The 57,671-nt window shown below is 46.3% G+C and carries 55 protein-coding genes, 1 tRNA gene and 3 other annotated features (1 of these 59 running past the window's edge); of the genes, 49 read left to right on the forward strand and 7 right to left on the reverse strand.

Annotated elements, in window-relative coordinates; translation table 11 throughout:
- Window positions 1-186: 186 nt before the first annotated feature.
- A tRNA-Arg gene (locus tag KY305_RS08290) sits at window positions 187-260 on the forward strand.
- 152 nt (window positions 261-412) lie between these two features.
- On the opposite strand, the gene KY305_RS08295 is transcribed toward KY305_RS08290, so the two are convergent.
- Both KY305_RS08295 and KY305_RS08300 read right to left on the reverse strand, forming a co-directional pair.
- Window positions 413-1,156 (reverse strand): hypothetical protein, encoded by a 744-nt coding sequence (locus KY305_RS08295; RefSeq protein WP_223062139.1) that lies wholly within the window; start codon window positions 1,154-1,156, stop codon window positions 413-415.
- Between the two features lie 292 nt (window positions 1,157-1,448).
- Entirely contained in the window at window positions 1,449-1,784 is a 336-nt protein-coding gene (locus KY305_RS08300) for a DNA helicase (RefSeq protein ID WP_223062140.1), read from the reverse strand.
- 424 nt (window positions 1,785-2,208) lie between these two features.
- Window positions 2,209-2,461, forward strand: a binding site (T-box leader).
- A 110-nt stretch (window positions 2,462-2,571) separates the two neighbouring features.
- Between KY305_RS08300 and ilvB the strand changes: the two genes are divergently transcribed.
- The 13 genes from ilvB to yihA all read left to right on the forward strand — a co-directional run bounded on the left by ilvB (window position 2,572) and on the right by yihA (window position 19,676).
- Window positions 2,572-4,296 carry an acetolactate synthase large subunit gene (gene ilvB / locus KY305_RS08305; protein WP_223062141.1) on the forward strand — a complete coding sequence of 575 codons (1,725 nt, stop codon included), beginning with the start codon at window positions 2,572-2,574 and terminating at the stop codon, window positions 4,294-4,296.
- Entirely contained in the window at window positions 4,293-4,811 is a 519-nt protein-coding gene (gene ilvN, locus KY305_RS08310; RefSeq protein WP_223062142.1) for an acetolactate synthase small subunit, read from the forward strand. The genes ilvB and ilvN overlap by 4 nt, the downstream gene beginning before the upstream one ends.
- 22 nt (window positions 4,812-4,833) lie before the next feature.
- The gene (ilvC, locus tag KY305_RS08315) at window positions 4,834-5,862 is read left to right on the forward strand and encodes a ketol-acid reductoisomerase (protein WP_223062143.1); all 1,029 of its coding nucleotides are present in this window, start codon (window positions 4,834-4,836) and stop codon (window positions 5,860-5,862) included.
- Window positions 5,849-7,405, forward strand: a complete 1,557-nt coding sequence (locus KY305_RS08320) for a 2-isopropylmalate synthase (RefSeq protein ID WP_223062144.1) — start codon at window positions 5,849-5,851, stop codon at window positions 7,403-7,405. Before ilvC ends, KY305_RS08320 begins: the two co-directional genes overlap by 14 nt.
- Window positions 7,406-7,425: 20 nt before the next feature.
- On the forward strand, window positions 7,426-8,523 hold the full coding sequence (leuB, locus tag KY305_RS08325; RefSeq protein WP_223062145.1) for a 3-isopropylmalate dehydrogenase: 1,098 nt from the start codon (window positions 7,426-7,428) through the stop codon (window positions 8,521-8,523).
- Between the two features lie 49 nt (window positions 8,524-8,572).
- On the forward strand, window positions 8,573-9,991 hold the full coding sequence (gene leuC / locus KY305_RS08330) for a 3-isopropylmalate dehydratase large subunit (RefSeq protein WP_223062146.1): 1,419 nt from the start codon (window positions 8,573-8,575) through the stop codon (window positions 9,989-9,991).
- A gap of 15 nt (window positions 9,992-10,006) precedes the next feature.
- A complete protein-coding gene (gene leuD / locus KY305_RS08335; protein ID WP_223062147.1) occupies window positions 10,007-10,606 on the forward strand; it encodes a 3-isopropylmalate dehydratase small subunit in 600 nt (199 codons plus the stop codon).
- 119 nt (window positions 10,607-10,725) lie between these two features.
- Window positions 10,726-11,733, forward strand: a complete 1,008-nt coding sequence (gene ddcA / locus KY305_RS08340) for a tetratricopeptide repeat protein (RefSeq protein WP_214798076.1) — start codon at window positions 10,726-10,728, stop codon at window positions 11,731-11,733.
- Window positions 11,734-11,959: 226 nt separating this feature from the next.
- Window positions 11,960-13,234: a trigger factor gene (gene tig / locus KY305_RS08345; RefSeq protein WP_214798078.1), complete on the forward strand. Its 1,275-nt coding sequence runs from the start codon at window positions 11,960-11,962 to the stop codon at window positions 13,232-13,234.
- Window positions 13,235-13,505: 271 nt separating this feature from the next.
- On the forward strand, window positions 13,506-14,768 hold the full coding sequence (clpX, locus tag KY305_RS08350; protein ID WP_061522998.1) for an ATP-dependent protease ATP-binding subunit ClpX: 1,263 nt from the start codon (window positions 13,506-13,508) through the stop codon (window positions 14,766-14,768).
- 150 nt (window positions 14,769-14,918) lie between these two features.
- Window positions 14,919-16,577 (forward strand): ATP-dependent protease LonB, encoded by a 1,659-nt coding sequence (gene lonB, locus KY305_RS08355; protein ID WP_223062148.1) that lies wholly within the window; start codon window positions 14,919-14,921, stop codon window positions 16,575-16,577.
- Window positions 16,578-16,767: 190 nt separating this feature from the next.
- A complete protein-coding gene (gene lon / locus KY305_RS08360) occupies window positions 16,768-19,092 on the forward strand; it encodes an endopeptidase La (RefSeq protein WP_223062149.1) in 2,325 nt (774 codons plus the stop codon).
- Window positions 19,089-19,676, forward strand: a complete 588-nt coding sequence (gene yihA, locus KY305_RS08365; RefSeq protein WP_223062150.1) for a ribosome biogenesis GTP-binding protein YihA/YsxC — start codon at window positions 19,089-19,091, stop codon at window positions 19,674-19,676. The genes lon and yihA overlap by 4 nt, the downstream gene beginning before the upstream one ends.
- Window positions 19,677-19,709: 33 nt before the next feature.
- Here the strand turns inward: yihA and KY305_RS08370 are convergent, their stop codons facing one another.
- On the reverse strand, window positions 19,710-20,201 hold the full coding sequence (locus tag KY305_RS08370; protein ID WP_223062151.1) for a hypothetical protein: 492 nt from the start codon (window positions 20,199-20,201) through the stop codon (window positions 19,710-19,712).
- A 181-nt stretch (window positions 20,202-20,382) separates the two neighbouring features.
- Here KY305_RS08370 and hemA point away from each other — a divergent pair, with 181 nt between their 5' ends.
- The 8 genes from hemA to ysxE all read left to right on the forward strand — a co-directional run bounded on the left by hemA (window position 20,383) and on the right by ysxE (window position 29,306).
- The gene (hemA, locus tag KY305_RS08375; RefSeq protein WP_223062152.1) at window positions 20,383-21,750 is read left to right on the forward strand and encodes a glutamyl-tRNA reductase; all 1,368 of its coding nucleotides are present in this window, start codon (window positions 20,383-20,385) and stop codon (window positions 21,748-21,750) included.
- A 7-nt stretch (window positions 21,751-21,757) separates the two neighbouring features.
- Complete coding sequence (locus KY305_RS08380; RefSeq protein WP_061522992.1) at window positions 21,758-22,588, forward strand: cytochrome c biogenesis protein; 831 nt, start codon at window positions 21,758-21,760, stop codon at window positions 22,586-22,588.
- A gap of 35 nt (window positions 22,589-22,623) precedes the next feature.
- On the forward strand, window positions 22,624-23,565 hold the full coding sequence (gene hemC, locus KY305_RS08385) for a hydroxymethylbilane synthase (RefSeq protein ID WP_223062153.1): 942 nt from the start codon (window positions 22,624-22,626) through the stop codon (window positions 23,563-23,565).
- The gene (locus tag KY305_RS08390) at window positions 23,555-24,337 is read left to right on the forward strand and encodes a uroporphyrinogen-III synthase (protein WP_223062154.1); all 783 of its coding nucleotides are present in this window, start codon (window positions 23,555-23,557) and stop codon (window positions 24,335-24,337) included. Before hemC ends, KY305_RS08390 begins: the two co-directional genes overlap by 11 nt.
- A gap of 2 nt (window positions 24,338-24,339) precedes the next feature.
- Window positions 24,340-25,314, forward strand: a complete 975-nt coding sequence (hemB, locus tag KY305_RS08395; RefSeq protein ID WP_223062155.1) for a porphobilinogen synthase — start codon at window positions 24,340-24,342, stop codon at window positions 25,312-25,314.
- A 28-nt stretch (window positions 25,315-25,342) separates the two neighbouring features.
- Complete coding sequence (gene hemL, locus KY305_RS08400) at window positions 25,343-26,632, forward strand: glutamate-1-semialdehyde 2,1-aminomutase (protein WP_223062156.1); 1,290 nt, start codon at window positions 25,343-25,345, stop codon at window positions 26,630-26,632.
- Between the two features lie 133 nt (window positions 26,633-26,765).
- The gene (locus KY305_RS08405; RefSeq protein WP_223062157.1) at window positions 26,766-28,250 is read left to right on the forward strand and encodes a LysM peptidoglycan-binding domain-containing protein; all 1,485 of its coding nucleotides are present in this window, start codon (window positions 26,766-26,768) and stop codon (window positions 28,248-28,250) included.
- A gap of 33 nt (window positions 28,251-28,283) precedes the next feature.
- Entirely contained in the window at window positions 28,284-29,306 is a 1,023-nt protein-coding gene (gene ysxE / locus KY305_RS08410) for a spore coat protein YsxE (RefSeq protein ID WP_223062351.1), read from the forward strand.
- Between the two features lie 12 nt (window positions 29,307-29,318).
- On the opposite strand, the gene KY305_RS08415 is transcribed toward ysxE, so the two are convergent.
- Complete coding sequence (locus tag KY305_RS08415; RefSeq protein WP_045926471.1) at window positions 29,319-29,510, reverse strand: hypothetical protein; 192 nt, start codon at window positions 29,508-29,510, stop codon at window positions 29,319-29,321.
- Window positions 29,511-29,680: 170 nt separating this feature from the next.
- Window positions 29,681-29,904 (forward strand) — a binding site (T-box leader).
- Window positions 29,905-29,962: 58 nt separating this feature from the next.
- Between KY305_RS08415 and valS the strand changes: the two genes are divergently transcribed.
- From valS to pheA, 20 genes are all read left to right on the forward strand, one after another.
- The gene (gene valS, locus KY305_RS08420) at window positions 29,963-32,605 is read left to right on the forward strand and encodes a valine--tRNA ligase (protein ID WP_223062158.1); all 2,643 of its coding nucleotides are present in this window, start codon (window positions 29,963-29,965) and stop codon (window positions 32,603-32,605) included.
- Window positions 32,606-32,663: 58 nt separating this feature from the next.
- Window positions 32,664-33,959 carry a bifunctional folylpolyglutamate synthase/dihydrofolate synthase gene (locus KY305_RS08425; RefSeq protein WP_223062159.1) on the forward strand — a complete coding sequence of 432 codons (1,296 nt, stop codon included), beginning with the start codon at window positions 32,664-32,666 and terminating at the stop codon, window positions 33,957-33,959.
- Between the two features lie 137 nt (window positions 33,960-34,096).
- The gene (locus KY305_RS08430; RefSeq protein ID WP_223062352.1) at window positions 34,097-34,843 is read left to right on the forward strand and encodes a prepilin peptidase; all 747 of its coding nucleotides are present in this window, start codon (window positions 34,097-34,099) and stop codon (window positions 34,841-34,843) included.
- Between the two features lie 132 nt (window positions 34,844-34,975).
- Window positions 34,976-35,980 carry an SPOR domain-containing protein gene (locus tag KY305_RS08435; RefSeq protein ID WP_223062160.1) on the forward strand — a complete coding sequence of 335 codons (1,005 nt, stop codon included), beginning with the start codon at window positions 34,976-34,978 and terminating at the stop codon, window positions 35,978-35,980.
- Window positions 35,981-36,121: 141 nt separating this feature from the next.
- A complete protein-coding gene (locus KY305_RS08440; RefSeq protein WP_223062161.1) occupies window positions 36,122-36,691 on the forward strand; it encodes a Maf family protein in 570 nt (189 codons plus the stop codon).
- 31 nt (window positions 36,692-36,722) lie between these two features.
- The gene (gene radC, locus KY305_RS08445; protein WP_223062162.1) at window positions 36,723-37,436 is read left to right on the forward strand and encodes a RadC family protein; all 714 of its coding nucleotides are present in this window, start codon (window positions 36,723-36,725) and stop codon (window positions 37,434-37,436) included.
- A 73-nt stretch (window positions 37,437-37,509) separates the two neighbouring features.
- Complete coding sequence (gene mreB / locus KY305_RS08450; RefSeq protein WP_061522939.1) at window positions 37,510-38,523, forward strand: cell shape-determining protein MreB; 1,014 nt, start codon at window positions 37,510-37,512, stop codon at window positions 38,521-38,523.
- A 30-nt stretch (window positions 38,524-38,553) separates the two neighbouring features.
- A complete protein-coding gene (gene mreC, locus KY305_RS08455) occupies window positions 38,554-39,426 on the forward strand; it encodes a rod shape-determining protein MreC (RefSeq protein WP_223062163.1) in 873 nt (290 codons plus the stop codon).
- On the forward strand, window positions 39,423-39,941 hold the full coding sequence (gene mreD / locus KY305_RS08460; RefSeq protein ID WP_223062164.1) for a rod shape-determining protein MreD: 519 nt from the start codon (window positions 39,423-39,425) through the stop codon (window positions 39,939-39,941). Before mreC ends, mreD begins: the two co-directional genes overlap by 4 nt.
- A gap of 52 nt (window positions 39,942-39,993) precedes the next feature.
- A complete protein-coding gene (gene minC / locus KY305_RS08465) occupies window positions 39,994-40,674 on the forward strand; it encodes a septum site-determining protein MinC (protein WP_223062165.1) in 681 nt (226 codons plus the stop codon).
- 2 nt (window positions 40,675-40,676) lie between these two features.
- Window positions 40,677-41,480: a septum site-determining protein MinD gene (gene minD, locus KY305_RS08470; protein WP_223062166.1), complete on the forward strand. Its 804-nt coding sequence runs from the start codon at window positions 40,677-40,679 to the stop codon at window positions 41,478-41,480.
- 135 nt (window positions 41,481-41,615) lie between these two features.
- Window positions 41,616-42,419 (forward strand): M23 family metallopeptidase, encoded by an 804-nt coding sequence (locus tag KY305_RS08475; RefSeq protein WP_223062167.1) that lies wholly within the window; start codon window positions 41,616-41,618, stop codon window positions 42,417-42,419.
- A complete protein-coding gene (locus tag KY305_RS08480) occupies window positions 42,412-43,278 on the forward strand; it encodes a M50 family metallopeptidase (protein ID WP_223062168.1) in 867 nt (288 codons plus the stop codon). Before KY305_RS08475 ends, KY305_RS08480 begins: the two co-directional genes overlap by 8 nt.
- A gap of 58 nt (window positions 43,279-43,336) precedes the next feature.
- Window positions 43,337-43,410: a sequence feature (ribosomal protein L21 leader region), on the forward strand.
- Between the two features lie 13 nt (window positions 43,411-43,423).
- A complete protein-coding gene (rplU, locus tag KY305_RS08485) occupies window positions 43,424-43,732 on the forward strand; it encodes a 50S ribosomal protein L21 (protein WP_003152660.1) in 309 nt (102 codons plus the stop codon).
- A gap of 2 nt (window positions 43,733-43,734) precedes the next feature.
- Complete coding sequence (locus KY305_RS08490) at window positions 43,735-44,076, forward strand: ribosomal-processing cysteine protease Prp (RefSeq protein WP_223062169.1); 342 nt, start codon at window positions 43,735-43,737, stop codon at window positions 44,074-44,076.
- Window positions 44,077-44,088: 12 nt separating this feature from the next.
- Window positions 44,089-44,373, forward strand: a complete 285-nt coding sequence (gene rpmA, locus KY305_RS08495; RefSeq protein ID WP_003152662.1) for a 50S ribosomal protein L27 — start codon at window positions 44,089-44,091, stop codon at window positions 44,371-44,373.
- 316 nt (window positions 44,374-44,689) lie between these two features.
- Window positions 44,690-45,268, forward strand: a complete 579-nt coding sequence (locus KY305_RS08500; protein ID WP_223062170.1) for a sporulation initiation phosphotransferase B — start codon at window positions 44,690-44,692, stop codon at window positions 45,266-45,268.
- Window positions 45,269-45,299: 31 nt separating this feature from the next.
- On the forward strand, window positions 45,300-46,586 hold the full coding sequence (gene obgE / locus KY305_RS08505; protein ID WP_223062171.1) for a GTPase ObgE: 1,287 nt from the start codon (window positions 45,300-45,302) through the stop codon (window positions 46,584-46,586).
- Between the two features lie 53 nt (window positions 46,587-46,639).
- Window positions 46,640-47,083: a transcriptional regulator ThrR gene (gene thrR / locus KY305_RS08510; RefSeq protein ID WP_007408173.1), complete on the forward strand. Its 444-nt coding sequence runs from the start codon at window positions 46,640-46,642 to the stop codon at window positions 47,081-47,083.
- A gap of 14 nt (window positions 47,084-47,097) precedes the next feature.
- Window positions 47,098-47,955, forward strand: a complete 858-nt coding sequence (gene pheA / locus KY305_RS08515; RefSeq protein WP_223062172.1) for a prephenate dehydratase — start codon at window positions 47,098-47,100, stop codon at window positions 47,953-47,955.
- Window positions 47,956-47,983: 28 nt separating this feature from the next.
- Here pheA and KY305_RS08520 read toward each other — a convergent pair whose 3' ends face one another.
- Window positions 47,984-48,526, reverse strand: a complete 543-nt coding sequence (locus tag KY305_RS08520) for a transcription repressor NadR (RefSeq protein WP_214798123.1) — start codon at window positions 48,524-48,526, stop codon at window positions 47,984-47,986.
- Entirely contained in the window at window positions 48,523-49,674 is a 1,152-nt protein-coding gene (locus KY305_RS08525; protein ID WP_223062173.1) for an IscS subfamily cysteine desulfurase, read from the reverse strand. The genes KY305_RS08520 and KY305_RS08525 overlap by 4 nt, the downstream gene beginning before the upstream one ends.
- A gap of 103 nt (window positions 49,675-49,777) precedes the next feature.
- On the opposite strand from KY305_RS08525, the gene nadB reads away from it, so the two are divergent.
- The 5 genes from nadB to KY305_RS08550 all read left to right on the forward strand — a co-directional run bounded on the left by nadB (window position 49,778) and on the right by KY305_RS08550 (window position 55,306).
- Entirely contained in the window at window positions 49,778-51,343 is a 1,566-nt protein-coding gene (gene nadB / locus KY305_RS08530; protein WP_223062174.1) for an L-aspartate oxidase, read from the forward strand.
- Window positions 51,325-52,188, forward strand: coding sequence for a carboxylating nicotinate-nucleotide diphosphorylase (gene nadC / locus KY305_RS08535; RefSeq protein WP_223062175.1), 864 nt, complete (start codon window positions 51,325-51,327; stop codon window positions 52,186-52,188). Before nadB ends, nadC begins: the two co-directional genes overlap by 19 nt.
- A complete protein-coding gene (nadA, locus tag KY305_RS08540; protein WP_223062176.1) occupies window positions 52,175-53,281 on the forward strand; it encodes a quinolinate synthase NadA in 1,107 nt (368 codons plus the stop codon). The genes nadC and nadA overlap by 14 nt, the downstream gene beginning before the upstream one ends.
- Window positions 53,282-53,408: 127 nt before the next feature.
- Entirely contained in the window at window positions 53,409-54,566 is a 1,158-nt protein-coding gene (gene safA / locus KY305_RS08545) for a spore coat assembly protein SafA (RefSeq protein ID WP_223062177.1), read from the forward strand.
- A gap of 134 nt (window positions 54,567-54,700) precedes the next feature.
- Window positions 54,701-55,306 carry a YhcN/YlaJ family sporulation lipoprotein gene (locus KY305_RS08550; RefSeq protein WP_223062178.1) on the forward strand — a complete coding sequence of 202 codons (606 nt, stop codon included), beginning with the start codon at window positions 54,701-54,703 and terminating at the stop codon, window positions 55,304-55,306.
- A 41-nt stretch (window positions 55,307-55,347) separates the two neighbouring features.
- Here the strand turns inward: KY305_RS08550 and KY305_RS08555 are convergent, their stop codons facing one another.
- Window positions 55,348-56,796: an alanine/glycine:cation symporter family protein gene (locus tag KY305_RS08555; RefSeq protein WP_223062179.1), complete on the reverse strand. Its 1,449-nt coding sequence runs from the start codon at window positions 56,794-56,796 to the stop codon at window positions 55,348-55,350.
- Between the two features lie 187 nt (window positions 56,797-56,983).
- Here KY305_RS08555 and KY305_RS19950 point away from each other — a divergent pair, with 187 nt between their 5' ends.
- Together KY305_RS19950 and KY305_RS08560 are read left to right on the forward strand one after the other, a co-directional pair.
- Window positions 56,984-57,106, forward strand: a complete 123-nt coding sequence (locus KY305_RS19950) for a hypothetical protein (protein WP_262417658.1) — start codon at window positions 56,984-56,986, stop codon at window positions 57,104-57,106.
- A 125-nt stretch (window positions 57,107-57,231) separates the two neighbouring features.
- Window positions 57,232-57,671 carry the 5' portion of an intercompartmental signaling factor BofC gene (locus tag KY305_RS08560; RefSeq protein WP_223062180.1) on the forward strand. Its footprint extends 55 nt past the window's final position, so the window shows 440 of its 495 coding nt (coding positions 1-440); the start codon lies at window positions 57,232-57,234; its stop codon lies beyond the right edge, outside the window.

The raw sequence follows: 57,671 nt of genomic DNA on the forward strand, positions 1-57,671 counted from the left end.
AGAGCAACGGCCTTCTAAGCCGTCGGTCGGGAGTTCGAATCTCTCCTGGGACGTACGAAAAAAGAGCTGGTGAAATCAGAGTGAAAACTGATAGCGCTGGCCTTTTTTATCGATTAACCCTTCTTTTACTGTTGTACATTCATGAAAATCATGATAAAATAAGTAACGGAATTGTATTATTTTCATGTCCCAGTAGCTCAGCTGGATAGAGCAACGGCCTTCTAAGCCGTCGGTCGGGAGTTCGAATCTCTCCTGGGACGTATGAAAAAACCTCAAACCCTTGCATAAGGTTTGAGGTTTTTTTATTTTCAGCACCTGAAAGTTAATTTGATACACTTCTATTAGTTGTTTCTTAGATGTAAATAATAAAAAAAGCTCAATCTCTAAGCAGAGATTGAGTTTTATGTACTAATTATTGGAGATTTTCTACATGAGAACCTACAAAGAATTGGAAGTTTGTTGAGCCGCCTTGGACATTTGAGTAGGAAGATGCTCCGGCTGGAACTCCCCAAAAGCGGATAACATCGTCTTCGAGTATATTTTTTGCCGGTTTTAAAAGTAATATTTCATAGGATTGCATATCATCGTCATTAATATCAATTAACGTTACAGTTTCACCATCTTGTACTGTTTCTTCAATTGTTGAAACAGTTCCAGAGAATGATGCCATCTTCTGGAAAAATGGTGCAGGATTTTTATTTAACTGCTTATATTGAATTGTTGAATCTGTTATTTTTTTTGCTTCACTGATATCTGCTTTTGACTTTGCAGGAAACAGTTTGTAATTTTTAACAATGAAATCATAAGTTTGATCTGGCAAGGTCATGTTGCTTTCTGTAACCACTGGCATATAGGACTTTGTTAAATCAGCGTATTTGTTGTGATCACTTGATGTTTGCTTCTGAGTGTTTTCCTCTTTTTGCTTTCCGTTACTCTCTTTATTTGCTGTTTTTTCTATTGCTTGACCAGAAGTGCTTGCAGTTTCTGTTTTAGCTGAAGGAATATTAATAACAGCGATGATAAACACAAGAAAGGAAATACCGGCAATTATCATCTTTTTCTTTGCTGTACCATTTTTTTTGACGAGGGCGATAATAGCAAGAATAATGTAAATAATAAATGCTAAGAACCCCAATAAACTTAATAAACCCCACATATTATAATGGAAACCTCCTATAAAAGAAATATAGTTACTATTAAACCATATTTTTATATAAAAACAGTTTTTTTTACAAAAAAATTATAGAGATGAATATATATTTACAGTTCTATTGGTATGTAATTTATAACGAAAAGGAATATATTTAAATTTTTATCAGGTTGAAAGTATTGGTTTAGGAGATTTACTTTAAAATTCTTAGATGACCTTTCTTTATTGATGCAGCAGAAAGAAGCGCCGCCTCAATGACATTTGAGATGACGCTGATTGGTTTTGTTTATTTTTTCCGTTATCTGAATCCGCCCGGCGCGCTGAAGCCTCCGGAATGTCCGCCGCTAAAGCTGCCTGCTCCGATGGCGCCCGGATGTGACCCGGTGCTGGCGGTTCCCGCAATATCAGTCAATGCCGGATAAGGGGTGTATTGCTGCCCGCTATATCCCGGCGTGCTTTGCGTCGGCTGCTGTCCGTAGCCGTGTGCGGGGTATCCTCCATGCTGGTAAGGAGATACGTGGTGATAAGGATATGTCTGCATCGGCGGTGAAGGATAATAAGCCTGGGGCGGCAGGACTGGTAAAGGCGGAAATCCGGGAGGCAGACCTTGCATGCCTGATAACATCTTATTCATTACATCACTCATTTCTTCACAAGATAAGAACAGTGTATGCTTATATCTCCGTAAAGAGCCTGTATCATTCGAACGGATTATCTTACAAGTCCCGCGGCAGACTTTGTGGAAATGCGTAATAAAATATGACAAGTTCGTATGAAGGCGGAAAATTTTCGAGTAATCTTAGGAGATTAACAAAAAAATTATAAAAACTTTTAATGTTTAGAGATCCTTTTAAATCAACAATGAAAGCGTATACAAAATAGATTGATTAATCTAAATTGTCTAATAATTATAAAAATGCTGTTGACACTGTCTTCAAACGGGCGTAATATGAGTTCAAACAAAAATAAACAAATGATTCACGCTAAAGAGAAAACTTATAAAACACTGAAAAAACAAATGGTTGAAGGGTCTTTTCGAATGAAGAGAGCTGCAATAATAAAAAGCGCAGATGAGGATAAGTAGCTTTGCTGAAGTTTTTCACAGAGAGCCGGGAACGCTGAGAACCGGCAAAACAAATCAAAGTGAACTCGCCTCAGAGTGCCGGTCTGAAATGTAAAGAGTAGGACCCGGCCGAGTGAACTGTTATGTTTACTCGTTATCAAAACGGATAGAAATTATCCATGAGACGGTCAGTAAAAGACCGTAAACAAGGGTGGTACCGCGGAAAGTAAAGCTTTTTCGCCCCTTTTGGCTATTGCATGAAATGCTTGGCTGAATGTGGGTGAGAAGGCTTTTTTGTTTGCGTCAGCTGACGCGGGATTTTGAATTCATTTTAAGACGTTGAAAAGGAGGAAATGAAATGGGAACAAATGTACAGGCGGATGCCTTGTCTGCCGAATGTACAAAGACAATGAACGGGGCATTAATGCTGATTGAGTCTTTAAAGAAAGAAAATGTCGAGATGATTTTCGGGTATCCGGGAGGGGCCGTTCTTCCGATTTACGATAAGCTGTATCACTCAGGAATGGTTCACATTCTTCCCCGCCACGAGCAAGGCGCGATTCATGCCGCTGAAGGCTATGCGAGGGTATCGGGCAAACCCGGAGTCGTTATCGCCACTTCGGGGCCAGGCGCGACAAACTTAGTGACGGGGCTTGCGGATGCGATGATTGATTCTCTGCCGCTCGTTGTATTTACCGGGCAGGTGGCCACTTCGGTGATCGGCAGTGACGCCTTTCAAGAAGCTGATATTTTAGGGATTACAATGCCGATTACGAAGCACAGCTATCAGGTTCGCCATCCGGAAGATCTTCCGCGCGTCATCAAAGAGGCTTTTCATATAGCAACGACGGGCAGACCGGGTCCTGTATTAATAGATATTCCAAAGGATGTAGCGTCCTTTGAAGGTGAATTCAGATATGATCACAAGGTGAATCTGCCGGGATACCAGCCGGTAAAAGAGCCTAACTACCTGCAGATCCGCAAGCTCGTAGAGGCTGTCAGCAGTGCGAAAAAACCGGTCATTTTAGCCGGTGCGGGCGTTTTGCACGGTAAAGCTTCAGAAGATTTAAAAAATTATGCCGAGCAGCAGCAAATTCCTGTAGCTCATACACTTCTCGGTCTTGGCGGCTTCCCTGCCGACCATCCGCTCTTTTTGGGAATGGCTGGAATGCACGGCACATATACAGCCAATATGGCGCTTTATCACTGTGATCTTCTCATCAGCATCGGCGCACGCTTTGATGATCGCGTTACCGGAAATCTGAAGCACTTCGCAAAGTCTGCCAAAGTGGCTCATATCGATATTGATCCCGCGGAAATCGGGAAAATTATCGAAACGCAAATTCCGGTAGTCGGCGACAGTAAAATCGTTCTTCAGGAATTAATGAAGCAAAACGGAAAACAAGGGCAAACGGATGAATGGAAGCAGCAGCTGACGGAGTGGAAGGAAGAATATCCGCTTTGGTATACAGAGAACAGAGAAGAGGGCTTTAAACCTCAAAAACTGATTGAGTATATTCACCAATTCACAAACGGTGAGGCGATTGTAGTAACAGACGTCGGTCAGCACCAAATGTGGGCCGCTCAATTTTATCCTTTCCAAAAGGCCGATAAGTGGGTCACATCAGGAGGCCTCGGCACGATGGGCTTCGGTCTTCCGGCAGCCATCGGAGCGCAGCTGGCCGATAAAAACGCTACGGTTGTCGCTGTCTTAGGGGACGGCGGATTCCAAATGACGCTGCAGGAATTAGATGTCATCAGGCAGCTGAATCTTCCGGTGAAAGTGGTCATCTTAAACAACGAATGTCTGGGTATGGTAAGGCAGTGGCAGGAAATTTTTTACGAAGAGCGCTATTCTGAATCGAAATTCTCAGCGCAGCCTGACTTTGTGAAATTGTCAGAAGCCTACGGCATTAAAGGCATCAGAATTTCGGCAGAAGAGGAAGCGAATGAACAGCTGCGAGAAGCGCTGACATCAAAAGAGCCGGTTGTTATTGACGTTCGGGTCGCAAGGGAGGAAAAAGTATTTCCGATGATTGCGCCCGGCAAAGGACTTCATGAAATGGTGGGGGTGAAACCTTGAAACGCATTATTACATTAACAGTGGTAAACCGCTCCGGGGTTTTAAACCGGATCACCGGCCTGTTTACAAAAAGACACTATAATATCGAAAGCATCACTGTCGGCCACACAGAAACCAGCGGTGTTTCAAGGATTACATTTGTCGTCCATGTGGAAGGCGAAAATGATGTTGAACAGCTGACAAAGCAGCTTAACAAACAAATTGATGTGCTGAAAGTGACTGATATTACAAACCAATCTATCGTACAGCGGGAACTGGCTTTAATTAAAGTCGTTTCAGCCCCGTCGGCAAGGACGGAAATCAATGGAATCATTGAACCGTTCAGAGCCTCCGTCGTTGATGTTTCAAGAGACAGCATCGTCGTGCAGGTCACCGGCGAATCTAGCAAAATTGAAGCGCTCATTGAGCTCCTCAAGCCTTATGGAATTAAAGAAATCGCGAGAACAGGCACAACGGCTTTTGCGAGGGGAACCCAGCAAAAGGCGTCATCCAATAAAACAATTTCAATTGTATAACACAAACAAGGGAGAGATTAAAATGGTAAAAGTATATTATAACGGTGATATCAAAGAGAACGTATTGGCAGGCAAAAAAGTAGCAATTATCGGTTACGGTTCACAAGGGCATGCACATGCGCTCAACTTAAAAGAAAGCGGAATTGACGTAGTTGTCGGCGTCAGACAAGGGAAATCTTTTACGCAGGCCCAAGAAGACGGACACAAAGTATTCTCAGTAAGAGAAGCGGCTGCACAAGCAGACATCATTATGGTTCTTCTTCCTGACGAACAGCAGCAAAAAGTATATGAAGCTGAAATTAAAGATGAACTGACTGCCGGAAAATCATTGGTCTTCGCGCACGGATTTAACGTTCATTTCCATCAGATCGTACCTCCTGCCGACGTAGACGTATTCCTGGTAGCGCCTAAAGGACCGGGCCATCTTGTCAGAAGAACATACGAGCAAGGCGCAGGGGTGCCGGCATTGTTTGCCATCTATCAAGATGTCTCCGGCGAAGCGAAAGATACCGCTCTTGCTTACGCGAAAGGAATCGGCGGAGCGCGCGCAGGTGTTTTAGAAACAACATTTAAAGAAGAAACAGAAACAGATCTATTCGGTGAGCAGGCTGTTCTTTGCGGAGGATTAACGTCACTTGTCAAAGCAGGTTTTGAAACATTGACAGAAGCCGGCTATCAGCCTGAACTCGCATACTTTGAGTGTCTGCACGAATTAAAATTAATCGTAGACCTGATGTACGAAGAAGGATTGGCGGGCATGAGATACTCAATCTCTGATACGGCTCAGTGGGGAGATTTCGTATCAGGACCGCGCGTAGTCGATGCGAAAGTAAAAGAATCTATGAAACAAGTATTAACTGACATTCAAAACGGCACATTCGCAAAAGAATGGATCGTAGAAAACCAAGTAAACCGTCCGCGTTTCAACGCAATCAATACTAGTGAAAACGAACATCAAATTGAAGTGGTCGGCAAAAAACTTCGTGAAATGATGCCGTTTGTCAAACAAGGCAAAAAGAAGGAAGCGGTGGTCTCCGTTGCGCAAAATTAATTTTTTCGACACGACGCTTCGTGACGGTGAACAGTCTCCCGGGGTTAACCTGAATGCCCGGGAGAAGCTGACCATAGCCAAGCAGCTTGAAAGACTCGGGGTGGACATTATTGAAGCGGGATTTCCCGCTTCATCCCGAGGAGATTTTTTAGCCGTGCAGGAAATTGCAAGAACGATTAAAAATTGTTCCGTAACAGGGCTTGCCCGCTCTGTGAAAGGTGATATCGACGCAGCCTGGGAAGCGCTGAAAGACGGTGTCAGTCCGCGGATTCACGTCTTTATCGCGACCTCTGACATCCACCTGAAGCACAAATTAAAAATGACGCGTGAAGAGGTTGCGGATAGAGCGGCTGAGATGGTGAGGTATGCGAAAGAACGCTTCCCGATTGTCCAATGGTCGGCGGAGGACGCCTGCCGGACCGAGCTTCCATTCTTGGCGGAAATAGTGGAAAAAGTCATTGATGCCGGCGCAAGTGTAATCAACCTGCCTGACACAGTCGGGTACCTGACACCTGCGGAATACGGAAACATCTTTAAATATATGAAGGAAAACGTACCGAATATCGATCAGGCAAAGCTGTCAGCTCATTGCCACGACGATCTCGGGATGGCGGTGGCTAACTCACTGGCTGCGATTGAAAACGGAGCCGGCCAAATTGAATGCGCCATAAACGGAATCGGTGAAAGAGCCGGAAACGCGGCGCTTGAAGAAATCGCCGTGGCGCTACATGTCAGAAATGATGTTTTTCAAGCTGATTCATCTCTCACGCTTCACGAGTTGAAGCGGACGAGTGATCTTGTCAGCAAACTGACGGGTATGGCTGTTCCCCGCAATAAAGCAATCGTTGGAGATAATGCTTTTGCACATGAATCCGGTATTCACCAGGACGGCTTTCTGAAAGAAAAATCAACATATGAAATTATCTCACCTGAGCTTGTCGGCGTAACTGCAGATGCGCTTGTTCTCGGCAAACATTCCGGGCGCCATGCGTTCAAAGACCGCCTGAACATGCTGGGATTCCAGTTTGATGCTGAGGAAATCAACAAATTTTTTACGATGTTTAAAGAGTTGACTGAGAAGAAAAAAGAAATCACTGATGATGATTTGATTTCTCTTATTTTAGAAGAAAAAGTGACAGACAAAAAGGTCGGCTATGAATTTTTGTCTCTGCAAGTGCATTACGGCACTTCACAGGTGCCGACGGCCACTGTTTCTCTGAAAAATCAAGAGAATGAGCAGCTGATTCAAGAAGCCGCAACGGGAGCCGGAAGTGTAGAAGCCGTTTATAATACGCTCTGCCGCGGCATCGATAAAGATATTGAGCTTATGGACTACCGCATTCAATCTAATCGAAAAGGCGAAGACGCATTAGCCCAAGTATACGTGAGAGTGACCGTAAACGGAAAGGAATCGTCAGGGCGGGGCATTGCGCAGGATGTGCTGGAAGCCTCTGCGAAAGCCTATCTGAATGCTGTTAACCGGCAATTGGTCTTTGAATGTAATATAGACGGATTAAAGAGACAGGCTGCGGTCGGCTCGTAATCGAAAGGAGAACGGTTCATTTGAAGAAACGGATAGCTTTGCTTCCTGGTGACGGGATCGGACCGGAAGTGGCGGAATCAGCCGCAGATGTGCTGAAAAGTGTCGCCGAACAATTCGGACATGAATTTGAATTTGAAAACGGGCTGATTGGAGGAGCGGCGATTGACGCACATCAAAACCCGCTCCCTGAGGAAACGGTTGCCCTTTGTGAAAAATCTGACGCGATCTTACTCGGGGCGGTCGGCGGACCGAAATGGGACCAAAACCCTCCCGAACTCAGACCTGAAAAAGGGCTGCTCGGGATCAGAAAAAAACTTGGCTTGTTTGCAAATTTGCGTCCCGTGACAGTATTTGAAAGCCTTTCTGAAGCATCTCCATTGAAAAAAGAATACATTAATGGCGTCGATTTTGTGATCGTCCGCGAATTGACGGGCGGCCTCTATTTCGGACAGCCGAGCAGACAGTATGTCAATGAAGCGGGAGAGCAGGAAGCAGTCGATACGCTTTTTTATAAAAAGGAAGAGATCGAACGCGTTGTCAGAGAGGCTTTTAAAATGGCAGCCGGCAGAAAAGGAAAGGTGACGTCAGTTGATAAAGCCAACGTACTTTCATCAAGCAGGCTCTGGCGCGAAACAGCAAATGAGATCGCGAAAGAATTTCCTGATGTGACGCTTGAACATATGCTCGTTGATAATGCCGCGATGCAGCTGATCTATGCTCCGAATCAGTTTGATGTAATTGTGACAGAGAATATGTTCGGTGATATTTTGAGCGATGAAGCATCCATGCTTACAGGCTCGCTCGGCATGCTGCCGTCAGCCAGCTTATCAAGCTCAGGGCTTCACTTGTTTGAACCCGTGCATGGCTCGGCGCCTGATATCGCGGGTAAAGGAATGGCCAATCCGTTTGCGGCGATTTTATCGGCGGCGATGCTTTTGAGAACATCATTCGGTCTTGAAGACGAAGCCCGGGCTGTAGAACAGGCAGTCAGCAAGGTGCTTGCAGACGGCAAGCGGACACGAGATATAGCGAGAGGCGCTGAATATTCAGGCACTCGTGAGATCACTGAAGAAGTAAAAGCGGCATTAGCCTGCGCGCATATAAAATCGATAGTGTGACGGCTTTAAGGAAGCGGTCTTAGTTCATAGGTAGAGGGAGGAAATAAAGATGATGCCTCGAACAATCATCGAAAAGATTTGGGATCGGCATGTAGTAAAAAGCGGTGAGGGAAAACCCGACCTTCTCTATATTGATCTGCACTTAATCCATGAGGTGACATCTCCTCAGGCATTTGAAGGGTTAAGGCAAAAGGGGAGAAAGGTCAGACGTCCGCAAAATACGTTTGCGACGATGGACCATAACATTCCGACGGTCAACCGTTTTGACATTAAAGATGAAGTCGCAAAACGCCAAGTGACAGCGCTTGAACGAAATTGTGAGGAGTTTGGCGTCCGCCTTGCGGATCTGCACAGCGCGGATCAGGGAATCGTCCACGTTGTCGGGCCTGAGCTGGGTCTGACACTTCCCGGAAAAACCATCGTTTGCGGAGACAGCCATACATCGACTCACGGTGCATTCGGCGCGCTTGCATTCGGGATCGGCACAAGTGAAGTTGAGCATGTCCTTTCTACTCAGACACTTTGGCAGCAGCGGCCGAAAACGCTTGAGGTCCGCGTTGACGGTACGCTTCAAAAGGGAGTGACCGCAAAGGACGTTATTTTGTCAGTCATCGGCAAATACGGGGTGAGATTCGGTACGGGATATGTGATTGAATACACTGGGGAAGTATTCAGAAACATGTCAATGGATGAACGCATGACGGTCTGCAACATGTCAATTGAAGCGGGTGCAAGGGCAGGATTGATTGCTCCTGATGATACAACGATCGAATATTGTAAAAACCGCAAATACACGCCAAAAGGCGAAGAGTTTGAAAAAGCCGCGGCAGAATGGAAAGCATTAAGAACTGATCCGGGGGCTGTTTATGATCATTCCATCGTATTGGACGGCAGCGAGATCTCTCCTATGGTGACGTGGGGTATTAACCCCGGCATGGTTCTGCCTGTCGATGCCGAGATTCCGGCGCCTGACAGCATTCAGTCAGAAGATGATCAAAAAGAGGCCATTCGCGCGTACGAGTACATGGGGATTGAACCGAATCAAAAAATTGAAGACATTAAAGTTGAACATGTCTTTATCGGGTCTTGTACAAATTCTCGTATGACAGACCTTCGCCAGGCGGCGGAAATGATCAAAGGGCAGAAAGTCGCTGAAAGCGTCAGAGCCATTGTGGTACCCGGCTCCCAAAGCGTCAAGCAGCAGGCTGAGGAAGAAGGGCTTCACCGCGTTTTCCTGGATGCAGGTTTTGAATGGAGAGAATCAGGCTGCAGCATGTGTCTGAGCATGAACAATGATGTCGTCCCTGAGGGAGAACGATGCGCCTCCACCTCTAACCGCAACTTCGAAGGCAGACAAGGAAAAGGCGCGAGAACACATCTTGTCAGTCCGGCTATGGCTGCAATGGCCGCTATTCACGGACATTTCGTCGATGTGAGAAAGTTTTATCAAGAAAAAACAGTTGTGTAAGGAGTGCGCTAAAAGATGGAACCTTTAAAAACACATACAGGAAAAGCGGCCGTCTTAAACCGGATTAACGTCGATACGGATCAGATTATTCCGAAACAATTTTTGAAAAGAATTGAAAGAACCGGATACGGGCGCTTCGCGTTCTTTGACTGGAGATACCTTGAAAACGGCGAGCCTAACCCTGAATTCGAATTAAACCAGCCGGCATACGAATTAGCTTCTATTTTAATTGCCGGAGAGAATTTCGGATGCGGCTCATCCCGGGAACACGCTCCTTGGGCACTTGACGATTACGGGTTCAAAATTATTATCGCGCCGTCATTTGCTGATATATTCCATCAAAACTGCTTCAAAAACGGTATGCTTCCGATTCGTATGCCGTATGAAAGCTGGAAAGAGCTTGCAGGCCAGTATGAGAATCAGTCACTGGAGATGACGGTCGATCTTGAAAACCAGCTCATTCGCGACAGCGAGGGGCGGGAGATTTCTTTTGACGTCGATCCGCATTGGAAGGAAATGCTTGTTAACGGTTATGACGAAATTTCATTAACGCTTTTGCTGGAGGATGACATTCAGCAATTTGAATCAAAAAGAAGCTCTTGGCTTCAAGCCTGAAAAAAGCTGTCCGACATTTGTTCGGCAGCTTTTTTTGCCTGACGTGCCATCCTTTCTTGTGTTTCCTTACGTGTGTTGATACACTTGAACAAAATAAGCGCCTGAAAGGAAATATAGGTATGACGCATGACAAAAGAAAAGCAAATATAATTCCTTTCCCCCGTCTGAAGGAACGTTTGGTGGATAAAGGAATGGCCGCCATGAAGGACAAAAAGTATCAAGAGGCCCTTGAGTTCTTTTCAGAGGCGATGAGCCACGACGATACAGAATCCGACGTGCATTTAGGAATGGCGATTTGTTTTTTGGAGCTTGGGGAATTGGAAGAAGCAAAACAAGTTTGCGAAAAGATGCTGAATGAAGGGTACGGCCATTATTTTACCGTGCTGCAAGTATACATGACCATCTTAATTCAGCTGAAAAAGTATGAAGAAGTCAAAAGCACTATCGAAGCCGTGCTGGAAGAAAACCAGCTGCCTGCCGAAAGCGCGGAGCAATTTTACCGTCTGCTTGAATTCAGCCGGAAAATGACGGACCCCGCCCAGCAGGATGAGGCATGGGCGGAAGAAGAATATGAGGATGTCCTCAATGCGGAAAAAGTGCTGGAAAGCCCCGCTGAGCAAATGAATCTGATTCATTCCCTCAAAGACCGCAATATCGCGAAATATACGGGCCTGTTAAAAACGATTCTTCAAGACCCGGGTGCACACCCGCTTATAAAAACGATGATTTTGACTCTCATGGCCGAGCATGACTACAGTAAACCGGTTCATATCACAAAGTTCGGCGATTCGATGACTGCCATTCCGAGTGAGACGGTTCAGCCTGATGCCGCGCCGATTTTACATCGCGTTCTCCGGGTGCTTGATGAAACCCTCGGCAATGAAAATCCTACATTATATGCCGCCGTTGAAGAGCTGTGGAGAAGACATCTGTATGTGCTGCATCCGTTCCAGCCCAAGCTGCTGAACGCTGATTTATGGGCGGCCGCCCTCCATAAGGTAGGTTATGAGATGCACGGCATTGACATTGAGATGGAAGAACTCCACATGATGTACGAGTTCAGCAGCCGAGAACTGGAGGAAGCATGCACGATGATTAAGGATATTGAAGAAATTTCTTATTTGTAAATCACGCCATATAGTTGAAAGCGATAGGCGTTATGTTATAATATAGTGGTTGTATTTATGTATAGCGGTTTAACTGAAATGAGAAATACGGTTGGACAGGCTGCCAGTTCATTATAAAATGTATACATAATGATTCTGATCAAAGCGGTTTTTTCTTTGACAAAGCCGCGGATTGCTTTAGAATGGAAGACCGACACAACCTGAATAGATTTTTGGAGGGAAACACATGTCTGTAAAATGGGAAAAACAAGAAGGCAACGAAGGCGTTTTAACGGTTGAAGTTGATGCGGAAACGTTCAAAACAGCTCTTGATGATGCATTTAAAAAAGTAGTTAAGCAAGTCTCTATTCCTGGATTCCGTAAAGGAAAAATTCCTCGCGGTTTATTCGAACAGCGTTTCGGCGTTGAAGCTCTTTACCAAGATGCTCTGGATATTTTACTTCCTGTAGAATACCCTAAAGCGATTGAAGAAGCGGGTATTGAGCCTGTAGACCGTCCTGAAATCGATGTTGAAAAAATCGAAAAAGGCGAAAGCTTAATCTTCACTGCGAAAGTGACAGTGAAACCTGAAGTGAAGCTTGGCGATTACAAAGGCTTAGGAATCGAAAAAGATGACACAGCCGTAACTGACGAAGACGTTCAAAACGAACTAAAAGCGCTTCAGGAGCGTCAGGCTGAGCTTGTCGTGAAAGAAGAAGGCGCTGTTGAAAACGGCGACACAGTCGTTCTTGATTTTGAAGGTTTCGTAGACGGAGAAGCATTTGAAGGCGGAAAAGCGGAAAACTACTCACTTGAAGTAGGTTCCGGTTCATTCATCCCTGGCTTCGAAGAGCAGCTTACAGGACTTAAAGCTGGCGCTGAAAAGGATGTTGAAGTAACATTCCCTGAAGAGTACCATGCTGAAGAGCTTGCTGGAAAACCAGCCGTTTTCAAAGTGAAAATTCATGAAATCAAAGCGAAAGAGCTTCCTGAACTTAACGACGAATTCGCAAAAGACATTGACGAAGAAGTTGAAACGCTTGCTGAATTAACGGAGAAAACAAAAAAACGCCTTGAAGAAGCTAAAGAAAACGAAGCTGACGCTAAATTGCGCGAAGAGCTTGTTCTGAAAGCATCTGAAAATGCTGAAGCTGACGTGCCTCAAGCGATGATCGACACTGAGCTTGACCGCATGCTGAAAGAATTCGAACAGCGTCTGCAAATGCAAGGCATGAACCTTGAGCTTTACACTCAATTCTCAGGACAAGACGAAAACGCGTTAAAAGAGCAAATGAAAGAAGATGCTGCGAAACGCGTAAAATCAAACCTGACTCTTGAAGCGATTGCTCAAGCTGAAAATCTTGAAGTAACAGACGAAGAAGTTGAAGCTGAGCTTACTAAAATGGCTGAAGCATACAACATGCCTGTTGAAAACATCAAACAAGCCATCGGCTCAACTGACGCGATGAAAGAAGATTTAAAAGTTCGAAAAGCAATTGATTTTCTTGTAGAAAACCGTTAATATGGTTCTTAATAATAGACATAATAAAACAGGGCGCGAGTAATTCGTGCCTTGTTTTGTACAATTATGATATAACTCTTTTTCTTGGGGCAAGATAGTCATTGCCGGGCTGTTTTTTGTCATACATATAGAATGTGCAAGCGCGAAACACATTGTTACCGTCTTATTGGAAAGTATGGTAAAATGCAATACATACTCGATCGTTTCAAGAACCGTTTTCTTTTGCCCTTCAGGTAAAAGAAAAAGTGAGACAAGATTAAGGGGTGAAAGAATGTTTAAATTCAACGAGGAAAAAGGACAATTAAAATGCTCGTTCTGCGGAAAAACTCAAGATCAAGTTCGTAAGCTGGTTGCAGGACCGGGCGTATATATATGCGACGAATGCATCGAGCTCTGCACAGAGATCGTAGAGGAAGAGCTCGGTACTGAAGAAGAAGTCGAATTTAAAGACGTTCCGAAGCCGCAGGAAATCCGTGAGATCCTGAATGAATATGTCATCGGACAGGATCAGGCGAAGAAATCACTTGCGGTTGCGGTCTACAACCATTACAAACGCATCAACTCCAACAGTAAAGTGGATGATGTCGAGCTTTCTAAAAGTAATATTTCATTGATCGGACCGACGGGAAGCGGAAAAACGCTTCTTGCCCAAACGCTTGCGCGTATTTTGAACGTGCCGTTTGCAATCGCAGACGCTACATCTTTAACTGAGGCCGGTTATGTGGGTGAGGATGTGGAGAACATTCTCCTGAAACTTATTCAGGCAGCAGACTATGACGTGGAAAAAGCGGAAAAAGGCATCATTTATATCGATGAAATTGATAAAGTGGCGCGAAAATCTGAAAATCCGTCTATTACACGTGACGTATCAGGTGAAGGCGTCCAGCAGGCGCTTCTGAAAATTCTTGAAGGAACAGTTGCGAGCGTACCGCCGCAAGGAGGACGCAAACATCCTCATCAGGAATTCATTCAGATCGACACGACTAACATTTTGTTCATTTGCGGCGGTGCCTTTGACGGCATCGAACAAATTATTAAACGCCGTTTGGGACAAAAAGTGATCGGGTTCGGTTCTGACAATAAAGCAGCCGACTTAGAAAAAGAAGAGCTGCTTTCTAAAGTTTTGCCGGAAGATTTACTCCGTTTCGGGCTGATCCCTGAATTTATCGGTCGTCTTCCTGTTATTGCAAGCCTTGAGCAGCTTGACGAAACGGCATTGGTCGAAATTTTGACTAAGCCTAAAAATGCACTCGTCAAACAGTATACAAAAATGTTAGAACTTGATGATGTCGAGCTTGAATTTGAAGAAGAGGCATTGTCTGAAATCGCGAAAAAAGCGATCGAGCGAAAAACAGGCGCCCGCGGCCTGCGTTCTATCATTGAAGGTATCATGCTTGACGTCATGTTTGACCTGCCGTCCCGTGACGATATTGAAAAATGCGTTATTACCGGAGCGACAGTGGCAGACGGAGAAGCACCTCGCCTTGTTTTAAAGGACGGTACTGTAGTCGGCCAAGATAAAACATCAGCGTAACATCATGAAAACCTCCTGAATCATTCGATTCAGGAGGTTTTTTTTCTTGTTCGGGACCTTCTGAAAATGTTTATTCCGGGCTTCACTGGGCGATACTATCGGCAGAGGAATGAATTGGATACATAAATCGTTTTTTCAGGAGGGACCAGCATGAGTTGGACAGGGATCGCATTATTCGTACAGCTGTTTTTTGGGATTGTCATCGGATTATATTTTTGGAATCTGCTCAAAAATCAACGTACACAAAAAGTGACAATAGATAAAGAATCAAAAAAGGAAATGGAGCAGCTGCGGAAAATGCGGGCAATCAGTTTATCAGAGCCTTTATCAGAAAAAGTGCGCCCGAAAAGCTTTCAGGATATTGTCGGCCAGGAGGACGGAATTAAAGCGTTAAAAGCCGCGCTGTGCGGCCCGAATCCGCAGCACGTCATCGTTTACGGGCCGCCGGGGGTCGGAAAAACGGCTGCTGCCAGGCTGGTGTTAGAAGAGGCGAAAAAACATAAACAGTCGCCATTTCAAGAGCAGGCTGTTTTTGTAGAGCTTGATGCGACAACGGCGCGTTTTGATGAACGGGGAATTGCCGATCCGCTTATCGGTTCCGTGCATGACCCGATTTATCAGGGAGCGGGCGCAATGGGCCAGGCCGGTATTCCGCAGCCGAAGCAAGGGGCTGTGACACATGCGCACGGCGGTGTGCTGTTTATCGATGAAATCGGTGAACTTCATCCCATTCAGATGAACAAAATGCTGAAGGTGCTTGAAGACCGGAAAGTATTTTTAGACAGCGCGTATTACAGTGAGGAAAATACACAAATTCCGAATCATATTCATGACATTTTTCAAAACGGGCTTCCCGCGGATTTCCGGTTGATCGGGGCGACAACGAGAATGCCGGATGAAATCCCGCCGGCCATCCGTTCGCGCTGCCTTGAAGTGTTTTTCCGCGAGCTTGAAAAGGATGAGTTAAAAGCCGTAGCGAAAAAAGCGGCGGACAAAATTCAGAAAGACATTTCTGATGAAGCCCTCAGTGTTTTGACAACGTATACGAGAAACGGCCGTGAAGCCGTCAATATGATTCAGATTGCCGCAGGAATGGCGGTCACTGAGGACAGAAAAGAGATTACAATAGAAGATATTGAGTGGGTCGTCCATTCGAGTCAGCTCACGCCTAAAAATGAGCAGAAAATCGCTGATAAACCGCAAGTCGGAATTGTAAACGGGCTTGCCGTTTACGGACCGAACAGCGGCGCTTTGCTTGAAATCGAAGTGAATGTCACGCCTGCGCAGGACAAAGGCAGCCTGAATATCACGGGAATCGCAGAGGAAGAGAGCATCGGCAGCCAGTCTAAGTCGATCCGCCGCAAAAGTATGGCGAAGGGATCGGTGGAAAATGTTTTAACGGTTCTTCGCACAATGGGAATTAAACCATCAGACTATGACATTCATGTTAACTTTCCCGGCGGAGGCCCGATTGACGGCCCGTCAGCGGGCATAGCGATGGCCGCGGGGATTTTTTCCGCCATTCACCGCATTCCTATTGACCATACTGTGGCCATGACGGGAGAAATCAGTTTGACGGGACTTGTAAAACCGATTGGCGGCGTCATACCTAAAATCAAGGCGGCGAAGCAGGCCGGAGCGAAAACGGTTATTATCCCATATGAAAACCAGCAATCGATTTTAAAACGAATTGACGGCATCACCATTAAAGCGGTCAAAACGTTCCAAGAGGTGCTTGACGTCATATTAGTCGATCCGCCTTCAGAACAAAAACCATTTGACATTCAGATTAATAAAGAATCCGTCTAACCCCATTTTATAATGGGGTTTTTTTATGAAGGACATCTTTTCCTTTTTCGAAACAGAAAGAAAGGGTATACTACGAAGAGACTGTTTTATTGTAAGGCGCGTAATTCGGTGATTTCCAATCCCGGAATTGTACAACGATGAAAAAGTTGTATTATAATGGTTCATACTAAAGTCACGGAGGTGTCAGTCAATGGCAGAAGATATAAAACGCAGCATCCCGCTCCTCCCTTTAAGAGGTTTATTGGTATATCCGACGATGGTTTTGCATTTAGATGTGGGCCGTGATAAGTCGGTTCAGGCTCTTGAACAGGCAATGATGCATGATCATATGATTTTTTTAGCCACTCAGCAGGATATTTCGATAGATGAACCGGGTGAAGAGGACATTTTCACTGTCGGCACTTATACTAAAATTAAACAGATGCTGAAGCTTCCAAACGGTACGATCCGGGTGTTGGTGGAAGGGATTCAGCGTGCGCAGATTCTCGAATACAATGAGCTCGAAGACTATACTTCGGTGGATATACAGCTGATGCATGAGGACGATTCTAAAGACGTGGAAGACGAAGCGCTAATGCGTACGCTGCTGGACCACTTTGACCAGTACATAAAAATTTCTAAAAAAATCTCCGCTGAAACATACGCGGCTGTAACTGATATTGAAGAGCCTGGCAGGATGGCAGATATCGTCGCTTCCCACCTGCCGCTCAAATTAAAGGACAAGCAGGATATTTTAGAAACGGCTGATATCAAAGAGCGTTTAAATAAGGTCATCCGTTCCATCAATAATGAAAAAGAAGTGCTGGAAATAGAGAAAAAAATCGGTCAGCGCGTTAAACGTTCGATGGAGCGAACACAAAAAGAATATTACTTGCGCGAACAGATGAAAGCCATTCAAAAGGAGCTCGGCGATAAAGAAGGGAAAACGGGAGAGGTTCAGACGCTTTCGGAAAAGATTGAAGAGGCAGGCATGCCCGAACGCGTCAAAGAAACGGCCCTTAAGGAATTAAACCGCTATGAAAAAGTTCCGTCCAGTTCCGCTGAAAGCTCCGTTATCCGCAATTATATTGACTGGCTTATCGCCCTGCCGTGGTCGGATGAAACAGAGGATAAGCTCGATATTAAAAAAGCGGGTGAGATTTTAGACAAGGAGCATCACGGCTTAGAAAAAGTAAAAGAACGGATCCTTGAGTATTTAGCGGTTAAGCAGCTGACGAAAACGCTGAAGGGACCGATTCTTTGTTTGGCAGGACCTCCCGGGGTCGGAAAAACATCATTGGCAAAATCGATCAGTACGAGCATGGGCCGCCGTTTTGTAAGGATTTCACTTGGCGGTGTCCGTGATGAATCTGAAATCCGCGGTCATCGGAGAACATATGTCGGAGCCATGCCGGGACGCATCATTCAAGGGATGAAAAAAGCCGGCAAACAGAATCCGGTCTTTCTCCTTGATGAAATCGATAAAATGTCTTCTGATTTTAGGGGAGACCCGTCTTCGGCAATGCTTGAAGTACTCGACCCCGAGCAAAACAGCACATTCAGCGATCACTATATTGAAGAGACGTTTGACTTGTCAAAGGTGCTTTTTATCGCTACAGCGAATAACTTAGCCACCATTCCGGGCCCTCTCAGAGACAGAATGGAGATCATCAACATATCCGGCTATACTGAGACTGAAAAGCTGGAAATTGTAAAAGACCACCTGCTCCCGAAACAGATCAAAGAGCATGGTCTGACAAAGGGAAACCTGCAGATTCGGGATCAAGCAATTATAGATATCATCCGCTATTATACGAGAGAAGCCGGCGTCAGAACGCTTGAACGCCAGATTGCCGCGATTTGCCGGAAGGCCGCAAAAGCCATTGTCGCCAAAGAAAGAAAACGGATTACCGTCACAGAAAAAAATCTGGCTGACTATATCGGAAAGCGGATTTTCAGATACGGACAGGCGGAAACGGAAGATCAGGTCGGTGTTGTAACGGGTCTTGCATATACAACAGTCGGCGGTGACACGCTGTCAATTGAAGTCTCATTGTCTCCGGGGAAAGGAAAGCTGATCCTGACCGGGAAGCTCGGAGATGTGATGAGGGAATCAGCGCAGGCTGCGTTCAGTTATGTCCGTTCGAAAGCCGAGGAGCTCGGAATTGATCCGAATTTCCATGAAAAACATGATATTCATATTCACGTCCCTGAAGGAGCGGTGCCAAAAGACGGTCCTTCCGCCGGAATCACAATGGCTACGGCGCTCGTTTCCGCATTAACGGGGCGCCCGGTGTCACGCGAGGTCGGCATGACGGGTGAAATCACATTGCGCGGGCGCGTGCTTCCGATCGGCGGCCTGAAAGAAAAGGCGCTTGGCGCGCACAGGGCCGGCCTGACCACTATTATTGCGCCTAAAGATAATGAAAAAGATATAGAGGATATTCCGGAAAGCGTCAGAGACGGGCTGAAGTTTATATTCGTTTCGCATCTTGATGACGTTTTGGAATATTCCTTAGTAGGAGAGAAGAAATGAAAGTTACAAAATCAGAAATCGTGATCAGCGCGGTCAAACCCGAGCAGTACCCTGTAGGGGGACTCCCGGAAATCGCGCTGGCCGGAAGATCAAATGTAGGAAAGTCATCTTTTATCAACTCGTTAATCAATCGGAAAAATCTTGCCAGAACATCGTCGAAGCCGGGGAAAACACAAACCTTAAACTTCTATATCATTAATGATGACCTGCATTTCGTCGATGTTCCGGGCTACGGATTTGCAAAAGTTTCAAAAAGTGAGCGGGAAGCATGGGGAAGAATGATCGAAACCTATATGACAACCCGCGAAGAGCTGAAAGCCTGCGTCCAGATTGTCGATCTCAGGCACGCCCCGTCGGCGGATGACGTGAACATGTATGAATTCTTGAAGTATTACGGAATTCCGGTCATTGTCATCGCGACAAAGGCAGACAAAATTCCAAAAGGGAAATGGGACAAGCACTTAAAGGTCGTCAAGCAAACGCTTGATATGGATCCTGAAGATGAGCTGATTCTATTCTCCTCTGAAACGAAAAAAGGAAAAGAAGAGGCTTGGGGAGCTATTAAAAAAGCGATCAGCCGTTAAATGAAAAACCCAAAACGCGCCGCGTTTTGGGTTTTATCGTATAGTTTTGTTCCGTCTGATAAACAATAGAAGAAGGCTGATTCCGATAAAAACATACGGCCAGTATGTTTTGAAATACTCTGTTGGAATATGTACGGACTCAAGCCAGGCCGTTATTTGTTTAAAGAAGTACAAAAAGAGGGAAAAACAAATCATTGAAACAGCTTCGTATACATACTCTTTTCTGGCTGCTGCAAATAATGAAAATCCGAATACGAAGATCAGCATTTCAAAATCTCCGGGCCACCATGGAACTTCAGGCTTAACGAAAAAGTGTAAACCTATCCCGAAGAGAAGCATACCAATAAGGACATGGGGCGGTGCAGCTTCTTTTTTGCCCTGATAGAGCATGGTGAGGCCAAGCAGTATAAGAAGCACCGGCCATTCGTCTTGATTCGGGAACAATTGGACCTGTCCGCTTTGAAGCCATGCGAATAATGACGCGGCAAGCAGAAGCCCTGGAAATAAAATTGATTTTTTTCTCATTCTATCACCTACCCGCTGTAAAGGATTTTTAGTATGATAAATACAGTAGGAAATGAAGCTTTTTATACTATAGCACAACATGTTTGAAATCTGTTCACAATTTCAGAAAGAAACTATGTTATAATCATTATAAATTAGAATGATTATAAATTAATACGAAGTCGTGGGGGTGCATGAAAAAGTGCATATACTTGTTGTGGGAGTAGATTATAAATCCGCCCCTATTGAAATACGCGAAAAAATAAGTTTTCAGCCGGATGAGCTTGCAGAAGCGATGCTCCGTTTAAAAGAAGAAAAAAGCGTTTTGGAGAACATTATCGTCTCCACCTGCAACCGCACTGAAATATACGCGGTGGTGGATCAGCTTCATACCGGCCGTTATTATATAAAGACATTTTTATCTGAATGGTTTTCTTTGCCGAAAGAAGAGCTGTCGCCGTTTTTGAAATTCTATGAGAGCGATGCGGCGATTGAGCATTTATTCCGTGTGGCATGCGGTTTGGATTCCATGGTGATCGGAGAAACGCAAATACTCGGCCAGGTCCGTTCCAGCTTTAAAACTGCGCAGAATGAAAAAACAATCGGCACGATATTTAATGAGCTGTTTAAACAGGCGGTGACCGTAGGCAAACGCACGCACGCTGAAACGGATATCGGCGCAAATGCCGTTTCCGTCAGTTACGCTGCCGTTGAGCTTGCGAAAAAAATCTTCGGTTCTCTGTCCAGCAAGCACATTTTAATTCTCGGCGCGGGAAAAATGGGAGAGCTTGCCGCAGAAAATCTGCACGGCCAGGGAATCGGCAAGGTAACGGTCATCAACAGAACATTCGTGAAAGCAAAAGAGCTTGCGGACCGTTTTTCCGGAGAAGCGCGCAGCTTAAATCAGCTTGAACATGCACTCGCTGAAGCCGATATACTAATCAGCTCAACAGGTGCAAGTGATTTTGTCGTGTCTAAAGATATGATGGAAAAGGCCGGCAGAAAGCGGAAGGGCCGTCCGTTATTCATGGTTGATATCGCCGTGCCGAGAGACCTGGATCCGGCGTTGAACGATCTTGAAGGTGTTTTCTTGTACGATATTGATGACCTTGAAGGAATTGTCGAAGCAAACTTAAAAGAACGCCGTGAAACAGCTGAGAAAGTCGAGCTGTTTATTGAAGCAGCAATTGTTGAGTTTAAGCAATGGCTGAATACGCTCGGCGTCGTACCGGTCATCTCAGCGCTGCGGGAAAAGGCGCTCGCTATCCAGTCAGATACGATGCAGAGCATCGAACGCAAGCTCCCGCATCTGACTGTGAGAGAGAAAAAGCTGTTAAGTAAACATACGAAAAGCATCATTAATCAAATGCTCCGCGACCCGATTCTGAAAGCGAAAGAGATTGCGGCCGAGGCTGATTCTGAGGAAAAATTGAAGCTGTTTATGCAGATCTTTGATATCGAAGAAGCGGCCGGGCGCCAGTTGGACAAAAGCCTCGATAACCGCCAGGCGGTTCATTCGTTTCAAAAGGCAGAAACAAAAGCGGGCTTTGGCCCACTTGTAAGTGAGTGAGGGCTGTATGATTGATACAGCAATGGCAAGGCTTAATGAAGGCACAATTGTTATCTATGCAGTAAGCGTCCTTTTTTATTTTATAGATTTTCTTCAACACAACCGGAAGGCTGGGAAAATGGCCTTCTGGTTGCTTTCTATTGTCTGGACTCTGCAAACCGTTTATCTTTCCTATTTTATGTGGCAGACGGGCAGATTTCCGGTCTTAAATATTACAGAAGCCCTTTATTTTTATGCGTGGGTGCTTGTCACACTCTCACTTGTTGTCACGCAGATTCTGCGCGTTGACTTTATCGTGTTTTTTACGAACGTAATCGGCTTCTCGATGATAGCGATCCATACGTTTTCACCGACGGATCAGCATTCAGCTGCCTTTTCGGGCCAGCTTGTGTCAGAACTTTTGGTAATCCATATTACCATGGCGATTCTTTCATACGGAGCTTTTTCCCTTTCCTTTGTCTTTTCGCTGCTTTACCAGTTTCAATATTACTTATTAAAGAAGAAAAAATGGGGAAAATGGCTGTTGAGAATTGAAGATTTGTCAAAACTTGATTATATGGCTTACGTTCTGAATGTGATCGGGGTTCCGATGTTGCTGTTAAGCCTGATTTTAGGCGTGATTTGGGCGTATGTGTCGCTGGAAACACTGTATTGGTTTGACTCAAAGGTGCTCGGTTCATTTATTGTGCTGCTTTTATACAGCTACTATCTATATATCAGATTGATTAAGGAACTGCAGGGAAAAGTGGCGGCGCTGTGGAATTCAGCTTGTTTTCTCGTGCTGATGATTAATTACTTCCTGCTCGGAAGCCTGTCGCAATTCCATTGGTTCAGCTAACATCAAGTTCCCAAACAGATTCGGGAGGAAAGAAAATGAGAATGATTAAGGTAGGTTCCAGACGGAGCAAACTGGCTATGACCCAAACAAAATGGGTGATTAACAAACTGAAGGAATTGAATCCTTCCTATACATTTGAGATTAAAGAGATTGTCACGAAAGGCGACCGCATTCTCGATGTCACGCTGTCAAAAGTGGGCGGTAAAGGGTTGTTTGTGAAAGAAATCGAACAGGCGCTGTTAAATAAGGAGATTGATATGGCGGTTCACAGTATGAAGGACATGCCCGCTCTTTTGCCTGAGGGCCTTACCATCGGCTGTATACCGAAACGGGAGGATCCGCGTGATGCGCTGATTTCAAAGGGGCATCAAAAGCTGGATGATATCAAAAAAGGCGGAATCATCGGCACGAGCAGCTTAAGAAGAAGCGCACAGCTGCTTGTTGAGCGTCCTGACCTTACAATTAAGTGGATCAGAGGTAATATAGATACGAGACTTCAAAAGCTTGAGACAGAGGACTACGATGCTATTATTTTAGCTGCCGCAGGGCTTTCCAGAATGGGCTGGAAAGATGATGTCGTGACGGAGTTCCTCGAACCGGAACGCTGTCTTCCCGCAGTCGGGCAAGGCGCTCTTGCGATTGAATGCAGGGAGTCGGATGAAGAGCTGCTGAAGCTGTTCTCGCAATTTACCGATGAGTATACAACACGCACTGTATCAGCCGAACGGGCCTTTTTGAATGCGATGGAGGGCGGCTGCCAAGTGCCGATCGCCGGTTATGCGACAATAAATGACCAGGATGAGGTTGAATTGGTCGGGCTTGTGGCATCTCCTGACGGAAAAACGATTTTTAAAGAAAAAACAGCCGGACACGATCCGGAAGAGATCGGGAAACGCTGTGCAGCGATAATGGCGGACAAAGGAGCTAAAGCATTAATCGATCGTGTGAAACAGGAGCTGGATCAGGATGGTGAATGACCTTCCTTTAAAAGGAAAGACCGTGCTTGTCACCCGTAATAAAAAGCAGGCGGCTCCGTTCCGAAAAAAAGTGGAGGCACTCGGCGGAACGGCTGTTTCAGCCTCGCTGATTACTTTTCAGGAAGCGCTCCCCGGCGAATGTGCGGACAGTCTTCGGGAAGACCTTTCTGAGCCGGGCTGGCTTGTCTTCACAAGCGTAAACGGCGTCCGGTTCTTTTTTTCCTATCTTGCCGAGAACGGAGTAACTGCTCCGGACCTGAAAAAGATTGCCGCAGTCGGTGAGAAAACGGCCCGCGCCTTGAAGAAACGCGGAGTCACGGCAGATGTGATGCCTGATGAGTACGTGGCCGAATGTTTGGCCGATACCTTAAAGCAGCACGCGGCTGTAACGGAACCCATTACAGTCATAAAAGGCAATTTATCACGGGATGTCATAAAGACGGAGCTCGAGCCTCTTGGCTATCAGATCAGGGAATGGGTGTTATACAATACCATTCAGGATGAAAAAGGCATGGCTGAGCTGAGACAGGCTGCATCCCGCTCTCATTTTGATTATATTACGTTTACAAGTTCATCGGCCGTGCATACCTTTATGCATGCGGTGGGAGACGGAGAAAAAGTGTGGGAGAATCACGGGACGGTATATATCAGCATCGGCCCTCTGACAGAGAAGGCGCTGATGGGATACGGAATTTCGTCCTATGTGCCTAAGACATATACGATAGAAGGAATGCTGGACGTCATGTGCAGCATGTCGAGAAAGGAAAGATGATGATGAATCAAACATTTAACAGACACCGCCGTTTGCGCGCGAACGCAACGATGAGAGAATTGGTAAAAGAAACACGTTTGCATCCGTCCGATTTTATTTACCCGCTGTTTGTCGTTGAAGGGCTCAAAGGAAAAAAAGAGGTTCCTTCCATGCCGGGTGTTTACAATGTATCACTCGATTTACTGAAGGATGAAATGGCTGAACTTGTATCGCTCGGCATTAAATCTGTTATTGTTTTCGGTGTGCCTGAAGAAAAAGACGCTTGCGGAACTCAGGCTTTTCATGATCACGGCATCGTGCAAAAAGGCATAGCTGAAATTAAAAAGCATTATCCTGAGATGATTGTTATCGCTGATACGTGTTTGTGTGAATATACGGATCACGGCCATTGCGGGGTTGTAAAAGACGGAGAAATTTTAAATGACGAATCACTGGAATTGCTGGCGCAGACAGCAGTGAGCCAGGCTAAGGCGGGCGCCGACATCATCGCTCCTTCAAATATGATGGACGGATTTGTCGCGGTTATCAGAGAAGCGCTTGACAAAGAGGGTTTCGCTAATATTCCGATTATGTCTTATGCCGTAAAGTATTCCAGTGAATTTTACGGTCCGTTCCGTGACGCTGCGGACAGCACGCCGCAATTCGGTGACCGGAAAACGTATCAGATGGACCCGTCCAACCGCTTAGAAGCGCTTCGGGAAGCGGAATCTGATGTTGCCGAAGGCGCTGACTTTTTAATCGTCAAACCGTCGATGTCTTACTTAGATATTATGCGGGATGTGAAAAACCGCCATCATCTGCCGCTTGTCGCTTATAATGTGAGCGGAGAGTATTCGATGGTAAAAGCTGCGGCGCAAAACGGCTGGATTAAAGAAAAAGAAATGGTGTTGGAAATTTTAACGAGCATGAAACGCGCAGGTGCTGATTTGATTATGACGTACCATGCGAAAGACGCAGCAAAATGGCTTGCTGAGTAACTATTTCATTTGACGGGAGCTGAGGCAGATGAGAAGCTATGAAAAATCAAAAGCCGCTTTTAAGGAAGCGCAAAAACTGATGCCGGGCGGGGTGAACAGCCCTGTACGCGCTTTTAAATCAGTTGATATGGACCCGATTTTTATGCAGCGCGGCAAAGGATCGAGAATTTTTGATATTGACGGCAATGAATATATTGATTATGTGCTGAGCTGGGGGCCGCTTATTTTGGGCCATACAAATGACCGTGTCGTTGAAAGCCTGAAAAAAGTAGCGGAATACGGAACGAGTTTCGGCGCTTCTACAGAAGCAGAAAACGAGCTTGCCAAATTGGTCATTGACCGTGTTCCTTCTGTGGAAATCGTACGGATGGTCAGCTCAGGCACAGAAGCGACAATGAGCGCTTTGCGTCTGGCACGGGGATATACCGGCCGAAACAAAATTTTGAAATTCGAAGGCTGTTATCATGGCCACGGCGATTCGCTGCTGATCAAAGCAGGGTCTGGCGTTGCGACACTTGGGCTTCCTGACAGTCCGGGAGTGCCGGAAGGGATCGCAATGAATACGATCACCGTGCCGTACAACGATTTGGAAAGCGTTAAGCTTGCGTTCCAGGAGTTCGGCGAAGATATTGCCGGTGTAATCGTTGAGCCGGTAGCCGGAAACATGGGTGTTGTTCCGCCGCAGGAAGGATTTTTACAAGGGCTTCGCGACATTACTGAACAAAACGGCACACTGTTAATCTTCGATGAGGTCATGACCGGTTTCCGTGTTGACTATAACTGCGCTCAAGGATATTTCGGCGTGACGCCTGACTTAACATGCCTCGGCAAAGTAATCGGGGGCGGTCTTCCAGTCGGTGCGTACGGCGGTAAAGCAGAAATTATGGAGAGAATCGCTCCGAGCGGCCCGATCTATCAGGCCGGAACGTTATCAGGAAATCCGCTTGCGATGACGGCGGGCCTTGAGACGTTGAAGCAGCTTACGCCTGATTCATATAAAGAGTTCGTGAAAAAAGGAGATTTGCTTGAAGAAGGCATTTCAAAAGCCGCTGAAGCAAACGGCATTCCGCATACCTTTAACCGTGCGGGTTCAATGATCGGCTTCTTTTTCACAAACGAACCTGTTATTAACTATGAAGCAGCCAAATCATCCGATTTAGAGCTGTTCGCTAAGTATTATAAAGGGATGGCGAACGAAGGCGTATTCCTTCCGCCATCTCAATTTGAAGGATTATTCCTCTCCACTGCACATACAATGGAGGATATTGAACAAACCATTCGAGCGGCTGAAAAAGTATTTTCAAGCATTAGCCGTTAATCTCCAAAAGCCGATGCAAGCCTGCCTTGTATCGGCTTTTTTTCAATAAGCCCCTTATCATATTTCCACGATCTGCGGCATACACCTTTAGTGACATCTAATTTTAAGGATTAGATGAAAGGAGGATATGAACTTGCCGCATAATCACCGTTTGCAATTTTCTGTTGAAGAATCAATCTGTTTCCAAAAAGGACAGGAAGTTTCTGAGTTACTTTCGATTTCATTAGATCCTGACATCAGGGTACAGGAAGTAAATAATTACGTCTCAATTAAAGGATCATTAGAACTTACTGGCGAGTACAACATAGATCACAACGGACATTTTGAAGAGCAGGCAGCAGAATTAAGGTTTGTAGATGAAGTGAAAGCGAGGGAGGACGGCACGGCTGAACTCCTTCATTGTTTCCCGGTGGACATCACGATTCCGAAAAATAAAGTAAGCCACTTAAATGACGTCTTTGTTTTTATCGATGCGTTTGATTATCAATTAACGGATTCACGGATTTTAACCATTCAGGCCGATTTAGCGATTGAAGGACTGCTAGATGAAACAGAACCGAAAGAGCCGGAGGTGCCTTTGTATGTGGCTCCTGAATTTGCAAGAGAAGAGGCTGAACACCTTGCTGAACATGGAGCGGAAGAAGAGGAAAACGAACCTGAATTAATGATACGCCATGTGCCGGAGCAGCTGTCAGAGAAGCCTGAGGATGCCGCGGTTGAAGTTGAAACCGAGGAGCATGAAGAAGCGAAGGAAGAAGAGGAAGCTCCTTTCCTCAGAGAACAGGAAGACGAACCTGTCTCATTTACTGAGCCGCCTCCCCCTGCTCCTGTTCTTCATGAAAAAGAGCCGGATGAAGCTGAAGAACCGCCAGTTGTGACGGCCGAGAGGGACGATTCGAATTCTGAGGCGGAACCAGCAGAAACACCGGAGCAGCGGGAAGAATATCTTGAGCCGCCTCCCCTTGATATTTCTTTGAGGCCCCAAGAAGATGAAGCTGAAAAAGAGGAATTACCCGTCCTTCAAGAGGAAGAGCCTGAACCTGAACTGCTTCTCCGTCATCAGGCGGAGGAAGCTGACACAGAGGCTGAAGAAAGCGCCGAGGAGGCTGCTGATGAGCCGGAAGATGAACTGGCGCCCGCTTATCGCGCCTTTCTCCCTGAACAGGAAGAGCAGGAGTTTTACAGCGCTCCAAAGCTGCTGGAGGAAGAGGAGCAGACTGATGAAGGCTTTGAAATTGAAGTAAGGAAGATGGCTCCGTCTGAGGAGGAACAAAAAGAGGAGCCGCCTCTTGATTTGTCTTTCCAGTTTTCAAAGATACCATCTGAACCTGAAGAGCCGGAGCCTCAAGCGGTTCAAAGAGAAGAGCCGGAAGCGGAAACAGAGCAGAAGGAACATGAAAATTCTCATTATTTGACAAAATTATTTACTAGGGAAGACGAAAAGTTTTCAAGAATGAAAATTTGTATCGTCCAGCAGCAGGATACGATAGAACGCGTGTGTGAGCGTTATGACATCACTTCCCAGCAGCTGATCAGAATGAATGCTTTATCGTTTGATGATGAGCTGGAAGAAGGACAGATTCTATATATACCGGAATACAATAACAGCCATGCGTAAGCAGCAAGAGGCCTTAAAAATGTGGTGAATGGAATGGAAGCAGTCCAATCAGTGCTTCAGGAATACGGGCTGGAGGCTGAATATATCGAGCCTGTCAGCCCGCGTGTGTGGAAAGTCTACACAAATCACGGCATTTTTGCTTTGAAACAGCTGGAGCCGGCCCGCAGCAGGCAATTCACGGATCATATGGTCGAAATCGAGGAGAAAGGATATCGTTCATTCGTTCCGGTCTACCGCACGCGTGCGGGCGAGTTTTTTTCGGGGAGCCGGGCGGAGGATTCCTATTATTTAATGCCTTGGCTGCAATATGATGAGGAAGAAGAGCGGGATCAAAAACACGTTTATCTTTTTAAAGAAATCGCAAGGCTCCACTCCGCGACCGTACGGGATATCCAAATCAGACCGGAGGAAATCAGCAGCTTTTATGAAATGACGAAAAGAGATTGGGAAAATGACAAGCTTGTCTACGAGCAGTTTGCCGACAGGGCCGAAAACGAGTGGTACCTTTCTCCTTTTGAGCTGCAGGCTGTTACGTATCTTGCAGAAACGATTTCCGCTGTGAACTTTGCTCTCGACCGGCTGGAAGAGTGGTATGAAGCAGCGAAGGACAAAGAAACGACAAGAGCGGTGATCAATCACGGCAGCTTATCAAGCCGCCACTTTCTTTATAATGATGTGGGGGCCGGCTTTTTCACGAATTTCGAAAAAGCCTCTCTGGGGCCTCCTCAAAACGATCTGCTTGGCTTTTACTCCAGATTGTTCAGAAGCTATCCGAAAGCCTGCCCGGAGTGTCTGGAGTGGTTTTATACGTATCACAAAGCCTTTTCCCTTCGCGAAGCGGAAATCAGCCTGTTTCTCAGCTACATGGCTTATCCGGCCGGCGTGTACAAAGTGCTCAACCGGTATCAAACCGATCAAAGGGGCACAGAAAAAGACGAATGCACTCAATTGTTAAGGGCGTATTGGCAAATGAAAAATATTGAACCTTTTCTCTCGAAGGTGTATCAAATTGAGCAAGAGAAAAAAATGAAGGCTGAAAACGAGTCCACTTCATGACGGACTCGTTTTTTATATCCATTCCAAATGTAAAGCGCACGCTAAAAACAGCAGAATGGCAAGCAGCAGGACATCAAAGGTCGTCGGAAAGAAAATCGTTCTGATACCTTGAAAAATCGTGATGGGTATAATGACTTGCGCGGATACGAGGCGGACCTGTCTGGCCCACGGCGGCAGCGAATAAGAATTGAATTTTTTCCTCACGGCACATCCTCCTAAAAGTCGCCTTTACTTGATCATATGTGAAGAAAAAGGGCGGGGTGCATGCCTATTTATGTATGGCGGCAATGGTTTTTGGAAAAGATGATTGACGAATCAAAAACACTTTTACTATAATAAAGAACATAAATAAACAAGATCATGAGCTGATAAATACACCTGCTGAGAACGGGAAGAGTACAAGAAAGACGCATGAAGAGAGAGAAGCTATTATGCTGAAAGGCTTCTTATGACGTCTCATTGGAAGGTCGCCCGGGAGCATAATTTCTTGAAATACTAAGTAGAGAAATTCGGGCCGCACCCGTTATCCGTTTAAGTGCATGAACACTTTCTGTTCATGAAAAAAGGTGGTACCGCGAAAGAGCTTTTCGTCCTTTACAGGGATGAAGGCTCTTTTTTAGTTGCTCAGCCATTTCTAAACATGCTGGAGGGTTATGATGGATACAAACGAACAAACAATGCCGACAAAATATGATCCGGCAGCCATTGAAAAAGGCCGCTACGATTTTTGGCTGAAAGGAAAATATTTCGAAGCCGGCGGTGATCAGACGAAACAGCCGTACTCTGTCGTCATTCCGCCGCCAAACGTGACAGGCAGACTGCACCTCGGCCATGCGTGGGATACGACGCTGCAAGATATCGTGACGCGAATGAAGCGTATGCAGGGCTATGACGTGCTGTGGCTTCCGGGCATGGACCATGCCGGTATCGCCACTCAGGCAAAGGTTGAGGCAAAGCTCCGCGAACAGGGCACAAGCCGGTATGACTTAGGCCGCGAGAAATTTCTTGAAGAAACATGGAAGTGGAAAGAAGAGTACGCTGACTTCATCCGCAGCCAATGGGCCAAAATGGGTCTCGGACTCGATTACTCACGCGAACGCTTCACTCTGGATGAAGGACTGAACAAGGCAGTGCGTGAAGTATTCGTCAAGCTGTACGAAAAAGGCTTGATTTACAGAGGCGAATATATCATCAACTGGGATCCGGCGACAAAAACGGCATTATCCGATATTGAAGTTATCTATAAGGATGTGCAGGGCGCATTTTATCATTTGCGCTATCCGTTAGCGGACGGTTCAGGCTCAATTGAAATTGCGACCACCCGCCCGGAAACGATGCTCGGCGACACGGCGGTTGCGGTTCATCCGGAAGATGAGCGCTATAAGCATTTGATTGGCAAAACCGTTATTCTGCCGATCACAAACCGTGAAATTCCGATCGTCGGCGATGATTATGTCGATATGGAGTTCGGTTCAGGAGCTGTTAAAATCACGCCTGCCCACGACCCGAATGACTTTGAACTCGGCAACCGCCACAATTTAGAACGGATTCTCGTCATGAATGAAGACGGAACAATGAATGAAAATGCGTTAGCATATAACGGAATGGACCGGTTTGAGTGCCGCAAAAAACTCGTCAAAGACCTGCAGGAATCAGGCGTTCTCTTTAAAATTGAAGAGCATATGCACTCTGTCGGCCACAGTGAGAGAAGCGGCGCGGTCGTTGAGCCGTATCTGTCCACGCAATGGTTTGTTAAAATGCAGCCGCTTGCCGATGCGGCGGTTGAGCTTCAGACAAAAGAAGAGAAAGTCAACTTTGTTCCGGATCGTTTCGAAAAAACATACTTACACTGGATGGAGAACATCCGCGATTGGTGTATTTCCCGTCAATTATGGTGGGGCCATCGCATCCCGGCCTGGTATCATAAAGAAACAGGGGAAGTGTATGTCGGTCTTGAGGCGCCGGAAGACAGCGAAAACTGGGAGCAGGATGCAGACGTGCTTGATACGTGGTTCAGCTCCGCGCTTTGGCCGTTTTCCACTATGGGCTGGCCTGACGAAAACGCAGAAGACTTTACGCGTTATTACTCAACCGATGTGCTTGTAACAGGGTATGACATTATTTTCTTCTGGGTATCCCGCATGATTTTCCAAGGCCTTGAATTTACGGGCGAGCGTCCGTTTAAAGACGTGCTGATTCACGGCTTAATCCGTGACGAACAAGGCAGAAAAATGAGTAAATCGCTTGGCAACGGCGTTGATCCGATGGATGTCATCGACCAGTACGGAGCAGATTCCCTCCGTTATTTCTTAGCTACCGGAAGCTCTCCGGGGCAGGATCTCCGTTTCAGCTACGAAAAAGTGGAGTCTACATGGAACTTTGCAAATAAAATTTGGAACGCATCCCGTTTTGCATTAATGAACATGGACGGCATGACCTATGATGAGCTAGATCTCTCCGGAGAAAAATCAGTTGCCGATAAGTGGATTCTGACAAGACTGAACGAAACGATTGAAAACGTGACTCAGCTTGCTGACCGTTATGAATTCGGTGAAGTCGGACGCCATTTGTACAACTTCATCTGGGATGATGTGTGCGACTGGTATATTGAAATGGCGAAGCTTCCGCTTTACGGGGAAGATGAAGCTGCGAAGAAAACCACCCGCTCTGTCTTGGCATACGTGCTTGATCAGACGATGCGTCTGCTTCACCCGTTCATGCCGTTCTTGACGGAGGAAATTTGGCAGCACCTTCCTCATGAGGGCGAATCGATTACAACCAGTTCTTGGCCTGTTGCGGTGCCGGAACATACGGATACAGAAGCCGCGGCAGATATGAAACTGCTTGTTGAATTAATCCGTTCAGTCCGCAATATCCGCAGCGAAGTCAATACGCCGATGAGCAAGCAGGTTAAGCTTTATATTAAAACATCTACAGAGGACATCGCTGAGCGCCTTGAGAAGAACCGCTCTTACGTTGAGCGCTTCACAAACCCGAGCATGCTGAAAATCGGAACCGGTATCAATGCGGCCGATAAAGCGATGACAGCAGTCGTAACCGGAGCGGAAGTGATTTTGCCGCTTGAAGGGCTCATTAATATTGATGAAGAAATCGCCCGTTTACAAAAAGAATTCGACAAGCTGACAAAAGAAGTCGAACGCGTTCAGAAAAAACTCGGCAACGAAGGATTCATCAAAAAGGCTCCTGAACATGTCATTGAGGAAGAACGTGAGAAAGAAAAAGACTACACGGCAAAACGCGAGGCTGTCCGGCTGCGGATGGCAGAGCTGAAAGGCTGAATAACGAACGGGGCGGTTTCCTAAGAAACCGCCTTGTTGTATAAAAGAGGGGATTTCATTGTTTAATACGTACAAAGAAGCGATCAGCTGGATTCACGGCCGGCTCAAATTCGGCGTAAAGCCGGGCCTTCTCCGTATGGAAAGGCTGATGGAAAAATTGGGGCGCCCCGAGAAGAAAATCCGCGCCATTCATGTGGCGGGCACAAACGGAAAAGGGTCAACCGTCTCATTTATCCGTTCTGTGCTTCAAGAAGCCGGCTATACGGTCGGCACGTTTACATCTCCGTATATCATTACGTTTAATGAACGTATCAGCGTCAACGGCACGCCGATTTCTGATGAGGAATGGAGACAGCTTGTTAACGAAATTAAACCTTTTGTAGATGAACTGGATGAGACGGATGCCGGAACGGTGACAGAATTTGAAATCATCACGGCCTGTGCATTTTTATATTTTGCAAAACAAAGCGGCATTGATTTTGTCATTTTCGAAGCGGGGCTTGGCGGAAAATACGATTCAACCAATATCGTTGAACCGCTGCTGACCGTTATTACAAGCATCGGGCATGACCATATGGCGATTTTAGGCCATACCATTGAGGCGATTGCTGGGGAAAAGGCGGGTATTATAAAAGAAGGCATTCCGATCATTACAGGCGTCAATCAGCCGGAGGCGCTTGGCGTCATCGAAGCCGAGGCCGAAGAAAAGCAGGCCCCGTATCAGTCATTATATGAAACGTGCCGTCTTTTTAACGAAGCAGCGCTTTCGTCCGGCGAATCCTTTTCGTTAGAAACCGATGTGAAACGCTATGAAAATATTCAAACCTCATTGATCGGCATTCATCAAAGGCAGAACGCGGCATTGGCGATTTTGGCGGCTGAATGGCTGAACCGGTTAACATATGCCGTCATTCCGGAAGAAGCATTGCGGAACGGGCTGAAAAAAGCTGCATGGCCCGGCCGATTTGAACGGCTTCAAGAACGTCCTCTTGTGTATGCGGACGGCGCTCATAACGAAGAAGGAATAGAAAAACTGGCCGAAACCGTCAAGCAGCGCTTTGCCGGCAATACAATTCATGTCGTCTTCAGCGCATTAAAAGACAAACCGTACCAGGAAATGATCAAGAAGCTTGAAACGGCTGCAGACTCTATTCACTTTACGTCGTTTGACTTCCCGCGTGCTTCAAGCGCGAAAGACCTTTATGACGCAAGCAGTCTGGCGAATAAAAGCTTTGATGAAGACCCGGACAGCGTAAAAAAATGGATAGAACAAAAAGACGGAGCAGATGACATCATCATCATTACCGGATCACTGTATTTTATTTCAGAAATGAGAAAACGGCTTATCTCATAGCCGTAAAAAGCCCGGCAGGACAAATTACGGTTTTGCCGGGCTTTTTAAATGCAAAAGCCATTTTTGTGCATTTGGGGCCTTGCGTTTCTCTATGCTACAATCTGAGCCAGATTGATAGAAAAGGTGTGGTCAAGATGATGCTTTTCATTCTATTTTCCCTCGGTTTAATCCTCGGTTCTTTTTTTTATACGGCAGGGTGCCGCATCCCGCTGCGGATCTCGATTGTTTACCCGCGCTCAGCCTGCTCTTTTTGCCGCTCCCCGCTTTCTTGGGCTGAATTGATTCCTGTTTTTTCTTATGCCGTGCAGAGAGGAAGGTGCAAAAGCTGCCGGCGAAAGCTGTCACTGATGTATCCCGCGGTTGAATGGTGGACGGCTTGTTTGTTTACGGCTGCCGGTATCCGCTTTGGTTTGACGGCAGAACTGTTTGTCGCTCTTCTGTTTCTTTCTCTTTTGATGATTGTCACTGTGACGGATCTGCATTATATGCTGATTCCTGACAAGGTTCTGCTGTTTTTTCTCCCATTTTTCATTGCCGGACGATTTTTCTCACCGCTTGGTTCATGGTATGCAGGGCTTGCCGGGGCAGTTTGCGGTTTTCTTCTGCTTGCCGTTATCATGTTTGCCAGTAAAGGCGGGATCGGCGGAGGAGATGTAAAACTGTTCGGGGTTATCGGGCTTGCGCTTGGCGTAAAGCTCGTCCTCATTGCATTTTTTCTGTCCGTTATCATCGGAGCCGTATACGGGGCGTGTGCTCAGCTTGGCGGAAGGCTGGCAAAAAAGCAGCCTTTCCCCTTTGCGCCGGCCATCGCAGCAGGCAGTATCGTGAGTTATTTATACGGCGAGAAGCTGTTTTCGTTCTACATCCATCTGGCCTCGGGCTGACGCTGAAAAATTTGGCGAACGTTTTTTGGACAAGACGACAAAAGTCTTGTTCTTTTTTTTTTCGCCTATGCTAAAGTGTGAAACATGATCAGTTCATGGTACGGCCAAGACGAAAGCGAGGGGGAAGAGACGGTGAAAAAAAGGAAAAGCAAAAAGAACAGCAAAGCAAAAAATAATGCCCTTAAAGTGACTATTAACGGAAAAGAAGAAACTATGTATGGAGAAGAGGAAATGAAAGCCGGAGAAGAAAAAACAGTCACATTTTCGAATTGGGAGGAAACGAAAAAGGCAGAGCAGGAGACTGCAGCCTCTCATGAAGACCCTAAGGAAGATGATTTTAACTGGGATGACGAGGGGGAAAAGGACGTTTTTGAGGATGACCCGAAAGTCGTTCCGCCATACCAAAAGAAAAACGCGGGAGGCCATATGTACTCAAAAAAGAAGAACCCATCCTCTCCCGTTAAAAGAGCGGTCACAACGATTGCCGTTGCCGCAGTTTTAGGAACCGGCCTCGGCCTTGTCGCCTTAAATATGTCCGGCAGTAAAGAGGCGTCCGCTCCGGCAGCAGTTGACAAAGGCTCACAAGGGCAGACGGTAAAAGCGGGAGACTCAGCAGCTGACAAACAAGAAACGGGTGACACAAGCAATTCGGGACAGGCAGAGGGAAATTATAAGACATATGCGGTGCAAGCGGGAAAATTTTCATCGGAAAAAGGAGCCAAGACCTTAGTTGACCAGCTGACTGAAAAAGGATATTCAGCAGTCTCTCTATCAAAAGACGACGGATACACCTATGTGATCGCCGGTCTCTCGGCAGAAAAAAGCCTATCACAGCAATTGGGGCAGACATTGATAGACAATGATTTTGAGGCTTGGGGAGGAAAAGAGCTTTCCTTTGCGGTCGAATCCGATATGGAGGATTCCTTTAAACAAGCATCCGAACTGTCCGCCAAAGCGATCATCGGTAAAGAAGTAGCAAAAGCCGATGTGGCCAAAATCACAAAAGCGGTAAACAGCGCAGACGCGGCGGACAAAAAGGAAAAAGAGGCTCTGCTTCAAGCGCTGAAGGAACTTGAAACGCCAAGTCCCGAGTCAGGATGGAAGGCTCAGCAGGAACTGTTGAGCGTTGTAAAATAATATTTCTGCTCCCGTCATCTAGGCGGGATTTTTTATTTTGTCATGAAAAAGTTATTTTTCTGAAATTGTAGATGCGGGTTTGATTTGGTAGGATAGACAGGTATCTTTTTTTCTTAAGCAAACCCTGAAAGGATGACAATCATGACAAAACGCTTAATACTCGCCTCACAATCTCCGCGAAGAAAAGAACTCCTTAATCTTCTTCAGATACCTTACAGCATTATTGTGAGCCATGTAGATGAAAAATTAAATCGAAACCTTTCACCGGAAGAAAACGTCCAATGGTTGGCTGAGCAAAAAGCCGGGGCTGTAGCCGGTGAAAATCCCGATGCAGTCGTTATCGGAGCTGACACGATGGTTTGTATAGACGGTGAGTGCCTCGGCAAACCGCGTGACAAAAAAGAGGCGGCAGATATGCTGCGGAGGCTTTCCGGCCGAAGCCATCAAGTCATTACAGCGGTCAGCATCCAGGCGCGAGACCGGAAAAAAACGTTCTCTGAAACGACGGAAGTGACCTTTTGGCCGCTCAGTGAAGACGAAATACAGAATTACATCGAAACGAAAGAACCGATGGATAAAGCAGGTGCATACGGCATCCAAGGAAAAGGCGCGCTTTTAGTGAAAAAGGTAGACGGAGATTTCCATTCTGTCGTCGGGCTTCCTGTTTCAAAAACAATGAGAGCCCTGAAAGAATTTAATATAAAAGCTTGATGTTCAAACGGGGAAGGGGAATAAGGAGGGCTTGATCATCTGCGATCTGCCGTTAAAACTCAGAGATTTCCCAGAAAAAGAAAAACCGAGAGAACGGCTTCTGCACTGCGGAGCCGAAAATCTGTCAAACAATGAATTGCTCGCAATCCTATTAAGAACGGGGACAAAGCATGAATCTGTAATGAACCTCTCTCATCGGCTGCTCCGCACGTTTGACGGCCTGCGCCTGTTAAAAGGCGCCTCCGCCCAAGAGCTGTCGAGCATTCCCGGAATCGGCACTGTGAAAGCCGTTCAAATACTGGCCGCAATTGAGCTGGGGAGCCGCATTCATAAGACATCCGCTGAGGAACATTACGTCATCCGCTCACCGGAAGACGGGGCAAATTTTGTGATGGAAGATATGCGCTTTTTATCCCAAGAGCATTTTGTCTGTTTATATTTAAATACCAAAAATCAAGTCATTCATAAACGCACCGTTTTTATAGGAAGTCTGAATTCATCTATTGTCCACCCGCGGGAGGTGTTTAAAGAAGCTTTCAAACGATCCGCCGCGTCCTTCATTTGCGTTCACAATCATCCTTCAGGAGATCCTACACCAAGCAGGGAAGATATTGAGGTAACAAGACGGCTTTTTGAGTGCGGAAATTTAATCGGCATCGAGCTGTTGGATCATTTGGTCATTGGTGATAAAAAATTTGTGAGTTTAAAGGAAAAAGGATATTTGCAACACTTTTTTTTTCGTTAATTTAAGATATAATAGATTTTATGAGTTTTTCCCTTTAGGGTATTTTTGCTTTAAGAAAGGAAGATACATACATATGTTCGGAATTGGTACAAGAGACCTTGGTATAGATCTGGGAACTGCGAATACGCTTGTGTTTGTAAAAGGTAAAGGAATTGTTGTAAGAGAGCCGTCTGTTGTTGCGCTGCAAACGGATACGAAATCAATCGTGGCTGTCGGTAACGACGCTAAAAACATGATTGGGCGCACACCGGGTAACGTGGTGGCCCTCCGTCCGATGAAAGACGGCGTAATCGCTGATTATGAAACAACTGCGACAATGATGAAATACTATATTAATCAAGCTGTGAAAAATAAAGGCTTATTTGCGAGAAAGCCATACGTTATGGTTTGTGTGCCGTCAGGTATTACGGCGGTTGAAGAACGCGCTGTCATCGACGCGACAAGACAAGCCGGTGCACGTGACGCTTACCCGATTGAAGAACCGTTTGCGGCTGCCATCGGTGCAAACCTTCCTGTTTGGGAGCCGACGGGCAGTATGGTCGTTGATATCGGAGGCGGAACAACGGAAGTCGCAATTATCTCATTAGGCGGCATTGTTACATCTCAATCCATTCGCGTGGCCGGTGACGAAATGGATGATTCGATCATCAGCTATATCAGAAAAACATATAACCTGATGATCGGGGACCGTACGGCAGAAGCTATCAAAATGGAGATCGGTTCGGCGGAAACGGGCGAAGAAAATGCAACAATGGAAATTCGCGGCCGCGATCTGCTGACAGGCCTGCCGAAAACAATCGAAATTACGGGAACCGAAATTGCAAATGCACTGCGTGACACCGTTCTTTCTATCGTTGACGCAGTGAAGAGCACGCTTGAAAAAACACCGCCTGAGCTTGCCGCTGATATTATGGACAGAGGCATTGTGTTAACAGGGGGAGGCGCGCTGCTTCGAAACCTTGACAAAGTCATCAGTGACGAAACGAAAATGCCGGTTCTTATCGCTGAAGATCCGCTTGATTGTGTTGCGATCGGTACTGGAAAAGCACTGGAGCACATCCATCTTTTCAAAGGGAAAACAAGATAATCAGGAGTTAAATAGAAGAGGTGTAACACGATGCCGAATAAACGGTTAATGCTATTACTTCTGTGTATTATCATATTGGTGGCTATGATTGGATTCTCGCTGAAGAACGGCCGTAATACCACCTGGCCTGAAAAGCTGATCGGTGATACGACGGGAGTATTTCAAAATATTTTTCACACGCCTGCCGAATATTTTGCAGGGTTCTTCGGGGACATAGAAGACCTGAAAAACACATATAAAGAAAATGAACGTTTAAGAGAAAAACTGGACGGACAGACGCAATATGAAGCAAAGCTCCAAGAATTGAAAGATGAAAACAAGAAATTGCTTGATGAACTCGGACACGTCAAATCGATTACCGATTATAAACCGATTTTAGCGACCGTTATCGCGAGAAACCCTGATCAATGGTACAAGCAAATCATGATTAATAAGGGATCGAAACAAAAAGTGGCCAAAGACATGGCTGTCACAAACGAAAAAGGCGCGCTGGTCGGGAAAATTAAAAGCAGCGGGCTTAACAACTTTACATCTGCCGTTCAGCTGTTAAGCGATGTTGACCGCAACAACAGAGTGGCAACCAAAATCTCAGGTAAAAAAGGCAGTAAAGGCTACGGTTTAATTGAAGGGTATGACAAAAAGAAACAAACCCTTAAAATGACCATTCTTGAGCCGGATGAAAAGCGCGAAGTGAAAAAGGGCGATCTTGTGGAAACCTCCGGAACGGGCGGTGTATTTCCTCAAGGATTGACAGTCGGCGAAGTAACTGACGTTGAATCTGATTCTTACGGCCTGACCAAAATCGCGTACGTCAAACCGGCTGCCAACCTGTATGATTTAGACCATGTTATTGTGGTGAACCGCAGCGTAGCAACTTCTGATACAGGGGAGGAAGGATCGTGAAACGTTTCCTTCTCCCTTTGATTATAATGCTGGTCTTTTCTGGGGAAAGCATCTATACTGATTTAGTGCATTTTCCTTTCGTTTCCGACGAACAGCAGGTTGTTCCGCACTTTCTTTTGCTTGTTTTAATTTTTATGTCCGCTTACATCAATCAAAAACATGCGGTCATTTACGGATTCATTTTCGGTCTTCTCTATGACATCACGTATACGGGTGTTTTAGGGGTTTATATGTTCGGTTTTGCCGGTCTATGCTACCTGGCTGCCAAAGCGTTTAAAGTATTGCAGACGAACGCTTTAATGGTCATTCTTGTGGCGGTGCTCGGCGTATGTGTGCTTGAATTTTATGTCTACGGGATTCAGAGTTTAATTCACAGCAGCACAATGACGTTCAATGAATTTGTCATACAGCGGTTTTTACCGACCGTTTTACTGAATATTGCAGGCGCAATTGTGTTAGTCCTGCCTTTTAGGCTGTTTTATATAAGTCTAAAGAAAGAATTAAGAGATGAGTAAAAAGGATTTTATCTTTTTTTGACGAAAAGAGTATGTTGTTGAGGTGAACATTGTGAAGACCAAAAAGCAGCAATATGTAACAATAAAAGGAACAAAAAACGGCTTAACATTGCATCTGGATGATGCGTGTTCTTTTGATGAGCTTCTCGATGGTCTTCAAAGTATGCTGTCGATTGAACAATATACTGATGGCAAAGGTCAAAAAATCAGTGTTCATATTAAACTCGGACATCGCTATCTGTATCAGGAACAGGAAGAACAGCTCACTGATCTGATCGCGTCAAAGAAAGATTTAGTCGTTCATTCAATTGACAGTGAAGTCATCGCCAAAGAAGAAGCACAGCGCATCAAAGAGGAAGCGGAGATTGTTTCGGTTTCTAAAATTGTCCGTTCAGGGCAGGTGCTTCACGTGACGGGAGATTTGCTTTTGATCGGAGATGTGAATCCCGGCGGAACGGTTAAGGCCGGAGGGAATATATTTGTTCTCGGCTCATTAAAAGGAATTGCCCACGCCGGTTATAACGGAAACAGCCGGGCCGTGATCGCTGCTTCCGAAATGCTGCCGACACAATTAAGGATCAATCACGTATTAAATCGCTCCCCAGACCACATTCAAAAAGGGAACGACATGGAATGTGCTTATTTAGATACAGACGGAAATATGGTCATTGAACGCCTTCAACATTTGGCTCATTTAAGACCTGATCTAACAAGGCTTGAGGGAGGAATGTGAAATTGGGTGAGGCTATCGTAATAACTTCGGGAAAAGGCGGAGTAGGAAAAACAACAACATCTGCAAACCTCGGTACCGCCTTAGCCATTTTAGGGAAACGCGTCTGTTTAGTAGATACAGATATCGGACTGCGCAACCTTGATGTCGTAATGGGTCTTGAAAACAGAATTATATATGACTTAGTTGACGTCATTGAAGGCAGATGCAAGATGCATCAGGCGCTTGTTAAGGATAAACGTTTTGATGATCTGCTTCATTTGATGCCGGCTGCCCAGACAAGCGACAAAACGGCTGTTGTTCCTGAGCAAATCAAATTGCTTGTGCAGCAGCTCAAGCAGGAATTTGATTATGTCATCATTGATTGTCCCGCCGGGATTGAACAAGGCTATAAAAATGCCGTTTCCGGAGCTGATAAGGCGATTGTTGTGACAACGCCGGAAATTTCAGCGGTGCGGGATGCCGACCGTATTATCGGTCTTTTGGAGCAGGAGGAAATTGAACCGCCGCGGCTTATCGTTAACCGCATCAGAAATCACCTTGTGAAAAACGGTGATACGATGGATGTCGACGAGGTTGTTCATCATCTTTCTATTGATCTGCTCGGAATCGTCGCTGACGATGATGAAGTGATTAAAGCATCAAATATCGGCGAGCCGATTGCAATGAATTCAAAAAACCGCGCCAGCATTGCATACCGCAATATCGCCCGGCGTATTTTAGGAGAATCCGTTCCTTTACAGGTGCTTGAAGAGCAGCAAAAAGGAATGATGGCGAAAATAAAGTCATTTTTCGGCGTGCGGTCATAATAAAATAATAGAAAACAAGGATCTGATGAAGCGGCAGCTTATCAGGTCTTTTTTTGTTTATCATCAGCAAGGCGCATATTTGCATTGGACAAGGAATAGGATGTACAAACCCAACGATTGCAAAGGATGATAGCGATGAGTCACAGAGCTGATGAAATTAGAAAAAGACTGGCCAAAAGAAGAAAGCAGCAGCCCGGTTCAAAACGCCCTGCTGCCGTCCAAACCGCTCAGAAGAAACAAAAGCTCCCCGCTTGGCAGGCAGTCAAGGAACAAGAAAAGCATAGGCTCCTTCCGAGCTATGAAACGGAACATCCGCCGGAATTCAACGGAAGGCATCCATTGATTAACACCAATTCTATCATTTTAAAATGCCTGCTGGCGGCGTGTCTTGTTCTTATCTCCGCTATTGCCTATAAAACTGACAAACAGCCTTTGGCTCAAATTAAGCCGGCTATCTCGCAAACTTTTCAAAAAGAATTTCAGTTTGCTGCCGTGAGCCACTGGTTTGAGTCCGCATTCGGAAATCCGCTCGCTTTTCTCACACCCGGCACGAAAAAAAAGAGCGGCCAAGTAGCGGTCAGCCAGGATCTTGCTGTACCTGCTGCGGGCAAAATCCAGGAGGACTTTCAGAATAATGGGGAAGGCGTAATCGTAGAAACAGCCAGCGATACAATTGATAGTGTAAAAGAGGGCTATGTCGTTGAAGTCAATAAAGATAAGAAAACAGGATTGACGGTTAAGGTGCAGCACGCTGACAACACCTGCAGCATTTACGGACAGCTTAAAGACGTTAACGTGTCTCTGTATGATTTTATCGATAAAGGCAAAAAGATCGGTTCCATCAAGCTTGACGATAAAAATAAAGGCCAATACTATTTCGCGATGCAAGAAGGAGACAAGTTCATAGATCCGATTCAGGTGATCACATTTGATGAATAAATGGCTGAGTCTGATCTTAAAAATTCACGTCCATCCTTTTCTTTGGATTATTATGGGGCTTGGGCTTGTGACAGGGCACATTAAAGCGCTGTTATGTCTTTTGCTGGTTGTATTCGTTCATGAGCTGGGGCATGCTGCTCTGGCCGTGTTTTTTTCGTGGCGGATTAAACGGATTTTTTTGCTTCCCTTCGGCGGGACGGTTGAAGTGGAAGAGCACGGAAACCGGCCGCTCAAGGAAGAATTTGCGGTCATTCTGGCCGGCCCGCTGCAGCATTTATGGCTTCAGGCGGCAGCTTGGCTCCTTTTTGGGTCAGGCATAGTCGGACAGCAGACATTCGACATGTTTACATTTTATAACCTGTCGATTCTTTTTATCAACCTGCTGCCGATCTGGCCGCTTGACGGGGGAAAAATGGTGTTTTTATACTTTTCAAAACAAATGGCTTTTCAAAGAGCGCACCTCCTCAGTGTCCAGACCTCGGCCGCTTTCGCGTTTTTGCTCTGCTGCTGGATTGTGCTGGCTGTTCCCTTGCAGATCAGCGCCTGGGTGCTGTTCGTATTTCTCGCGGCTTCCTTGTGGGATGAATATCGGAAAAGGCATTATATTCAGATGCGGTTTCTATTGGAGAGATATTACGGAAACAACCGCGATGTTGAGATGCTGCTCCCACTGACGGTCAAGGCTGATACCAAGGTTAAGCACGTGATGGCCGAATTTAAGCGGGGATGCAAGCACCCGATCATCATTGAAAAAGCCGGCGAGAAACTCAGCCAGCTTGATGAGAATGAAGTGCTGCACGCTTATTTTGCCGATAAGCGGACAGATTCCTCTATGGAAGAACTGCTGCTGCCTTACTAGAAATAGATTGACATATGTCTTCTGTTTTGATATATTTTTTAATGTTATGGATGTAGCACCATTGCTACAACCGCTCAGTACAGGTGTTAAGAGCGCTTTAGCCCCCTGCTGCTGGCGAGTCTTAGTCTAATAGGAGGTGCAGAGAATGTACGCAATCATTAAAACAGGCGGAAAACAAATCAAAGTTGAAGAAGGTCAAACTGTTTACATCGAAAAACTTGCTGCTGAAGCAGGTGAAACAGTGACGTTTGAAGACGTATTGTTTGTTGGCGGAGACAGCGTGAAAGTCGGCAACCCAACAGTTGCAGGCGCGACAGTTACAGCTAAAGTTGAAAAACAAGGCCGTGCGAAAAAAATCACAGTTTTCCGTTACAAACCAAAGAAAAATGTTCATAAAAAACAAGGTCATCGTCAGCCTTATACTAAATTGACAATCGAAAAAATCAACGCGTAAGCATGATTCAGGCAACAATTCGAAGATCCCGCACAGAAGAGGACGTTTTGTCCTTTGAAATGACGGGGCATGCCGATTTTGCTGAACATGGACGGGATCTCGTTTGCGCCGCGGTCACAGCTGTCGTCTTCGGGGCAGTCAATGCGGTTATCGCGCTGGCTCCTCTCGAACCGATTCTTGATATAGGCCAGGACGGGGGTTATTTCTATTTTGAATTCCCTGAAGCCGCTGATCAGGAAGCTTTTCAAAAAGCGCAACTGCTGATTGAAGGCATGATTGTTTCTCTTGAGACAATCGAGCGGGATTACAATGACCATTTACGGTTGACTACAAACCAAATATAGGAGGTGAGTTACATGCTTAGATTAGATCTTCAGTTTTTCGCTTCTAAAAAAGGTGTAGGTTCTACAAAGAACGGACGTGACTCTGAATCTAAACGTTTAGGTGCTAAACGTGCAGACGGTCAATTCGTTACAGGCGGATCTATCCTTTACCGTCAACGCGGAACGAAAATTTACCCAGGTGAAAACGTGGGCCGCGGAGGAGATGACACTCTTTTTGCTAAAATCGACGGAACTGTTAAATTCGAACGTTTCGGCCGTGACCGCAAAAAAGTGAGCGTATATCCTGTAGCTCAATAATGACACAAAAAACTCCGGTCGTTGACTGGAGTTTTTTTTGCAGTAAGCGGAGTAACATCAAGAATGAAAAGCAGAGGATGTGCGAGTGAACCCCGCCTAGAATGAGAACACCAGCTTCTCATACCCACTGGATATGTTCCCCAAGCAGTGATACAACAATGTTTCTGCCTGGCATCCAAAACGCATGCCGATTCAAAAAAGGAACATGATGAACCAGGAAAAACAGTGTTTTTCTAACAAAGCCTTCTCTGTTATAATTCATAGTACACACTTATCAAGACTCCTAAAAAGAAATTAAATGATTGGGAGTGCGAAAATGAAGGATGTATCGAAGAAACAAGAAGAACCTATAAGCGAGGCGGCTTTAACCAACGAGCTGATCCGTTTAATGGGTCATTTCCGGCATGATTGGATGAATAAGCTTCAGCTTATTAAAGGAAACTTAAGCTTGCAGAAGTATGACCGTGTTGTTGAAATCATTGACGAAATGGTCATAGATGCAAAGCATGAATCAAAGCTCTCAAACCTGAAAACCCCGCACTTGGCGTTTGACTTTCTGACGTTTAATTGGAAGTCCCAATATATGAGGCTTGAATACGAAGTGCTCGGAGAGATAAAAGATTTATCGGCATATGATCAAAAGCTGTCGAACCTGATGAGAAAACTGTTTCATCTGTTCGGTCTGGCGGTAAGCAATGAAAGTGAAAATCATCTGACCGTATCGCTTCAAACGGATCACCCTGACAGACAGCTTATTTTATATCTCGATTTTCACGGAACCATTGCAAATGCAGGCGTTTTTGATGATTTTCGCAAATCCCGATGTGAGGACTTTGATGTGATGCAATTTGAGCTGACGGGCCATGAATGTGTGGCCGAAATTGGGATGAACTAGCGGTTTTTTACGGTTTAGAACGGAGGATATTATGTTTGTAGATCAGGTGAAAGTATATGTAAAAGGCGGCGACGGCGGTAACGGAATGGTTGCGTTCCGCCGTGAAAAATATGTGCCGAAAGGCGGGCCTGCGGGCGGCGACGGAGGAAAAGGCGGCGACGTCGTTTTTGAGGTCGATGAAGGGCTGCGCACGTTAATGGATTTCCGGTACCAAAGACATTTCAAAGCCATCCGCGGCGAGCACGGCATGTCTAAAAATCAGCACGGCAAAAACGCGGATGACATGGTGATTAAAGTTCCGCCCGGCACAGTCGTGACAGATGATGATACAAAGCAGGTCATTGCTGATCTGACTGAGCACGGCCAGCGCGCCGTCATTGCAAAAGGCGGACGGGGCGGACGCGGAAATTCCCGCTTTGCGACACCAGCCAATCCGGCACCGCAGCTGTCAGAGCACGGAGAACCGGGAAAAGAGCGCTATATCGTGCTTGAATTAAAGGTACTTGCAGACGTAGGCCTCGTCGGTTTCCCGAGTGTCGGAAAATCTACGCTTTTGTCTGTCGTATCATCGGCAAAACCGAAAATCGCGGATTATCATTTTACAACGCTTGTTCCGAATCTGGGCATGGTGGAAACAGATGACGCGAGAAGCTTCGTCATGGCGGATTTGCCCGGTTTGATTGAAGGGGCTCATGAAGGGGTCGGGTTAGGCCACCAATTTCTCCGTCATATCGAACGGACGCGCGTCATTGTCCACGTGATTGATATGTCGGCGATGGAAGGCCGCGATCCGTATGAGGATTATCTGACCATTAATCAGGAGCTCAGTGAGTATAATCTGCGGCTGACAGAGCGCCCGCAAATTATAGTCGCAAATAAAATGGACATGCCTGAGGCAGCTGAAAACTTAAAGGCGTTTAAAGAAAAGCTTCAGGATGACCATCCTGTCTTCCCGATCAGTGCGGTGACGAGAGAAGGGCTCCGCGAGCTTCTGTTTGAAGTCGCTAACCAATTGGAAACAACGCCTGAATTCCCGCTGTATGATGAGGAAGAACTGGCGGAAAACCGCGTCTTGTACACGATGGAAGATGAAGAAATGCCGTTTGACATTACCCGCGATCCTGACGGTGCATTTGTGCTTTCAGGAGACAGTCTTGAACGTCTGTTTAAGATGACTGACTTCTCCCGTGACGAATCCGTCAAGCGCTTTGCCAGACAGATGCGCGGAATGGGCGTTGATGAAGCGCTGAGAGAACAGGGAGCAAAAGACGGCGATATCATCAGGCTCTTGGAATTTGAATTTGAATTTATTGATTAAAAAAAAGGAGAGCTTGCTTTGCAGGCTCTCTGATGTAAGAGGGAGGGGTGCAAATGAAAGAAGAGACATTTTATTTAGTCCGTGAAGATGTTTTGCCTGATGCGATGCGAAAGACCCTCGAAGTTAAAAAGCTGCTCGACAGAAAAAAAGCTGAGTCAGTTGCAGACGCCGTGCAAAAAGTGGATTTAAGCAGAAGCGCTTTCTACAAATACAGAGATGCTGTTTTCCCTTTTTATACAATGGTAAAAGAACAAATAATCACACTTTTCTTTCATTTGGAGGATCGGTCAGGCGCGTTATCCCAGCTTTTGCAGGCGGTAGCTGACTCTGGAAGCAATGTGCTTTCCATTCACCAGACGATTCCGCTTCAGGGCAGGGCGAATGTAACGCTCTCAATCAGCACGTCCGCAATGGAAGAAAACATTCATACGTTAATGAATAAACTGAGAAAATTTGATTTTATAGAGAAAGTTGAAATCTTAGGGTCAGGTGCGTAAGGAGAGAAGAAATCATGAAAGTCGGTTATTTAGGTCCAGAAGCTACATTTACACATCTAGCAGTCAGTTCTTGCTTTCAAAACAGTATGACACAAGCTGCGTACCATACGATACCGGCATGCATGGATGCGGCGGTTGCAGGGGAAGTTGATCTCGCCTTTGTTCCTTTAGAGAATGCGCTGGAGGGATCGGTTAATTTAACGATAGACTACTTGATTCACGAACAGCCTTTATCGATCGTGGGGGAAATGACGCTGCCGATTCACCAGCATCTGCTCATCCACCCTTCGAGAGAAAGTGAGTGGAAACACCTTGAGAAAATCTATTCCCATTCTCACGCGATCGCGCAATGCCATAAATTTCTTCACCGGCATTTTTCGTCTGTTCCTTATGAGTATGCAAAATCAACTGGTGCGGCGGCTAAATATGTCAGTGAGCATCCTGAACTTCCGATCGGTGTCATTGCAAATGAAATGGCGGCCGCTACATACGGATTACGCATCGTCAAGCGTGACATCCAGGATTATCAGGACAACCACACAAGATTTGTCATTCTTTCACCTGAAAAAGATGTCTCATTTGAAGTGAACGCGAAGCTGTCTTCAAGACCGAAAACGACGCTGATGGTGACGCTCCCTCAGGACGACCAATCAGGCGCCCTGCACAGGGTGCTGTCTGCTTTTTCATGGAGAAACTTAAACCTGTCAAAGATTGAATCGCGCCCGACAAAAACCGGTCTGGGCAACTATTTCTTTATCATCGATATTGAACAGGCGATGGATAAGGTGCTCATTCCGGGCGCCGTTCAAGAACTGGAAGCCCTAGGCTGCCGGGTCAAGCTTCTCGGAACTTATCAATCCTACCGTCTGTAAAAAAAGCCCTCTTGCTTGAGGGCTTTTTTTAATCCTTGATTAATATTCCTGCGTCATCCAGCGCCTGGCAGGCTTGATCAATCCGCTCTTCTGTCGGTGCGCTCAAAGTATGAAGATGCACGCCACCGGTCAGCTGAGACAGGTGAGCGGCGTTTGTCGAGTTAATTTTATTCATGAACTGTTTCATTTCTTTACGGGTGCTGACCCGTATGGAAGCCGTTAAATCGCCGTATACGGGATGTTCAATGATTACGTCCTTTATGGTGACACCTTCGTCGACGATGAGTTCAAGTTCTTCTTCCGTCCGCTCCGGTCCGTGTATGCAGGCGATAATCCGTTCTGCGTCTTTTTCGCCGCCCGCGGTCCGGCTGATGTATAAGTAGCCTTGGCTGGTTGCGATGATCGGCTCATTTTTTGCTTTCAGCAGCGAAATGTCCTGCACGATGACTTGCCTCGACACGTTCGCTTTTTTTGCTAATTCCCCCCCTGTTAATGGTGAGCCGGCTTCTTTCAGCCAATGAAGCAGCGTCTCGCGTCTTTTTGCCCCCGTAAGCTTTGTTCCTTCTGTCAAATTGCTGATTCTCCTTTCCTTTGCTCCCATAGCGCCGTAAACGTATGTAATAACACATCAAGCTGGTCAAATGCGGTCTCGTTCCCGAATGAAATCCGGATAAACCGCCGCGCGTCCCGTTCGGTTTTTTTCAATGCCTTCATAGCCGAAGAAGGGCCGTGGTGCCCGGCGGAACAAGCGCTGCCCGTTGAGATGCAAATATCGTTTCGATTACATTCTAACATAACATATTGTCCTTCAAAGGAGTGAAAAAAACACCCGACAATGTGGGGCAGGCACTCGCCCTCCGTCTCCTCAGCAGAGAATGAGACGGGTAAACTGCGAAGACGGACTTGCTCAAACAAATAATGCTGCAAGCTTTCAGCATGCAGACGGTTTTTTTTCATATTCTTCACTGCATATTCCGCAGCAGCCGTAAAAGCGCCGATTCCCGGCACATTGACCGTACCGGCCCGAAAACCATTTTCATGTACTGTATAGGGATAAACCGGCTTCCAGCTGACACCGGGCCGAATATAAACGGCGCCTGCCCCCTTAGGCCCGTACACCTTATGGCTCGAAACGGAAAGGGCGTCTATTCCGGTCTCATCGGCATGAATCGGCAATTTGCCAAAGGTTTGCACGCAATCGCAATGCAGGAGAATCCCTCTTTTATGGAGAAATGCCGCCAGGTGCTGCACCGGCTGAATGAGGCCTGTTTCTGAATTGGCATGCTGAATGGAAACCAACCCTGTATCAGGCCTGATATGGGCTGCCAATATGTCCTCGGTAATAACCCCGTTTTGATCGGGATACATGATAGTGACGTCAATCCCCTGATGACACAGAAAAGCCGCGGCATTTTGAATGGAATGATGCTCCATGGCGGTCGTAATAAAATGTTTTTTTCCGGCGGGAAGGGCATTTAACAATGATTGAACCGCCAGTATGTTTGCTTCCGTTCCGCCGCCTGTAAAATAAATGCCGTCAGCCTCTCCCCCGATCAGCTCTCCTAAAGAATTTCTGCAGTATGTGAGCACATTGGCCGCTTTTCCGCCGGCGTCATGAAGGCTGCTCGCATTTCCGTATACCTCCGTGCTGAGGCGCTGAAATACTTGCAGGGCTTCTTCGCACACAGGCGCTGACGCTGCGTAGTCAAGATAAATCATGTAGTCAGTCTCCTATCCGTTCATGATAAAAAATGCTTGAGTTTATTTTATCGTTGTGTAAATATAGGTGTCAAGACAGGTGTAAACAACAGGAGGCCGATGTATGTCTGAAAAAACAATTATTGTCATTGGTTCGGGGACGGCCGCACTTTCATTTGCTTCCTCATTGCCCCCGTCATACCAAGTGACTGTCATCACGAAAAAAAAGGTTAAAAACAGCAATTCACATTATGCCCAAGGCGGAATTGCCGCTTCTTACGCAAAAGAAGACTCCATCGAGTCCCATGTAAACGATACGCTGTACGCGGGCTGCGGCCATAATGATGTGACAGCTGTTCGGGAACTGTTGAAGAGCGGGAGAAAAATCATCAATCAGCTGATGGCAAGCCAATTTCCATTTGATCTTGATTCATGCGGAGAAGTGAGCCTCGGTAAAGAAGGGGCTCATTCAATCCGAAGAATTCTGCATGCCGGAGGAGACGCCACCGGACGAATCTTGGTTGATTTTCTGCTTCAGCAGCTTAGCAGCAGAATACAAATCATTGAACAAGAAATGGCAGTAGATCTGCTGATTGAGCACGGCAGATGTGCCGGGGTTGCTGTGAGGGATGCAGAGGGCTTGGTTTCATACAGAAGAGCGGACTATGTAGTGCTCGCATCCGGCGGCTGCGGCAATCTTTATCAGCATCATACAAACGATTCTGCTATAACGGGAGACGGAATCGCGCTTGCTTACCGGGCGGGGGCGGAGATAACGGATATGGAATTCACCCAGTTTCATCCGACGCTCCTTATCAAAAACGGAGCCGCACACGGGCTTATATCTGAAGCGGTCAGAGGAGAGGGCGGTTGTTTAACGGACCTGTCAGGGCGCCGGATTATGGCCGGCAGGCACCCGCTGGAAGATTTGGCGCCAAGAGACGTTGTCTCAAGAGTCATTCACGAAGAGATGATGAGAAATAATCCGATCAGCATGGACTGCAGCCGAATTTCCGGTTTTGAAAAGCGATTTCCGACCATAACAGGCATTTGTCAAGCAGCAGGTGTCGATATCAGCGAAGGAATACCTGTAGCCCCGGGGATGCATTTTTTGATGGGCGGTGTAAAAGTCAATACATGGGGAGAAACCGCTGTGCCTGACCTATACGCAATAGGAGAAACCGCCTGCACCGGCTTGCACGGAGCGAACCGGCTTGCAAGCAATTCACTGCTGGAGGCGCTGGCGAGCGGGCAAAGAGCGGCTGAACATATCATTCGAAAGCCGGTCAATGGAAGATTTAAAAAAGCATCAGCGGAGCCGGACATGATCTGTTCAGTACCGGATATCCCGCTTCAAGAGCTCCAAGCCGGAATGACAAATACAGTCGGCATTGTCAGAGAAAAGGAACAATTGCAGGCGATGGAAAAATGGCTTTCTGAAGCATCTGTGGATCATATCAATGTGAAGAATATCACAATTGAACAAGCAGAGCTTTCTTTCTTATGGCAGGCCGCAAAACTTGTGACAGCCTCTGCACTGCTGCGGGAAGAAAGCAGGGGGGCACATTTTCGGTCTGATTTTCCGCAAACGGAGGAACAGTGGCGCGGAAAACAAATCATTCATTCGAAATCAGAAACAGTCATCAGAAAAAACGAAGGGATTTGGAAACAATGGACGTTTTGCAGCTAAAGAAAATGCTGACTCATTTTTTTCAGGAGGATATCGGATCAGGGGACGCCACATCACAAGCGATCTTTTCAGATCATCGGTGTAAGGCTGAAATGATCGCCAAAACTGACGGAGTATTTGCCGGAGCTGCAATTATCCGTGAAGGTTACGGGCTTTTAGACAGTGACATCCGCATCGATTTCATCAAAAAAGACGGAGAGCGGATGAAAAAAGGAGACATTCTTGCCTCATTAGAAGGACCTGCAGCTTCACTTCTTACCGGGGAGCGCGTCATTCTCAACCTCATTCAGAGAATGTCCGGCATCGCGACGATGACCGATGAGGCCAAAAGACGCCTGAATGATCCGGCCATTAAGCTTTGCGATACGAGAAAAACGACGCCGGGCCTGCGAATGCTTGAAAAATATGCCGTTCGAATAGGGGGAGGGCACAACCACCGGTTCGGCTTATATGACGGCATCATGATTAAAGATAACCATATCGCAGCGAGCGGTTCAATAAAGGCGGCTATGGAGCGGGCGCGGAAAACAGCGGGCCATATGCTTGCGATAGAAGTTGAGATTGAATCAGAGCAGCAGCTTCAAGAAGCGATTGAGGCCGGAGCGGATGTCATTATGTTTGATAATTGTCCGCCTGAAACTGTCCGGCAATTTGCGAAAATGACTCCGGATCATATCAAAACGGAAGCATCCGGGGGAATTACGCTTGAGACATTGCCTGCTTATAAGGGAACGGGCATTCAGTTCATTTCCTTAGGGTTTCTGACTCATTCTGTCAAAAGCGCCGACATCAGTATGGATGTTGCAGTATCAAAAACGGGGGGACTGGAAAATGTCAATCTTTGATGTCATGACGAAATCAAATGAATTCATGCCGAGCCGTTATAAAGAGCTGACCGTTCGGGAAATGGAGGATCGGGTCGCTGCAGTGAAACGGAAATTCGGGAAGCGTCTGTTCATTCCCGGCCATCACTATCAAAAGGATGAGGTCATTCAATTTGCCGATACGACGGGTGACTCCCTTCAGCTTGCCCAGGTGGCGAAAAAAAATAAAGAAGCGGAATATATTGTGTTTTGCGGCGTACATTTTATGGCTGAAACGGCAGATATGCTGACTGCAGATGACCAAACCGTTATTTTGCCTGATATGCGCGCGGGCTGTTCGATGGCAGACATGGCAGATATACAGCAGACGGATAAAGCATGGGAAGAGCTTCAGCGTTTGTACGGAGACACCATCATCCCCTTAACGTATGTCAATTCTACTGCGGAAATTAAGGCGTTTGTCGGGCGGCATGGCGGGGCGACTGTGACTTCTTCAAATGCCCGGAAAGTGCTGGAATGGGCTTTTAAGCAAAAGAAAAGAATCTTATTTTTGCCGGATCAGCATCTGGGCAGAAATACGGCTTATGATCTCGGTATCCCGTTGGAGGATATGGCTGTATGGGACCCGATACAGGAACAATTGCTCACTGAGGAACACCCGGAAAAGATAAGGGTCATTCTGTGGAAAGGCCATTGCTCTGTCCATGAAAAGTTTACCGAAGAAAATATTTCTCATTTGCGTAAGCGTGATCCGGAGATTCGCATTATCGTTCATCCTGAATGCTCGCGGGAGGTGGTCTCACTCAGCGACGACAGCGGCTCTACCAAATACATCATTGATACGATAGAACGGGCTGAACCGAACAGCAAATGGGCGATTGGAACGGAGATGAACCTTGTACAGCGCCTCATTCAGTCGCATCCGGATAAACAAATTGAATCGCTGAATCCTGATATGTGCCCGTGTCTGACGATGAACAGAATTGACCTTCCTCATTTACTGTGGTCGTTAGAGCAGCTGGAAAAAGGCGAGCCGACAGGCGTTATCAAAGTGCCGAAGGCCGTTCAAAAAGAAGCATTGCGGGCGTTAAACAGAATGCTGAAACATACGTAAATATGAAAAAATTCCCCTCCTTTCAAAATTTTTAATCATCATGCCTTGTACGTAGGCATATATTGTGAAGAAACATATTGTAATGACAAATGAACCGTTCACGTTTTGTGCATAGGAGGGGAAAACGTTGAAAATTCATATCGTTCAAAAAGGCGATTCGCTCTGGAAAATAGCTGAAAAATACGGAGTTGATTTTGAAGAGGTAAAAAAACTGAATACTCAGCTCAGCAATCCAGACTTAATCATGCCTGGAATGAAGATAAAAGTACCTTCAGAAGCCGTTCCGGTCAGAAAAGAACCTAAGGCACACTTCGGGCCTTCAGTGCAAAAGCACGAGCATCCATATGCTAAGGAAAAGCCGAAATCAGTTGTGGACATTGAAGACACAATGCCGGAAGAAGAAAAGCCGCCAGTGCCGTATGTGCCGCCAATGCCCGAAAAGCATGAAAATGTACTGCCGGAAGCTGATATGAATCAATATTATCCATCCAATCAGCTGTTTCAGCCGTGGTCGCCTCCTAAGCCGGAGGAGCCAGTGACGCATTTTGTCGAGCCGAAAGAGAATGAGTTTGACAAGAATAAATTTCCACAACAGGAGGCAATGATCAATATGGAAAACTCGAATTACCCGAATATGCCTAATATGCCGAAGGCGCCTGAAGCCGGCAAGCTGGAAGAAGAAAATATAGCTTATAACATACCGAATATGCCTAATATTCCAGCCATGCCGATGGTTGAGCCGTATATGCATTACCCGATGCCTTGCTGCCCATGTCCGGTTCCGGTCACGCCGGTGCTGCCGGGTTCAGGATTGTGCCATCCTTTTTATCCGATAAGCGGAGGCTATCCGATGCCATATTCATACGGGTTCCATCCGGGCTATGTTTCACCGGCTGGATACGGCGGATATGAAAATCAGGCTCTTGAGAATGCGGAGCACGGCCATTATGACGGCTATAAATCATCGGCTGCACCATTTTATGGAGGCACAGCGTACGCTCATATGCCATATTACGGCGGTTATCCGGGAAGCGGAGCACATCATTATGCGAATGCGCCTCATGGACATGAGGATGGAAAATATAAGGATGATGATTGCGGCTGTCATGATTCACATCATCATCACCATCATCACGGAGGACATCACCATTATGCAAATATGCCTGTGCAGGCTTATCCGAATATGGGAGCTTATATGCCTTACGGCGGAGCAGCCCCAAATGTCACGCCGAATCAGCCGAGCGCAAACCAAATGTTCGGCCGGCCGGAAGAAGAAGAGGATTAATCGTTCGGGACGATGTATGTCGTTCCTTTTTTTATGCTGGTCATAACTGACAAGCTTAAACCCTCCGTTTGCCGCACATCCTAAACATGAGCGGAAACGCTCAGATAGCGATGAATCCACGGGGGGTTTTTCCATTGGGTAAAAAATTGACGACGATAGCCGGCCTTTTGGTCGTGACAGCAAGCTTATCAGCATGCGGAGCAAACAATGCCATGAATGATGGGCGTTACAATCATAATCAGACAACCCGTCCTGTCGGGTACTATTCAAATGATAATGATATCGGCAGACGTCAGAACGGAATGGACCACCAAGGCCCAATTTCCGAAATGATGGAAAATCGAAACGGCCGTCATAATACAACGAATGTGTCCGATCGATATGCACCGAATGACGGCGTTCCGTTAACAACGGACGGAACTTATAACGGCCGTAACAACCGTAACGTTAACAACCCGGCTGCGATGTCATACAATGGCTATGACAATGCCGGAAATATCAGAACGGCAGCAAACATTGCAGACCGTGTGAAAAAAGTAAACGGCGTTCAGGATGCTCAGGTTATTGTTACCGATACCCGAGTCGTAATCGCTGTCAGAACGAACCATCCTTTTACGAAACATAATGATAAGCAAGTTAAAAAGGCAGCGCAAAAATTTGCAGACGGACGCACGATTCAAGTGTTTACCGATAATGCAACATTTACAAGGCTGCGCGACATGAATCAAAACAGCCGTTAAAAGCAAACTGCCGGATGATGTCATCCGGCAGTGTTTACATATTAAGACACCCGTTTATCAGCATACTCCTTTTCCCAAAAAACAGCGTTTTTTATGCCGAGCGCCTTAGGATCAAACACAGGGTCAAGCCCTTGTTTTTTCTGTCTTTCATAGTCTTTTAACGTAAGCAAAGCCGGTTTTGCAAGCACGACAATGGCGATGACATTCAGCCATACCATGATTCCCAGCCCGGCATCTCCCAGCGCCCAGGCGATATCTGCCGTTTTAACCGCTCCGTAAAACGTTGCGATAAGAATGATTGCTTTTAAGCCGAGCATCGCCCATTTGTTGTTTCCGCCCCGTGTTAAGTAGACGATATTGGTCTCGGCGATGTAGTAATAAGCCATAATGGTCGTAAAAGCGAAGAAGAAAAGAGCGACTGCAACAAAACCTGCACCAAATCCCGGCATAACTTGATCAATTGCCGCCTGAGTAAAACCGGGGCCTGCTTCGACTCCTTTGACATGGTTGACAATATAAGAGCCGTTCTCTGCCTGAGTATTAAACATCCCTGTAAATAAAATCATAAATGCGGTTGCCGAACAGACAAACAGCGTATCAATATAAACCGAAAAAGCCTGAACCAAACCTTGCTTGGCCGGGTGAGAAACCTCTGCGGCGGCCGCCGGGTGAGCTCCTGTTCCCTGCCCTGCTTCATTAGAATAGATTCCCCGTTTCACTCCCCAAGAAATCGCCATTCCGATGAGTCCGCCAAACGCAGAATCCAATGCAAACGCGCTTTTGAAAATCAGTGCGATAACCGCAGGCAGCTCCGTAATATTCATCAATATAATGACAAGTGACAAAAGGATATAACCCAAGGCCATGAACGGAACGATCATCTGCGCGGCCTGAGCGATCCGTTTCACTCCGCCGAAAATGATAAAACCGAGCAGCAGCACGAGGAAGCAGCCCGTAAAAATGGGACTGATGCCAAATGCGTTATTTATTCCTTCCGCGATCGAATTGGATTGAACACCCGGCATCAGGACAGCCATGGCAATGAGTGCGGCAAAGGCGAACAATACGGCAAACCATTTGATTCCGATTCCTTTTTCTATGTAATAAGCAGGACCGCCCCTGTACTGGCCGTTTTCTTTTACTTTATAAATTTGCGCGAGGGTGGACTCGACAAAGGCGCTGGCTGAACCGATAAAGGCGATGACCCACATCCAAAACACGGCGCCGGGACCGCCGAATGCTATGGCTGTTGCCACGCCGGCAATATTCCCCGTCCCTACGCGCCCTGAAAGCGCAATAGATAATGCCTGAAATGACGATACGCCGGCTTCAGAGCTTTTTCCTTGAAACATCAGAAGAACCATCTCTTTTATATGCCGGACTTGCAAAAACCGGGTCAAAATGGAAAAGATAAGGCCGACGGCTAACAAAATATAAATAACGGGCGTGCTCCATAAAATACCGTTTAAGCTTGCTGTAAACTCTGCCAATCAGATTCCCCCTTGTTTGTCGTATATTTGGATTATGGAGCGGTATGACTATTTACACAATTTTTTTGGGATATTTTCTCCCTCATTATTAAAAAACCATCTTCACCATTTCTTTACATTTCCTTAAAATGCCCTTCATATCGCCTTGATAAGATGAAAGCAAGAAGAAAGAGACGGAGGGGCCGGAATGAAAAAAACAAACCAGTATGACCAAAGCTGCGGGGCAGGGGAAGCGTATCTGACCGTCAGGGGCTATCACCTCAAGCTGACAGCCGAGCAAATGAAACTGATTGCAGGTAAGCGCAAATAGCATGGCAAGGCAGCCTTCGGACGGGAGGGCTGCTTTTTTGCGGATGCAAAGGAAAGAATGGTTAAGCCGCCGCATCTTTGGTCAAACTAGCATAAAGAGTTTGATTGAATAAAGAGGTGTTTTTGATGAAACGTCTTTTGTTTATGCTTATATTATCAGCCGCAGCCCTTTTTACAGGGGAGTCCCGCGCGTTTGGAGCGGAAGTCGAGCATTACGGGCCGCTGCGGGTGCACGTGCAGCTGGAAAGGGTCTATTTAGACGGAGATGTCGGCATTGAACATACGGATGAAACCGTTTTGGCGATGGAGGATTTTTGGGCGGCCTATGCGGGATGGACGCTTGTTGAACAGAAAAAAGGGTTTGTGCTGTTCCGCAAACAAGTAGATGATATCTCTCCGCTCAGCAAAGTCAACGGATATATCGGCATCACGGACGGGGGCGTCATTTCCACTTTTCACGGCCGTCCCGACTCTTTAGCGGAGCCGATCCAGTCCTTCTTTCAGATTGATTTAGAACGGCTGGAAAGTCATTTGCAAAAACACTTGGAAAACGGCATACCGTACAG

Origin of the sequence: Bacillus sp. YC2, assembly GCF_019891195.1 — a bacterium.
In the GTDB taxonomy this organism is placed as follows: domain Bacteria; phylum Bacillota; class Bacilli; order Bacillales; family Bacillaceae; genus Bacillus.

Bases quoted from the DNA above. Each gene is read 5' to 3' on its own strand.
- obgE (WP_223062171.1), top strand. From the start codon at position 45,300: ATGTTTGTAGATCAGGTGAAAGTATATGTAAAAGGCGGCGACGGCGGT.
- mreC (WP_223062163.1), top strand. From the start codon at position 38,554: ATGCCGAATAAACGGTTAATGCTATTACTTCTGTGTATTATCATATTG.
- KY305_RS08300 (WP_223062140.1), bottom strand. From the start codon at position 1,784: ATGAATAAGATGTTATCAGGCATGCAAGGTCTGCCTCCCGGATTTCCG.
- KY305_RS08370 (WP_223062151.1), bottom strand. From the start codon at position 20,201: ATGAGAAAAAAATCAATTTTATTTCCAGGGCTTCTGCTTGCCGCGTCA.
- nadB (WP_223062174.1), top strand. From the start codon at position 49,778: ATGTCTGAAAAAACAATTATTGTCATTGGTTCGGGGACGGCCGCACTT.
- nadC (WP_223062175.1), top strand. From the start codon at position 51,325: ATGGACGTTTTGCAGCTAAAGAAAATGCTGACTCATTTTTTTCAGGAG.
- KY305_RS08430 (WP_223062352.1), top strand. From the start codon at position 34,097: ATGCTTTTCATTCTATTTTCCCTCGGTTTAATCCTCGGTTCTTTTTTT.
- valS (WP_223062158.1), top strand. From the start codon at position 29,963: ATGGATACAAACGAACAAACAATGCCGACAAAATATGATCCGGCAGCC.
- KY305_RS08490 (WP_223062169.1), top strand. From the start codon at position 43,735: ATGATTCAGGCAACAATTCGAAGATCCCGCACAGAAGAGGACGTTTTG.
- tig (WP_214798078.1), top strand. From the start codon at position 11,960: ATGTCTGTAAAATGGGAAAAACAAGAAGGCAACGAAGGCGTTTTAACG.
- hemB (WP_223062155.1), top strand. From the start codon at position 24,340: ATGAATCAAACATTTAACAGACACCGCCGTTTGCGCGCGAACGCAACG.
- KY305_RS08525 (WP_223062173.1), bottom strand. From the start codon at position 49,674: ATGATTTATCTTGACTACGCAGCGTCAGCGCCTGTGTGCGAAGAAGCC.
- clpX (WP_061522998.1), top strand. From the start codon at position 13,506: ATGTTTAAATTCAACGAGGAAAAAGGACAATTAAAATGCTCGTTCTGC.
- KY305_RS08500 (WP_223062170.1), top strand. From the start codon at position 44,690: ATGAAGGATGTATCGAAGAAACAAGAAGAACCTATAAGCGAGGCGGCT.
- ysxE (WP_223062351.1), top strand. From the start codon at position 28,284: ATGGAAGCAGTCCAATCAGTGCTTCAGGAATACGGGCTGGAGGCTGAA.
- mreB (WP_061522939.1), top strand. From the start codon at position 37,510: ATGTTCGGAATTGGTACAAGAGACCTTGGTATAGATCTGGGAACTGCG.
- KY305_RS08390 (WP_223062154.1), top strand. From the start codon at position 23,555: ATGGTGAATGACCTTCCTTTAAAAGGAAAGACCGTGCTTGTCACCCGT.
- KY305_RS08475 (WP_223062167.1), top strand. From the start codon at position 41,616: ATGAGTCACAGAGCTGATGAAATTAGAAAAAGACTGGCCAAAAGAAGA.
- KY305_RS19950 (WP_262417658.1), top strand. From the start codon at position 56,984: ATGAAAAAAACAAACCAGTATGACCAAAGCTGCGGGGCAGGGGAAGCG.
- KY305_RS08380 (WP_061522992.1), top strand. From the start codon at position 21,758: ATGATTGATACAGCAATGGCAAGGCTTAATGAAGGCACAATTGTTATC.
- yihA (WP_223062150.1), top strand. From the start codon at position 19,089: ATGAAAGTTACAAAATCAGAAATCGTGATCAGCGCGGTCAAACCCGAG.
- lonB (WP_223062148.1), top strand. From the start codon at position 14,919: ATGAGTTGGACAGGGATCGCATTATTCGTACAGCTGTTTTTTGGGATT.
- leuC (WP_223062146.1), top strand. From the start codon at position 8,573: ATGATGCCTCGAACAATCATCGAAAAGATTTGGGATCGGCATGTAGTA.
- hemL (WP_223062156.1), top strand. From the start codon at position 25,343: ATGAGAAGCTATGAAAAATCAAAAGCCGCTTTTAAGGAAGCGCAAAAA.
- ddcA (WP_214798076.1), top strand. From the start codon at position 10,726: ATGACGCATGACAAAAGAAAAGCAAATATAATTCCTTTCCCCCGTCTG.
- KY305_RS08295 (WP_223062139.1), bottom strand. From the start codon at position 1,156: ATGTGGGGTTTATTAAGTTTATTGGGGTTCTTAGCATTTATTATTTAC.
- lon (WP_223062149.1), top strand. From the start codon at position 16,768: ATGGCAGAAGATATAAAACGCAGCATCCCGCTCCTCCCTTTAAGAGGT.
- ilvC (WP_223062143.1), top strand. From the start codon at position 4,834: ATGGTAAAAGTATATTATAACGGTGATATCAAAGAGAACGTATTGGCA.
- pheA (WP_223062172.1), top strand. From the start codon at position 47,098: ATGAAAGTCGGTTATTTAGGTCCAGAAGCTACATTTACACATCTAGCA.
- nadA (WP_223062176.1), top strand. From the start codon at position 52,175: ATGTCAATCTTTGATGTCATGACGAAATCAAATGAATTCATGCCGAGC.
- rpmA (WP_003152662.1), top strand. From the start codon at position 44,089: ATGCTTAGATTAGATCTTCAGTTTTTCGCTTCTAAAAAAGGTGTAGGT.
- KY305_RS08480 (WP_223062168.1), top strand. From the start codon at position 42,412: ATGAATAAATGGCTGAGTCTGATCTTAAAAATTCACGTCCATCCTTTT.
- leuD (WP_223062147.1), top strand. From the start codon at position 10,007: ATGGAACCTTTAAAAACACATACAGGAAAAGCGGCCGTCTTAAACCGG.
- ilvB (WP_223062141.1), top strand. From the start codon at position 2,572: ATGGGAACAAATGTACAGGCGGATGCCTTGTCTGCCGAATGTACAAAG.
- hemC (WP_223062153.1), top strand. From the start codon at position 22,624: ATGAGAATGATTAAGGTAGGTTCCAGACGGAGCAAACTGGCTATGACC.
- rplU (WP_003152660.1), top strand. From the start codon at position 43,424: ATGTACGCAATCATTAAAACAGGCGGAAAACAAATCAAAGTTGAAGAA.
- thrR (WP_007408173.1), top strand. From the start codon at position 46,640: ATGAAAGAAGAGACATTTTATTTAGTCCGTGAAGATGTTTTGCCTGAT.
- KY305_RS08440 (WP_223062161.1), top strand. From the start codon at position 36,122: ATGACAAAACGCTTAATACTCGCCTCACAATCTCCGCGAAGAAAAGAA.